General features: G+C 38.7%; 36 protein-coding genes and 1 pseudogene (1 of these 37 cut by a window edge). 23 read left to right on the forward strand and 14 right to left on the reverse strand.

Features of this window, described 5'->3' with window-relative positions; genetic code table 11:
• On the reverse strand, positions 1-377 hold the 5' end (the start) of the coding sequence (locus VB713_RS02690; RefSeq protein ID WP_323310043.1) for a class I SAM-dependent methyltransferase. Its footprint begins 952 nt before the window's first position; only the first 377 of its 1,329 coding nucleotides appear in the window; the start codon lies at positions 375-377; the stop codon falls past the left edge of the window.
• 448 nt (positions 378-825) lie between these two features.
• Between VB713_RS02690 and trxB the strand changes: the two genes are divergently transcribed.
• The 4 genes from trxB (at position 826) to VB713_RS02710 (ending at position 4,597) form a co-directional block, all read left to right on the forward strand.
• Positions 826-2,193 carry a thioredoxin-disulfide reductase gene (gene trxB, locus VB713_RS02695; protein WP_323310044.1) on the forward strand — a complete coding sequence of 456 codons (1,368 nt, stop codon included), beginning with the start codon at positions 826-828 and terminating at the stop codon, positions 2,191-2,193.
• A gap of 136 nt (positions 2,194-2,329) precedes the next feature.
• Positions 2,330-3,217, forward strand: a complete 888-nt coding sequence (locus VB713_RS02700) for an ABC transporter permease (protein WP_323310045.1) — start codon at positions 2,330-2,332, stop codon at positions 3,215-3,217.
• 318 nt (positions 3,218-3,535) lie between these two features.
• Positions 3,536-3,697: a hypothetical protein gene (locus VB713_RS02705; protein ID WP_323310046.1), complete on the forward strand. Its 162-nt coding sequence runs from the start codon at positions 3,536-3,538 to the stop codon at positions 3,695-3,697.
• Positions 3,698-3,712: 15 nt separating this feature from the next.
• Entirely contained in the window at positions 3,713-4,597 is an 885-nt protein-coding gene (locus VB713_RS02710; RefSeq protein ID WP_323310047.1) for an ROK family protein, read from the forward strand.
• 50 nt (positions 4,598-4,647) lie between these two features.
• On the opposite strand, the gene VB713_RS02715 is transcribed toward VB713_RS02710, so the two are convergent.
• Positions 4,648-5,076: a hypothetical protein gene (locus VB713_RS02715; protein ID WP_323310048.1), complete on the reverse strand. Its 429-nt coding sequence runs from the start codon at positions 5,074-5,076 to the stop codon at positions 4,648-4,650.
• Between the two features lie 147 nt (positions 5,077-5,223).
• A complete protein-coding gene (locus VB713_RS02720; protein WP_323310049.1) occupies positions 5,224-6,861 on the reverse strand; it encodes a CTP synthase in 1,638 nt (545 codons plus the stop codon).
• A 311-nt stretch (positions 6,862-7,172) separates the two neighbouring features.
• Here VB713_RS02720 and VB713_RS02725 point away from each other — a divergent pair.
• The 3 genes and pseudogenes from VB713_RS02725 to VB713_RS02735 all read left to right on the forward strand — a co-directional run.
• Positions 7,173-7,943: pseudogene (locus tag VB713_RS02725) on the forward strand (N-acetylmuramoyl-L-alanine amidase); the annotation flags it as partial.
• An 88-nt stretch (positions 7,944-8,031) separates the two neighbouring features.
• Positions 8,032-9,783, forward strand: a complete 1,752-nt coding sequence (locus tag VB713_RS02730) for an N-acetylmuramoyl-L-alanine amidase (RefSeq protein WP_323310050.1) — start codon at positions 8,032-8,034, stop codon at positions 9,781-9,783.
• Positions 9,784-9,879: 96 nt separating this feature from the next.
• The gene (locus tag VB713_RS02735; RefSeq protein ID WP_323310051.1) at positions 9,880-10,095 is read left to right on the forward strand and encodes a hypothetical protein; all 216 of its coding nucleotides are present in this window, start codon (positions 9,880-9,882) and stop codon (positions 10,093-10,095) included.
• A gap of 25 nt (positions 10,096-10,120) precedes the next feature.
• Here VB713_RS02735 and VB713_RS02740 read toward each other — a convergent pair whose 3' ends face one another.
• The 9 genes from VB713_RS02740 to VB713_RS02780 form a co-directional block, all read right to left on the reverse strand.
• A complete protein-coding gene (locus VB713_RS02740; protein ID WP_323310052.1) occupies positions 10,121-10,342 on the reverse strand; it encodes a type II toxin-antitoxin system VapC family toxin in 222 nt (73 codons plus the stop codon).
• 180 nt (positions 10,343-10,522) lie between these two features.
• Positions 10,523-10,756 carry a hypothetical protein gene (locus VB713_RS02745; protein WP_323310053.1) on the reverse strand — a complete coding sequence of 78 codons (234 nt, stop codon included), beginning with the start codon at positions 10,754-10,756 and terminating at the stop codon, positions 10,523-10,525.
• Positions 10,753-10,980 carry a hypothetical protein gene (locus VB713_RS02750; RefSeq protein WP_323310054.1) on the reverse strand — a complete coding sequence of 76 codons (228 nt, stop codon included), beginning with the start codon at positions 10,978-10,980 and terminating at the stop codon, positions 10,753-10,755. The genes VB713_RS02745 and VB713_RS02750 overlap by 4 nt, the downstream gene beginning before the upstream one ends.
• 104 nt (positions 10,981-11,084) lie before the next feature.
• Complete coding sequence (locus tag VB713_RS02755; RefSeq protein ID WP_323310077.1) at positions 11,085-11,708, reverse strand: hypothetical protein; 624 nt, start codon at positions 11,706-11,708, stop codon at positions 11,085-11,087.
• A gap of 24 nt (positions 11,709-11,732) precedes the next feature.
• Positions 11,733-12,242: a DUF2085 domain-containing protein gene (locus tag VB713_RS02760; protein ID WP_323310055.1), complete on the reverse strand. Its 510-nt coding sequence runs from the start codon at positions 12,240-12,242 to the stop codon at positions 11,733-11,735.
• 48 nt (positions 12,243-12,290) lie between these two features.
• Positions 12,291-13,088: a Uma2 family endonuclease gene (locus tag VB713_RS02765; RefSeq protein ID WP_323310056.1), complete on the reverse strand. Its 798-nt coding sequence runs from the start codon at positions 13,086-13,088 to the stop codon at positions 12,291-12,293.
• A gap of 79 nt (positions 13,089-13,167) precedes the next feature.
• A complete protein-coding gene (locus VB713_RS02770) occupies positions 13,168-13,662 on the reverse strand; it encodes an ASCH domain-containing protein (RefSeq protein WP_323310057.1) in 495 nt (164 codons plus the stop codon).
• A gap of 17 nt (positions 13,663-13,679) precedes the next feature.
• Positions 13,680-15,806 carry a GNAT family N-acetyltransferase gene (locus tag VB713_RS02775; protein ID WP_323310058.1) on the reverse strand — a complete coding sequence of 709 codons (2,127 nt, stop codon included), beginning with the start codon at positions 15,804-15,806 and terminating at the stop codon, positions 13,680-13,682.
• A gap of 175 nt (positions 15,807-15,981) precedes the next feature.
• Positions 15,982-18,093, reverse strand: coding sequence for a TIGR00300 family protein (locus tag VB713_RS02780; protein ID WP_323310059.1), 2,112 nt, complete (start codon positions 18,091-18,093; stop codon positions 15,982-15,984).
• A 241-nt stretch (positions 18,094-18,334) separates the two neighbouring features.
• Here VB713_RS02780 and VB713_RS02785 point away from each other — a divergent pair, with 241 nt between their 5' ends.
• The 4 genes from VB713_RS02785 (at position 18,335) to VB713_RS02800 (ending at position 21,711) form a co-directional block, all read left to right on the forward strand.
• The gene (locus VB713_RS02785; RefSeq protein ID WP_323310060.1) at positions 18,335-19,123 is read left to right on the forward strand and encodes an ATP-binding protein; all 789 of its coding nucleotides are present in this window, start codon (positions 18,335-18,337) and stop codon (positions 19,121-19,123) included.
• A gap of 90 nt (positions 19,124-19,213) precedes the next feature.
• Complete coding sequence (locus VB713_RS02790; RefSeq protein ID WP_323310061.1) at positions 19,214-20,665, forward strand: AAA family ATPase; 1,452 nt, start codon at positions 19,214-19,216, stop codon at positions 20,663-20,665.
• Positions 20,649-21,539, forward strand: a complete 891-nt coding sequence (locus VB713_RS02795) for a hypothetical protein (RefSeq protein ID WP_323310062.1) — start codon at positions 20,649-20,651, stop codon at positions 21,537-21,539. The genes VB713_RS02790 and VB713_RS02795 overlap by 17 nt, the downstream gene beginning before the upstream one ends.
• The gene (locus VB713_RS02800; RefSeq protein ID WP_323310063.1) at positions 21,529-21,711 is read left to right on the forward strand and encodes a hypothetical protein; all 183 of its coding nucleotides are present in this window, start codon (positions 21,529-21,531) and stop codon (positions 21,709-21,711) included. The genes VB713_RS02795 and VB713_RS02800 overlap by 11 nt, the downstream gene beginning before the upstream one ends.
• Positions 21,712-21,724: 13 nt before the next feature.
• On the opposite strand, the gene VB713_RS02805 is transcribed toward VB713_RS02800, so the two are convergent.
• Both VB713_RS02805 and VB713_RS02810 read right to left on the reverse strand, forming a co-directional pair.
• Positions 21,725-22,486: a hypothetical protein gene (locus tag VB713_RS02805; RefSeq protein WP_323310064.1), complete on the reverse strand. Its 762-nt coding sequence runs from the start codon at positions 22,484-22,486 to the stop codon at positions 21,725-21,727.
• Between the two features lie 349 nt (positions 22,487-22,835).
• Positions 22,836-23,969, reverse strand: a complete 1,134-nt coding sequence (locus VB713_RS02810; protein ID WP_323310065.1) for an AAA family ATPase — start codon at positions 23,967-23,969, stop codon at positions 22,836-22,838.
• 220 nt (positions 23,970-24,189) lie between these two features.
• On the opposite strand from VB713_RS02810, the gene VB713_RS02815 reads away from it, so the two are divergent.
• From VB713_RS02815 to VB713_RS02870, 12 genes are all read left to right on the forward strand, one after another.
• Positions 24,190-24,519 (forward strand): YlcI/YnfO family protein, encoded by a 330-nt coding sequence (locus VB713_RS02815; RefSeq protein ID WP_323310066.1) that lies wholly within the window; start codon positions 24,190-24,192, stop codon positions 24,517-24,519.
• A 1,190-nt stretch (positions 24,520-25,709) separates the two neighbouring features.
• On the forward strand, positions 25,710-27,386 hold the full coding sequence (locus VB713_RS02820; protein ID WP_323310078.1) for a ShlB/FhaC/HecB family hemolysin secretion/activation protein: 1,677 nt from the start codon (positions 25,710-25,712) through the stop codon (positions 27,384-27,386).
• Between the two features lie 349 nt (positions 27,387-27,735).
• Positions 27,736-30,252, forward strand: a complete 2,517-nt coding sequence (locus VB713_RS02825; protein ID WP_323310067.1) for an S-layer family protein — start codon at positions 27,736-27,738, stop codon at positions 30,250-30,252.
• 66 nt (positions 30,253-30,318) lie between these two features.
• Positions 30,319-33,066 (forward strand): S-layer family protein, encoded by a 2,748-nt coding sequence (locus tag VB713_RS02830; RefSeq protein WP_323310068.1) that lies wholly within the window; start codon positions 30,319-30,321, stop codon positions 33,064-33,066.
• A 65-nt stretch (positions 33,067-33,131) separates the two neighbouring features.
• Positions 33,132-35,606, forward strand: a complete 2,475-nt coding sequence (locus VB713_RS02835) for an S-layer family protein (protein ID WP_323310069.1) — start codon at positions 33,132-33,134, stop codon at positions 35,604-35,606.
• A gap of 469 nt (positions 35,607-36,075) precedes the next feature.
• Positions 36,076-36,879 carry a hypothetical protein gene (locus VB713_RS02840; protein WP_323310070.1) on the forward strand — a complete coding sequence of 268 codons (804 nt, stop codon included), beginning with the start codon at positions 36,076-36,078 and terminating at the stop codon, positions 36,877-36,879.
• 469 nt (positions 36,880-37,348) lie between these two features.
• Complete coding sequence (locus VB713_RS02845; protein ID WP_323310071.1) at positions 37,349-39,853, forward strand: S-layer family protein; 2,505 nt, start codon at positions 37,349-37,351, stop codon at positions 39,851-39,853.
• Between the two features lie 66 nt (positions 39,854-39,919).
• Complete coding sequence (locus VB713_RS02850) at positions 39,920-42,562, forward strand: S-layer family protein (RefSeq protein WP_323310072.1); 2,643 nt, start codon at positions 39,920-39,922, stop codon at positions 42,560-42,562.
• 67 nt (positions 42,563-42,629) lie between these two features.
• The gene (locus VB713_RS02855; protein WP_323310073.1) at positions 42,630-45,569 is read left to right on the forward strand and encodes an S-layer family protein; all 2,940 of its coding nucleotides are present in this window, start codon (positions 42,630-42,632) and stop codon (positions 45,567-45,569) included.
• A gap of 43 nt (positions 45,570-45,612) precedes the next feature.
• Positions 45,613-48,069 (forward strand): S-layer family protein, encoded by a 2,457-nt coding sequence (locus tag VB713_RS02860; RefSeq protein WP_323310074.1) that lies wholly within the window; start codon positions 45,613-45,615, stop codon positions 48,067-48,069.
• Between the two features lie 43 nt (positions 48,070-48,112).
• Complete coding sequence (locus VB713_RS02865) at positions 48,113-50,590, forward strand: S-layer family protein (protein ID WP_323310075.1); 2,478 nt, start codon at positions 48,113-48,115, stop codon at positions 50,588-50,590.
• 44 nt (positions 50,591-50,634) lie between these two features.
• A partial coding sequence (locus tag VB713_RS02870; protein WP_323310076.1) for a filamentous hemagglutinin N-terminal domain-containing protein occupies positions 50,635-51,462 on the forward strand: 828 nt, incomplete at its 3' end.

Consider the following 51,462-nt stretch of genomic DNA (forward strand, 5'->3'; position numbering starts at 1 on the left):
AATTTATAATCTAGCTTGGGTAAATCATATATTGACACAACATGAAATTCAGCATTATCAAAACCATGATATTCCAAACGCTGCCGTGCAAGTTTAACCGACTCTTCAGATATATCAACACCGACAATTTTGGCTCCAGGATTTGCTTCGGCTAGAACTAGAGATTTATAACCAGTGCCACATCCGGCATCTAAAATTACTTTGTCTTTAGTATCTATAACTTTTTGGTTTCTTAAATAGTAAGGTGTGACTAAGTTATGAATGTAGAGTAAATCAAGATCATTTTTAGGTGATTTATCTAAGGGAATTGTGGGATAGGGGGAGCTATCAAATTGTTGGCGGATTTTTGCCCATAAATCGGATGTTGAATTTGTCATGGTAATCGCTCTTAATGGTCTGTTGATGATGATACTTGCTGATATTTATTGGTTATATAGAGATATTTGAGGAAACGTCTCTATATTTCTAGTTGTCTTTTGGCAGATACTCCTTTCCCAGCGTAAAATTAGACATTAATTGATCGAAAAATCAGTCTATTCTGGGGTTAACTCTATGTCTATTCCTTGAGTGGGAAGGGAGTATACAGATCAATAACAGTATGCCCCAATAGTTAAAATTTATATCAACATGAGGAATTTCTCGTTTCCATACTTTGTATTGGGAACTAATTTTAGAATACTCTGCCTTTAGTGACAAGAGGCAGAGCCTCTGTGATGGCATTCCCAGCCGGAGACTGGGAACGAGATATCTTGTTGTTATTACCACTTCTCAATTTATGCTATATTAAATTAATTAAGCGTAGTCGTTATGAGTTTGGATAAATATATGACTAACCTCACAGTAGAAAATTTGGTAATTATCGGTTCTGGCCCTGCTGGATACACAGCGGCTATCTATGCGGGACGTGCTAATTTAAAACCTGTTGTCTTTGAAGGATTCCAAGCGGGGGGTTTACCGGGGGGACAACTGATGACAACGACAGAGGTTGAGAACTTTCCTGGGTTTCCCCAAGGGATAACAGGCCCGGAACTGATGGATAATATGAAGGCGCAGGCTGAACGCTGGGGGGCGGAGTTATATACTGAGGATGCGATCGCTGTTGATTTGAGTCAGCGTCCGTTTATTATTCGATCGCACGAAAGGGAAGTAAAGGCGCATAGTATAGTTATCGCTACTGGTGCGACAGCTAAACGTTTGGGTTTACCCAGTGAAAATGAATTTTGGAGTCGGGGAATTTCTGCTTGTGCGATTTGTGATGGTGCAAGTCCAATTTTTCGTGGTGCAGAGTTGGTGGTTATTGGTGCAGGTGACTCAGCCGCAGAGGAAGCAATTTATTTAACTAAATACGGTTCTCCGGTGCATTTATTGGTGCGTTCTGAGAAAATGCGAGCTTCTAAAGCTATGCAAGATCGGGTTTTGAGTAACCCGAAAATTCAGATACATTGGCATACAGAAGCGGTGGATGTAGTAGGTAAGGAACAGATGACTGGTGTGCAAGTTCGTAATAATCAAACTGGGGAAGAAACAACGATTCCAGCTAAAGGGTTATTTTATGCTGTTGGTCATACGCCCAATACAGAGTTATTTAAAGGACAATTAGACTTGGATGAGGTGGGATACATCATCACTAAACATGGTGGTGTGGAAACTAGTATAGATGGTGTATTTGCTGCCGGTGACGTGCAGGATCATGAGTTTCGGCAAGCTATTACAGCTGCGGGTACTGGTTGTATGGCGGCGATGTTAGCGGAAAGATGGTTATCATCAAAGGGTTTAATCCATGAGTTCCATCATTTACCTGAAACAGCGGTTAATGAATTAAAACCTCAGCCAGGAACACAGACAACGGAAACGGAAGCGGAGTTTAATTTGCAAGCTACACGCCATGAGGGTGGTTATGCTTTAAGAAAATTATTCCATGATAGCGATCGCTTGATCTTAGTAAAATATATCTCTCCCGGTTGCGGTCCCTGTCATACATTGAAACCCATATTAAATAAAGTAATTGATGAATTCGATGGTAAAATCCACTTTGTGGAAATCGACATTGATAAAGATAGAGATATTGCTGAGAATGCCGGAGTGACAGGAACTCCAACTGTGCAATTATTTAAAGATCAGGAATTGGTGAAGGAAGTTAAGGGTGTCAAACAGAAGAGTGAGTATCGACAGTTGATTGAAAGTAATTTGTAGGGTGATATTTCTCTCGTTTTCTCTTTCCCCGGCTCTGCCTGCATCACTCTAGATTATTTGAGGCAGAGCCTCAACATCTGCATTCCCAGTCTCAGACTGGGAACGAGTCTTAAGAAGCCCCAGTCAACAGTCTCCCATGACCATTACAAAACGCCAAATACCGAGTTTTCTTAATTTTGCCAAATCTAACCTATCCCAGCGATTTATGCTGATAGGGTTATGTATGACGCTATTTTTTATCTTTTTAGCCTTTTTTGCACCTGTATTACAGGGTTGGGGGTGGCTGCAAAATCCGAAAGAATTTCTCTCTAACCCTATTCATGAAGCACCTTCACTTAAACATTGGTTTGGTACAAGTCGTTTAGGTTATGATGTCTTTTCTCGGACTATATTTGGTGTGCAAGCGGCGCTGCAAGTAGTGATATTGGCTACTGCACTAAGTATGGTAATTGGTGTACCGCTAGGGATGGTAAGTGGCTATTTAGGCGGAAAATTAGATAAAATCTTGCTATTCCTCATGGATAGCATTTATACTTTGCCAGGATTATTACTTTCCGTAACATTGGCATTTGTGGTGGGGAGAGGAATATTGAATGCTGCGATCGCAATTAGTATCGCCTACATTCCCCAATATTATCGCGTAGTTCGCAACCACACCGTCAGCGTCAAAACCGAAGTTTACATCGAAGCCGCGCAAGCAATGGGCGCTTCTACCTGGGTTGTCCTGTCACGCTATTTATTTTTTAATGTCATTCAAAGCGTTCCCGTCCTCTTTACTCTCAACGCCGCAGATGCCATATTAGTTTTAGGCGGGTTAGGATTTTTAGGGTTAGGATTGCCTGAAGAAGTCCCCGAATGGGGATATGATTTAAAACAAGCTCTGGAAGCACTACCCACAGGCATCTGGTGGACGACACTTTTTCCTGGTTTAGCAATGACAATTATGGTTGTAGGGTTATCACTACTTGGTGAAGGGTTAAACGACTTTGTTAATCCTCGTCTAAGAAGAGAAAATAGGCAATAGTTATTGGTTATTAATCATCGAAACAGAACAAACAACTGACTTTAGGGGTTTAGCAGTGCTATACTCAAAATTGCTAAAACCTGGACTTTTTTATAATACAAAGAATAAGTTCAAAGCCTCTCCCCGTTGCGGTGAACCAGCGCAGTAGGCGGGTTTCCCACCGTAGGCGACTGGTAAACCCGAAGGGGGAGAGGTACTCTTCGAGAAGCCGCTTCGCGTCTATGGAGAGGGGTTCCATATTTGGTTAAACAATGAACCATTTGCAGTATAAACCCCTTCAACTAGCAAACGACAACTAAACAAATACAAGAGATTATTGTGAAAGATAATATTACTTTAATTGCTGCTGCAACCGGTGGGTTAATGCTTTCTGTAGCTTTATCTGGTATTTTAAAAGGCGCACCTGTAATAGATTGGCAACGGGTAAGTCATAATTCATACCCAGTTGCGAATGTGCGAATTATTAGTAAAAATCAATAGACTTGGTAATGGGTAATGGGTAATCAAGTAATTGGTATTGATTTAGGGGGAACTGCGATTAAACTGGGGCGATTTACAGAAAATGGTAATTGTTTACAATCATTAACTGTGGATACTCCCCAACCTGCAACACCAGCAGCCGTATTATCTGCAATAGTTGATGCCATATCTCAAATTGACCTAGATAATCAAACTATAGCTATAGGTGTGGGAACTCCTGGCCCTGCTGACGCAACTGGACGCATTGCCAAAGTTGCCATTAATTTGGCAGGATGGCATGATGTACCTTTAGCAGATTGGTTAGAAGCAAAAACTGATAAACCAACCATTTTAGCTAATGATGCTAACTGTGCCGGTTTAGGGGAAGCTTGGTTAGGTGCTGGCCGTCAGTTTCAAAATCTGATTTTACTAACTTTGGGGACTGGAGTTGGAGGGGCAATTATCCTTGATGGTAAATTATTTGTCGGACATCAAGGTGCAGCAGCAGAATTAGGTTTAATTACCTTAAATCCCGATGGGCCAATGTGTAGTAGTGGTAATCAAGGTTCTTTGGAACAGCATACTGCAATTTCTGCTATTCGTCGTCGCACTGGCAAAGAACCAGCAGAATTAGGCGCACTTGCCCAAGCAGGAGATCCTGAAGCATTGACTTTTTGGCAAGAATATGGTCAGGATTTAGGAATTGGTTTAACAAGTTTAATATATGTTCTCACACCCCAAGCAGTGATTATTGGTGGTGGTGTCAGTGCTAGTTTTGAATTTTTTCTACCATCAATGCAAACAGAAATTGAAAAGCGTGTTTTACCTACTTCGCGTCTAGGGTTGCAGATTTTACCCGCACAACTTGGTAACTCAGCAGGAATGGTAGGTGCTGCTAAATTAGCATTGACAAAGATTTAGGAGATTGGGGAGTTAATATGCCAGTTGCGTAAGTCCTAGATTTTTACGAATTACAAATTATCAAAATAAAATCCTGTGTATTTTTTTAGGTAGTAAATAACCTTTGCGTAAGATTCTGCATTATTTGTAGGGTTAATAATAATAGGAAAATTAATATCTGGTAGCCAAAAGGTTAACCTACCATTTTGTTCCTGACAGAAAGAACTAATGTAGTTAAGATTAATGACATATTCTTTTCTCTCATATGTTATTTTTACCCAAAAATCATTGTCTGATTCCAGTCCTTGGGCGTACTCTATATATTTGGAAATTTTCTGATAATCTTCCCAATTACTATGGGGGTTAATAACTATAGGTATGTAACTATTGGGTAACCAAAAGGTAATTCTACCGTTTTTTTCATAGCAAAAAGTATTTACACGGTCGAAATTAATTACATATTCTTTCCTTTGATCTTGTATTTTTACCCAGTAAGCCACAAAATTGCCTCAACACAGACTACATATTTGTTTGTATCTCCTAAAAGTAATTTTACCCAAATTCTGATTTTTGCTACATTTTGTATTTTCAGGTGAACTACCCACCACTGCAAGCGGTGCAGCGGGGGCTTCAAAATCGGTGAGGGTTTAAAAAACTTGGACTGGTTTTGGTGTGGTTGGGGTGGGATGAGTATGGGAAATGGTAGCTTGCATGAATCCTTTAAATAAAGGATGGGGACTACTGGGACGGGATTGAAATTCTGGATGAAATTGACAAGCGAGAAAGAATGGATGATTGGGTAATTCGACAATTTCGACTAAACGCCCGTCGGGAGAAGTTCCACTAATAACATAGCCCGAATCTAACAATGGACTGCGATAAACGTTGTTAAATTCATAGCGGTGACGATGACGTTCGTAAATTACTTCTTCTTGATATAAATCAAAGGCTAGTGTGCCGGGTATAACGCGACAAGGATAAAGACCTAAACGCATTGTTCCGCCTAAATCGACTACATCTTGTTGTTCAGGCAATAGGTTAATAACTGGATCGCTGGTGTAAGGATCAAATTCGGCACTATTAGCATCGACTAATCCTGCGACGTTTCTTGCCCATTCAATCACAGAGCATTGCATTCCTAAGCATAAACCTAAGAAGGGGATTTGGCGATCGCGTGCGTATTTAATTGCCGCAATCTTACCATCTATGCCTCGGCTACCAAAACCACCAGGAACAACGATACCATCAACACCTGCAAGATAGTTTTCTGCTGGTTCATTTTCCAAAGCTTCTGAGTTTACCCACCGCAAACGCAAATCGCCATGAGTAGCAATAGCCGCATGACGCAGGGATTCCACCACAGAAAGGTAAGCATCACTTAAACGCACATATTTACCAACAATGGCAATTTCGATGCTGTATTTAGGACTATACATCCGTTCTACCATCGTTTCCCATTGCGTCAAATTGGGCTGACGCTGTTCCATTTGCAGTAAATCTAGGGCTTGGTGTGCCAGTCCTTCCCGTTCCAACATCAGCGGTACTTCATAGATACTGCTGGCATCTTGGGCAGCGATGACGCATTCTACTGGGACATCGCAAAATTCCGATAGTTTTTGTTTTAAACCTACAGGGATAGTGCGATCGCTCCGACATACTAAAATATCTGGTTGAATGCCAATCGATCTCAGTTCTTTCACAGAATGTTGTGTTGGCTTGGTTTTCATCTCACCCGCTGAGGCTATCCAAGGCAACAGGGTGACGTGCATATATAATACATTCTGCCGTCCTACCTCTTTGCGTAACTGGCGAATTGCTTCTAAAAATGGCAGTGATTCAATATCACCCACAGTCCCACCAATTTCAGTAATCACTGCTGAAGGATTGGTTTCTTTAGCAACTCTCAGAATCCGATCTTTAATTTCATTAGTAATATGAGGAATTACCTGTACAGTGCCTCCATTATAGTCCCCACGGCGTTCTTTATTAATTACTGACTGATAAATCAAGCCAGTAGTAACGCTGTTTAATCGGGACATTGAAGTATCAGTAAAGCGTTCGTAATGTCCCAAGTCCAAATCTGTTTCTGCACCATCTTGGGTCACAAAAACTTCCCCATGTTGAAAGGGACTCATCGTACCTGGATCGACGTTAATATAGGGATCAAGTTTGAGAATAGATACCGAATAATCCCGCGATTTCAGCAATCGTCCCAAACTTGCTGCTACAATGCCTTTACCAATACTGGAAACAACGCCTCCAGTTACAAAGATAAACTTAGTCATAGTATTTTCAATTTCTAGTAACTTCTAAAAATACATCCCGTCTGTGGAAAGATAAAGCCTATACCTGAAGGCTAATGAAACATAGCACAAGTAACTAACTAACTAGTTAAAAAAGGTTTAAAAGCTGCTCAAACAAGCTTTCACCACTTTTGCGTTCTGTCTACTTGCATTAGTATGAAGGATGAATTGTAACCCAAGGATAAATCGACGTGTTTTGTTCCGATTTATGGGCTTTTTTTTCATGCTTCATTCTTTATCCTTTATTACTCATTGTCTCACAGTCACCATCGTAAAATCTTCTGTGTTTTGCCGTGAAAAAAGTCTTAGGATTAGTAGTATTTAACTTCCTCTTCACTTCTTCCGTGGCTTTAGCACAAAGTTCTCTTCTAGTAGTTTTTCCCCTTACAAACTACCAAACCAGTACAGAAAAAATCTTTTTTATCGGTACAGCACCAGCAAATAGACAAGTTCTCATCAATGGTAAGCCGATTAAACGCAGCAAGGCTGGTCATTTTTCGCCCAGTCTACCTTTGCAGTTAGGGGAGAATGTGTTTAAATTCCGTTACCCAAATCAGGAACGAGAGATTAAAATCACAAGGCTTTCTACTCAACCAGAATTCCCAGAGGGTTTAGGCTTTGCTAAAGATTATCTAACTCCTGCTGTCGATATTGCTAGATTACCGGGAGAACTGATCTGTTTTGGGGCTATTGCACCTCCTCAAGCTAGTGTCTCTGTTAAAGTGGCTAATCAAACAATTCCCCTGTCACTACAACCGTTACAGGCCTAATTACCTGCAAATTCCAGCGTATTGACGGGAAGAAATCAGCCAACTACTTCTAGTCCTAGCAAATATCAAGGCTGTACAACAGTGGCCAAAGTTGCCGATTTAGAACAACCTCTATTTAGTTTGACATTGAATGGTAATACTGCTACTCAACTTGGTTAGGGCAAAATTTCAATTTTGACACCTGCACAACTGCCAGTTACTGAGGTGACAGTAGTATCAGGTATGTCTCGTACTAGACTTGGTACTGATTATTTTCGACTGACACCATTATCAAAAGAAACAAGAGCTTCTATTGGTGTATTTTGGAATAATGTAGCAAAAATTTCTAAAAATAGATTTCGTCCCATCGAGTTAATATCATTAAATATTTTGTATTTTTGCCGTGAAAAAACTTTTAGGATTAGTATCATTTAGCTTTATTCTTACCTCCTCCCTGGCTTTGGCACAACCACAACCATCACTTTTAGTGGTTTATCCTCCAGCCAATCACCAAACCAGTACAGAAAAAATATTTTTTATCGGTACAGCACCAGCAGATGGACAAGTTCTAATTAATGGTAAACCTGTTAATCGTAGCAAGGCTGGTCATTTTTCCCCTAGTTTCCCGTTGCAGTTAGGAGAAAATATATTTAAAGTTCGCTACCAAAATCAGGAACGAGAGATTAAGGTAACAAGGCTTTCTACTCAACCAGAATTACCACAAGGTTTAGGTTTTGCGAAGGATTCACTGACTCCCGCTGTTGATATTGCTAGACTGCCAGGAGAACTGATTTGTTTTAGTGCTGTTGCACCCCCGCAAGCTAATATCTCAGTGAAGCTGGCTAATCAAACTATTCCCTTGTCACCACAATCACCACAAGCACAATTACCTGCTAATTCCAGCATTTTAACCGGGCGCAATCAGGCTACTATTTCTAATATTAGTAAATACCAAGGTTGTACAACAGTCGCAAATCCTGGAGATTTGGGACAACCCCTATTTAGATTGACATTGAAGGGTCAGACAATCACTCAACGGGGTTCGGGAAAAGTGCAGATTCTAGCCCCAGAACGGTTAGCAGTTGCTGAGGTAATAGCCGCATCAGGTGTAGCACGGACGGGGACAAGTACCGATTATTCTCGACTAACACCCCTACCTCAAGGAACAAGGGCAACGGTTACAGGTACAGAAGGTGATTGGTTACGGTTAGATTATGGGGCTTGGATTAATAGTAAAGAAACTAAAATTCTCCCCGGTGCAGTTCCCCCGCAATCAGTAATTCGCAGTGTGGGATATCGTCAACTAGCTGGAGTGACGGAGATACGTTTTCCTTTGCAAGTGCCTGTGCCTGTGAGTGTGGAACAGAGCGATCGCATTTTTGCCCTCACTCTCTACAATACCACTGCCCAAACAGATACAATTCGTCTGGATGATGACCCCCTAATTTCTCGCCTGGATTGGCAACAGGTGACTCCTAATCAGATTAAATATACTTTTAACCTCAAAAAGCTCCAACAGTGGGGATATAAGCTGAGATATGACAATACAACTCTGGTCTTGAGTCTGCGTCATGCACCGAATATTCAGAATAGAAAACCCTTATCTGGCATCAAAATCTTACTAGATCCGGGACACGGTGGTAAAGAATCTGGTGCAAGTGGTCCAACTGGGTATTTAGAGAAAGACGTGAATTTGGTGATTTCTAAGTTAATGCGGGATGAGTTGGTGCAGCGTGGTGCAAAGGTGGTGATGACAAGGGAGGATGATCGGGATGTGTCTTTAGTGGAACGTCAGGAGATAATTAGTAGAGAACAACCTGCGATCGCACTTTCCATCCATCATAACTCCTTACCTGATGATGGCGATGCGGAAAAAACCAAAGGCTTCGGTACTTTTTGGTATCATCCCCAAGCACACAGCCTAGCAGTATTTTTACATAATTACGTAGTGAACAAACTCCGCCAACCTTCCTATGGCGTATTTTGGAATAATTTAGCTTTAACTCGTCCCTCTACTGCACCTTCGGTATTATTAGAATTGGGTTTTATGAGTAACCCTTATGAGTTTGAACAGGTAACGAACCCAGAAGAACAGAAAAAAATGGCGAAGACCTTGGCTGATGGGGTGACTGAGTGGTTTAGGAGCGTTAGGTAGAAGGTTGATCAAATTTTAATATTTTGATTAGCACAGTTATATTGCAGTGCGTTAAGCTACAAGTGGAACAGTAACGTTAAAGAAAAAGAAAAAGAGATGAGTAAATACATGGATATACAAGAATTGAAAGAACTCTATTCAAAGGGAGAAAGAAACTTTCAAAAAGTTAATTTATCAATTCCTAATATTGATGAATTATTAGCCAAAATCAATGAACTAGAAATGCAGAAACAAGAAAGTTTTCCGCAAGAAGTCTTAGAGAATATGGTTTTTAAGCAAATAGTCATAGATAACGAATACGAAATTCGGTAGATGGAGGAATTCAAAATCTAAAAATTTACCAAATAACTGAATTGTAAAATCCCATGATTATTTTATCTGATGTAATTAAATCAGCCTGATATTTTTTAGCTAAAGCAACAATAACCCGATCTGCGGGGTCTTTATGACTCCATTCTAAAGCAACACTTTCTAACCATAAATTTTCATCAATGGGAATTATTTTAATCCTGACGGGGGGACAAAGTACCTTGAAACCAAGACTCTGTAAGCCTTTCAATCTTGTTAGACATAAAAAGATACAGATCAATTTCCACCCTTATTGATTCCATTGTCAATAATTTCGTTCGGAAAATCCTATTTTACGTTGGTATTAATCCTAAAATTGGTTTGATATTTTGAATGGACTTCTCTTTCAAATCCTTGCGGTATAAGCTTTTCAGCCATTATTGTCCCCCCGTCAGATTTTAATCACATCAGATTTTTGTAAAGTTTCCAGATAAGTTGTGACAGAAACTCCTAAATCTAATTTTTGATTTTTAATTTTAATGGCGATTTCCCAAAGTGAAATAGAAGCAACCAAACCACTTTTATCAACTTCCATTTCCTGACAAGCTGATTTCGCGGTAAGAGAAAGTTTATCTGGATCGAGACTCCACCAAATTAAGGCACAAGTATCTAAAATAACAGTCATATTTCTCCCCATTCTTCAGTTGTGGAAGTAGTCATATCTTCAAAATACTGGACTTTACCACGTAGGGAACTAAATAGTTCTGCTGTTGAACTTTGTACACCAATATTTTCTGGTGTTGTAGTTTCTATAAAAGTGATTAAAACTTGGCTTTCTAAGATATTTTTAGGAATTTCAGCTAACTCAATTTTTCCATTTTTGTAGATTCCTTTAACAGTTTGTAGCATAGTTAATTATTTCCTTAGCTGGTGATGCTTATAATTATAACTCTCTGCGACTCTGCGTGAAAAAAACTTCCAAACTAAAGACACAAAAACTCAACCTACTTTAATTAGAATTCCGAATTTTTCATTAAACCTACTAAAACTTTCATTAAAATTTCTAAATCAGTTGGTACACGATAAAGATTTAAATCTTGAATTATTTGTTTTGATTCACGATGTAAAATCACAAACTGCCAAATATTACCAATAGAAACTGCTCCATAAAGGATAGGATTATCAATAGGAGACCAATTATCAAAAGCGATTAACTCGACAGCTAATTGCACAACTCCTCGTTCTAAATCTGCATTTTTAGCTGCAATTACTAATAATTGATTTTCAGATTTGAGATAATAATCAACAACTTCTTTCAATTGGTTATTGATATTTAAAGCATACTCTACTCTCACCTTAGCATGAGTATAGTGAATTAGTTCCATAATGACAGGAGCAATCAAAAACTCCCTTCTGGCTGTTTCACTGGTTAAACTAATGTAAGGTAAACTTTCTTCAATTCTAGATTTCAAATCTGCTAATCTTTCTAGATTTTCTTGAGTTACTGGTAAAGTCACAGATTCGGATCGAAACTTGTAACCAAAATATTCTAGAATCTCTTCTGGTTCAGAATTTAATTTAAAGTAATCTGCAAATGTATAGGATTGATTCGGCTCAATTATTTGTAGTTTCCCCATCATCCCCACCTCAATAAAAAATTATCATATCTTACGAAAATGTAAAATTGGCATAGCAAATAAACCCCAAGCTAAACCAGTAATCAAACCAAAAGGCGTAACTATATAATTATTAAAATCCCACAATCCAAAAATCTGCGCTGCTAATTCCAACGGATAAGCCATCATCAACACACTAGCAAAAGCCGCACCATTCCAAGCATATTGACTTAACCAAAAAACACCTTTGCCATTAGTTAAACCATACAAAATTCGAGTAATTAATAAACCTGATACCGTCCCATAACAGCGCATACATACTGCCATAATAAATGGTGGTGATAACTCCAAACCCATAGTAGGCTGCGGACATACATGATTACCCATAAAGTAAATAATGTCTGCAATACCCGGAAGCAAAAACACGCCAGATGTGGCTAAAAAAGGAGCAATAAGGGGACCAACCACCATTCCAGCTAACAAGAAATCAGCAAAAAAACTCACCCAATTAATTTGTTTAAACTGTAAGTCCTTTGATAAAATTGCCCTTTGCATCTTTTCTCTGTGTCCTCTGTGTTTCGTTTTCTTTAATACCCAAATAGATTATAAATCATCATCTGGATCAATACCCATTTCTCGCATATGTGCTGCTAATTTTGCAGCTTTAAGTTCTGCTTGTTCAGCCCTTAATCTTTGTAATTGGGCTTCTTCTTTACCTACCAATAATAAATTGCCATCTAAATCCCACCAGCGCAGCCAAAGTTGTTCAGGATTATTTAAATAACTTCCTTGCCATAGTCCTAATTCTACACCTAAAGGGGGAATTGGGTAATGTCCACGTTCGTTAGGCTGCATTTTTTGGTAAGAGAAATCAACCAAATGATAAACTTCTAATTTATCATTATTCACTTCATAAATAGCATAATAAGGAATGCGGATAATGCGTTCATATACCCAGAATTTACCTGGTTTTTCACCTTCTTTTAAACCCGATAGAGGAGTTGTATCTCGTTCTTCGTCACCATTACCACTAGCTAATTCTATGGCAATTAATGGGGGTATATATTCCCGCCATAATACATAAGAACGGCGAATTTTACCTGATAATTGTGGTGCGATATCAGGGATATAAAACCAATCTGGTGCTACTGTGCCTTTTTCTGGTGGTTCTGTTTCTCGCCAATAAATACCACAATCTTGACCTATACAAAATAGTCCATCTGGATGTAACTTTTGTAAAGTTTGAATAATTGAATCTGTGATAATTATGCTTTGGGGATGTTCTTGAAAATTATTGCCTTCGGCACGCTCCGCGAACACGAATTCACCATCAGACTCTGGTAGTTGAGTATGATCAGGAAACTGCGGTGGTATAGCAATATCAGCCAGGGTTTCACTCATACTATTTAAGAAAATGTAGTTGTTAATTTAGTATAATAGATTTAAATTCAAATAATAAGTAATATATAAATATTGTTTTTTAAACTTGAAGTAATAGTTCAGTTTGATAAACTTTGAACTTATGAGATAACGCTAAAATATCGTATTTTGTAATAGATTTGATAAGATTTATTTCTCTATCTTTTAAATAGTGATAACACTGTGGCGGTCGAAAATCTTTCCACTCTTCTCTTAGTTTCTCAATTGTAATTGGTGAATCGAAACTGAACGGATTTTTAAAGAAAATAGCAAAAGCAATTTGTGAGTTTTTGTAGTATTTATGAAATGTTTCTTGATTAATGCCACCTTTGTCTTTAACAATATTCCAAAGCTTATTAGGAGGCATTTCAACAACTTTCTCTACTTCAAGAATTCCCAACAATGCTTTTTCAGGAGATGTTGCATAAACAAGAATTAGATCACCTTCACCTAGATGTCGAGGTCTAACACGCCTAAACTCAACTTGTTTATTACCATCAAATATCATATTGGCGTATTCATAGTGAATAGATATTAGAAGTACATTTGGAGACATCAGACTCATTTTTAACGTTATATAAAAATTGAAGTTCCTCTATTATATAACATTTTAAATTCTTCTGGGTAAATTTCTATAGAACTTTGAAGTTGAATAGATCGATTTAGCATTGTTTTTATTTCTGCAAATTTTATAGGATTTACAAATAATTCTGTGTCACTAAATTTAACAGCTTTGATTTCCTTATCTAAATCGTTCTTAGCCGTTTTTAAAACATCTTGAAAACTGTAAATTCCTAATCTTCTAAATTTTTTATATAAATCTTTAGGTTTACCAATTGTTACTTCATCTAGTCTAGAGCAAGCTCTAATAGCTCCTAGAATAGCAGAACTATTTTGATCATCAGGAGATGAAGTAACATACCATAAAATTCTTCCTGGATATTTCATTTTTCGCTTGGAAGAGTAGTAAACCACCTCACGTTTTAGGGCTAATTCTTCTTTAGCTCTCCATATTCCTTCTTCTGCTAATTCTTTATCAAATAATTCTTTAGCCCAGCGTGATTTAATAGGAATGATATAAGTAGGAATTTCAGCGTCAGTAATTTTGGCAGGATAAAGCATTCTCTCAATATCTGCCATAATTTCTGGTCTTTGAAGTAAATCTTGATTTAATAAAATATCTGCAAATGGAAGATATTTGTCATAATCTTGATGTGATGATGTACACAAATTAGTAATATGCGAAGAAATATCTACTGCATTTCCTGTAATAGCTAAGTTAGCTCTTAACCATCCAGATGCAGTCTTTAAAAAACCATCTTCAAAAAGTGCTGTAATGCTTGTATCATCCAAGTATGTTTCAGTAATTCTAGTGAATTGCCTGTTTTCATTAGCAGCCGTTGTAAAACATTGAAAAATACAACGCCGTAAAAGAGTAGGAGTAATTTTCGCATTCCTGAATCGAAAAATAGGAATCTTTAACTCGTCATTATCTGATCTATCATAGACTATTAAACCTATTAATTCTTCATTTTGACTAACTGTAAAACATTTGATTTGTTCAGTATTTGAAACTACATTGCGAATATTTTTTCTAAAATCTGGTTTTCTTTCACCTTGTGAATAAGCTAAAAATAGGTCAATTATTGAATCGATCTCTTTACTCTGAATGCGCTTTTCTTTAATATTAGTTCCACCTAATAGCTCTGGTTGATATTCATTTTCTCTGCGTAATTCATCTAATTTAAGAATCAGATCAATAGGATGAATAATGGTCAGATTGAATTCTTGATAAATCTCTTCTTCAATACTTAGTAAACGTTTATCTCTAGTGGTAAAGTAAGGGGTGTTAATTTGAGAGCTAATAACTCTAGCAATTTGCCGTAAATCTGATGCATCACTAGCAGTCATATTTTTAGGAAAAAATTTACGTATATTTTGACATACTTTATCAAATTCTTCTTGAGAAGAAGGAAGTAATGTAAAATGACTGGTTGCTGTACGTAATTTTCCTCTTTTTGTACTGTCTGGATTTCTGTTAATTTCATTTAGAATTTCATCAGTTAAGCATAATTTTATTTCTGAATCTAGCCAGTCAGAAATTAAAACCTTAGATTCTTTTCCTTCATCATCAAACTTTTCATCATCTACTAAATCAAAGAAAATATTAGCATCTATAGCAACACATAATCTAGATGCAGTTTGTTGATAGGCAAGATTAGTGAGTAAACTATGATGACCATAATCTAACCACCATTCATTTAGAATACTACCTTCTTTGCTTTTTCCAGGTCTTTCATGAGGAGTAACAAAGCCAAGTGCAGCCCACATTCCATCCAAGTTATAATCTCGACGGCATGATAAAAGAATTCCATATAAATGCTGGGTTTTATTTCTTAAATACTGGAGTAATCTTTTTGCTATTCCTCTTTTTTGCCAATTTTTATCTACACAAAGATGGGTAAGCTTTACTCTATAGTCACGATGACTAATACCGTAAAGCAGATATCCAACACAACCTACTTCTGGAATAATAAAACCAATAATACGACCTTCGTCTGCTAGTCTTTCAAAAGCTCCATAGGGTAAAAAACCAAGCGTTTCTGAATTAGTATTACCTAAGTTAATTACAGTTTTTAAATGCTGAGAAGTTGCACTAATTTCTTCAATACTAAACCTTAAGGAATCTTCTTGTACCATAATTTAGATTTACTCATTTCAGGAACTAAATCAGATAAGCTTATTGTGGTTTCGTCTGGTCATAAAACAGAGGGACGGTTTGGATCTAAAGTTAAAACTCATTATAGTTTGCGGACATACATAATTACCCATAAAGTAAATGATGTCCGCAATATTGATAAGGAAAATCTATTTCCTAACCTACATTAGCAACATAAGGACTTGTCAACTTATCCAACTGCTGCACCAGCAGACTGAGGAACAAACCGACATCTGTCACCACACCTACAGATTCTATTGAACCGCGATCGCTCAATTTAGTCACTACCGCTGGGTTAATGTCCACACAGACCATCTTCACACCCGCTGGAGTCATATTTCCCACCCCAATAGAATGAAGCATAGAAGATAGCATCAAAATCATATCTGCACCTTGGATGATTTGCGAATATTCCTGTTGTGCTAATATCAGGTTCATTTGGGTATCGGGTAAAGGTCCATCATCCCGAATCGAACCAGCTAGGGAGAAGGGAATGTTATTTTTCACACATTCATACATCACCCCACTTTTCACCACTCCCGCATCTACAGCTTTAGCGATGCTACCAAAACGGCGAATAATGTTAATTACCTTCAAGTGATGTCGATGTCCACCTCTGACAGCCACACCCCGCTTCATATCCACACCGAGAGATGTTCCCATCATATTTTGTTCCATGTCATGGACTGCGATCGCATTTCCGCCTAAAAGTCCTTGAACATATCCTTCCCGAACCAACCGACAGAGATGTTCACCACCACCAGTGTGAATCACCACTGGACCCGCTGTGACAACTACTTTACCACCGCTATCTTTAATTTTGCGTAATTCCCAAGCCACTTGTTCAACGACTATTTCCACCCGTCTTTCACTGGAAACACCGGAAGACATAAAGCTGAATTCTTGGGAGTTGCGTTGTTCGCGTGATTCGGCTTTGCGAACGGTGCGGATACCTAATACATCGACAACTACTTTGTCACCAATTTCTAAATCACGCAGCAGTTTACACTTAGCAACTATACCATTAGGAGTTTGAGAAATTGCGATCGCACCATCCATGCGTTGATTCTGCACTTTCAGCCATTCCCCATTTACCCGGATTTCAGTCGGATAAATCGTGCTGACATAGAAATCATCAGGAGCAACACCCGCTTGGATCACAGGTTCTAATTTAGCATCCCGTTCATCTTGGGGTAAATCAACCGCACCCAAATCAATCAACTGAGATATAATTTCTTCCATCACTTCGTGCGATGGTGCAGATACCCTCACCTCAGCCGCAGATGTACTTTGACGTTGTTCTCCCAAGTTGAATTTGAGAACTTGGAAACTTCCCCCCATTTCCACAATTAAATCTAAAGCGCGGTTAATTAAACCTGCATCTAGTAAGTGTCCTTCCATGCGGATAACACGACTTTCTACAGATGCGTTAGCGTGAATTTCCTCACCAATAGGTTCTGTCACCCGCAAAGTCAAGCATTTAGCCGCACCACCAGCTTTGAGAAATTCCGTTAAAGGGGTTTCAATAACTTGGAAACCAACTTCAGCCAAACGTGATTTTAAATTATCACTGGCTTTGTTCATAATCACGATGCTTTCCACATTCACCGCATTACAAGCGAAGTTGACAGCATCAGCTTCTTCAATAGCAATCCGCTTTTCCGGTGCAACGCGCATTTCAATGACGCGGTTAGAATAGGAATCAAAAGCACCGGGATAATACAGCAAATAACCATTTGCTAAGGGACAGAAGCAGGTATCAAGATGATAAAAACGCTCATCCATCAACCGCAGAGAAATCACCTCAATGTCCAGCCATTTCGCCAGGTAGGGGTGAGAATCTAATTCTGACCGAAAACCGTATCCAGCCCATAACCAACGCCCTTCCCGGTCTAATAATGCGTCACCAGCACCTTCAAAGGGCAGGTCTTTAGGAAGTGTGTAAACATTAAAACCATTGTTTTCAAACCACTGTTGAAAATACGGTTCTTCACCTTGACGTTCTTTATGTAAAAAGCGGCTGAGAACGACGTTTTCACCGAGGACTAAACCTGCATTGGCACTGAATACCATATCAGGCCAACCTTTTTCTGGGGCAACTAAATCAACAATGGCGTGATTTTTGATAACACTGTATAATTTATTCCATTGCTCCACCGCGCGATCGCGTGAGGACTTGTGAATATTCCCTTCCATCCAAGGATTAATCACATAATCCACATCATAATGGTCAGGAGCGCACATTAAAAACCGAATTTGGGAAACCATAAAAATTTTTACTTCGCTTTTCAGTAATCTCTTCTGGATACAGAGTTTTGGTGTTCTACTTCTGTCAAATCTGCTACTTAATTACTACCTTCTGTTTTTGGTAGGCTTTATAAGGATATCTTCATTATTCTATTACTGCTAGGGACAATGTGAGTGATAGGAGGGAAAAATGTGTTATGGGGGGTGTTATAGTGTGGCTAATAACCGTTTAGAGAAAAGCATAGATATTGAATAACTATTTATGAATACTGAAAATAGAAAAGGACTTAAAGAAGCTTTTGCAGTTTTTTTTGAAAATCCCAGTCGTGAATCATTACGTAAATTATTAATTGATCATACTGGCGAACATGATGATTTAGATTTTAAAAGTGCATTAATTACTCCGCCAATTTTAGCCAAGCATATTATCGCAATGGCAAATAAAGCTGGTGGTGTGATTGTATTTGGAGTTAAGGAAACAGAGAATGGGAAATTTGAGTCTGTAGGAATTGGATTAAATGATAAAACTCATTTTTTAAGAGATATTAATGCTTATGTACCTGATAAATTAAGTTATGAGGTAATTGATTTTAATTTTAATGAAATTGAGTATACAGAAATAAAAGGTAAATCATTTCGAGTAGTTATTATTGAATATTCACCAGAATATATTCCTTTTCTGTCTAAAAAAGATGGGGAAGGTATCAAGAAAAATTTGATCTATATTCGGAAAAATGCCAGTTCAGATATGGCTGAATATAATGATTTGCAAGATATTTTTAATCGTAGGTTAGAAACAAGTTTTTCATCTGCCAGAGAAATATCACTAACAGAGCATTTTAAAGAGCTAAAAGAGATTTATTCATTGATAAACAGAGGCTGGTGGTATGAGGATTTTAATTTTCCTGATCCTCCTCCACCAGATGATTTGGAATATGTAGCTAATCCTAAATATCCAAAAGAAGATTATGCTGATTTTGTAGTGAGAATGTTGAATTTGAAAAAATCAGTAATCGAATCAATAATAAAATCTGATAAATTTTTTAAATAACACGCATAGCACCTCATGTTATACGGGAGATACTGTATTAACAGACTTGATGCTAAAATAATATTTTCTATTGGAATATATAGGCGAAAAATGAAAATCAAATTCTCGAACTTAGGCAGTATTCAAGAAACAGAGTTAGATTTGCGTCCTCTGACAGTAATTATTGGACCTAATAACTCAGGTAAAACTTATATTGCTTATTCTATTTATGGTTTATGGCAGCGTTTTAGACAAATTTTAAACCACGGTAAATTAAAATTCAAACAGGACAATGAAGGTATTTGGTCACTACCAATAGATAATAACCTACTTGATTTTTTTATCCAAGATGCTGAAGAAATAGCAAAAAGGTTTCAAGGAAGTGATTTAGAAATATTTTTTCAGGATTCAAGTCATAAGCTTTTCTCTGAAACATCATTTTTAACGATAATTTCTCGCCAAGAAGTTGAGGATGCAATAAATAAATTAACTATAAAAAAACCTTTTGATATATTTTCTTTGATAGACAAAAATTACATACAAATAAAAGTTAGTCGTAAAAATAATACTTTATTTTTCAAATCTCAATATAAAAATGGGGGAAAAAATATAGCTTTAGCAGCGAAAACACTTTCAAAAGAATATTTTAGTAAATTTCATAAAACGGATACACCAGAAATATATTTTATTGAAGCTATAAAAAAGATACTTTTTTCTTCTGATACCATACCATTCCCGGCTGAACGAAATGCTTTTATAAATACCTATAAAATACTGGAGAATAAGCGATATCAAATCCTGAAAAAACAACAAAGAGAGTTAATTAGTAATACTAGCTTTGAGGAAGTTAACTTAAATAAAGCTCCAATTATCCGTTATCCGCAACCAGTAGAAGATTTTTTAGAGTTTTTATCTGACATAGAATTTACAAAAGAAATATCTTCAAATGAGAATAACGAATTTTATAAATTAGCAGATGATATTGAGAATCAACTACAAAACAAAAATCAAACATATTTTAAATCTACTCAACTTGGAGGAGAAGAAATTAAAGTTTTAGTCAAAAAAGGTTTAGAGATTGACCTATATAATGCTTCCTCTTCTATCAAGCAACTTGCGCCATTATTGTTATATTTAAGATTTCGCGCAAGTAAAGGTGATTTTCTGGTAATAGATGAACCAGAGATGAACTTACACCCAGAATCACAAGCAAAGCTATTGGAAGCATTATCTATTCTTGTTAATCTTGGTGTAAGAGTTTTACTCACAACCCATAGTCCATATATTATGGCACATCTGAATAATTTAGTTAATGGTAATCATGAAAATCCTGAAATATTAAAACGTCAATCTTCATCTTTATATCTTCAAGATGAAAGAGCATTTTTACATATTGATAAAGTTAGTGCTTATGAAATGAAAGATAATAAATTAGTTTCATTAAATGATCCAGATTATGGCATTAGATGGGATACTTTAAGTGATGTTTCTGTAGATATTCAACAAAAGTTTTTTCAAATTTATGAAGCAGGACAAGAAAAAGCAGATGAAACAGAAGAATAGTCCTGCTCAAATTCTCAAGGATAAAAAAGATAAACTTGACTGGCAAAATTTTAACTTTCTAGAAAATCTGCTAGTGTTCTGTTCAGTACCAGGAAGAAGTGTTCCTAAAGAAAGTGGAGTACATTTTCGGATAACGTTAGATTCTCAAAATCAAGCTATATGTATTTTATTTGAAATAGATAGAAGAAATGATCCTCTTATAAGAGATCAAAACTTAAAGCGTCCAGATTATATGTCTCTTTATATTGATTCTAATTCTTGCATTTGCACAATTATTGAAATGAAAGGTAAGAATCACAACTCTTTAGAAAATGGAATTGAACAAATTTTAAAATTGAAAGAAATTTTACAAACTGAGATATCTAATCATTTACCATCTAAACTAAAATTTCAATTTCAAGGAATTTTATTAACTCCATATAATTCACAAACTCCATTAAAAAAAATAGTAGCGGTAGCTTCAAAGGGTTTTATTATTCTACCAATTCAATATGATAATAAAGCAGAATTATTTCCTTATGTTTCAAAGAAAAATCAGATAACAGATAAATATAATCATCAAGAAATTACTGAATCAACAGCTTTATTTATTGAACAAATTTTAACAACAAGATCATTACCAAAACGTATACAGGATGACTATTATTCTAGCAATTTTCTAGTTGGAAATGATAGAGAAGGGATTTATATCAACTATTTATTGCCAAATGACACTGATTATATAACTTTGTTATCGAATACCAAATATACTGAAATTAATATAAAGGACAATGAAAATAAGGAGAAAATAAAAAATGAATTAGAGGTACTCAATTTAATAAATAGATTAGCAATCAAGTTTTCAAATAACCAAATCTCGAATTATGACAACTAACACAGCTAATAATCAAAGCTTTGAAACACTGTTGCAAGGTTTAGGAAAAGCTTCCGAAAGTCAAATTAAATCAGTTTTAGCTGAACGTGAAGTAGTACAACCAGAAGCAGAATTAACTCCTGAAATTATTACTTCTCTTCAACAAAAAATAGGTAATATCGTTTCTTTGTGAAACCGTGTATATCTTACTTAATATTTATTCTCTTTTTAACTAATTCACAAAGTTGTTGAAAATCATCAGGTTGTTCACTAAGAGGCTGTCTTAATAAATCCTTGACGACAGCATTTATTGCATCTTTACCAGTTATTCTATTCCCGCTTGTATTTTCTACCTTAAAACATTCATTAACAACGGTAGAAAATAGTTTTTTACCTCCCATTAAATCTATCCAATTACCATACCCAATTTCTAAATTTTCGCTACCTCCATAAAATTCAGCAAGAATTGTATTTAGTTTTTCCTCAATACTTTGTATATCAGTATATTGACATAAATCTTGTTTACGTTGCAAAAACTCTGGTATTTTTGTTGTTAATTTTGAAATTGCATCTTCTTTGGTTTTAAAATCACCAACTTTCTCAAAATTCTTAATCCACTTCTTTTTAAATTCTTCTCTACAGCCAATTATGACACTGTTAGCAGCTTCAAAAAAAACTCGTTCACGCGCAATACGTAAAATACACTGTTCTATTTTTTGACGATCACAATTAATATAAGAACTTTTAATTAAATAATCTATGGAAAGAAAATAATTTTCAATTTCTCGTTTTTTCCATATTAATAAATTATTCTTGGTTTCATCTGGAAAATTAGACCATGTACTTTCAACTTCTTCATTAGAACAATGGTCTCTGTCAATAATAAAATAGTATTCAGGGTGATGTGGATGCAAAGCTTCTGCTGCACTTCTGATATGAAAAGATGCACCAAGAGGTTTAACATCCACAAAAATATCATTATTAGTGAAAAGTGTATTTATGATAAAAGGATCTATTGAATTATCATCCTTACCTTCTACAAAAATAACGTGACTTGCGCCTTGTTTTACCTTTTCAGAAGGAATATTAGTCGTTACTTTAACAGGGGAAACGCATCTAAATTATCTTGACAAAATACAATTTTGATGTATCAACGAAGAAATCTTAATTTATCGTTTGATTGATTTTTTTGGAGTCATGGTGATTGATTAAAGTATTGTCAATAAGGAGGCATTAATGCGAATTTATAGGTCGTTATTGAGATTCAATTGTCCTTATTGATAAGATGCGTTTCCCCTGGTTACTTTAATCGTCATTTCATCCATCTCCACTAGACGATAATAGAATACGTCTATCAGATTCTACTGATGCAAAAATATCCTCAGAATGAGTTGCAACGATATACTGATTGTGCGGTGCAAGTTTATATAAATTATGAATAAATCGGCGATGCCATTCTGCATTAAGATGTAATTCTGGTTCATCAATCAGAACTATTCCTGGATAACGAGCAGTATATTTCCAAATCAAAAAAAGAGTTGATATTATTTCTTTTTGTCCAGAACTTAATCCGTCAAAAGTAAAAGATTCTCCACCATTTGTTGGCGTTACTCTAAACTCAATAGTATTATCAGGTGATGGACGCAATTTTTCAATAGTACCGGATGCGTATTTTCTCATTAGTCCATTTAATGTGTCCAAATCTTTTTCTGCTGCGGTATTATCTAAATTTTCAAACAGTCCACCTCTACTCATTAAGGAACGTAAAATTTCTAGTTTAAAGGTGCTAATGGTTAATTCTGGTCTAATTCTAAATCGGTTTCTTTTGTATGATTTATCTTCTTCAAGAATCATACCAAGTTCTGGGCTACCTTCTTGAATTTTTCTATAGCTATGAAAATAAATAAAATGGGGTAATATAGTTGGGTCTGTACTCAATCCTACTAAAGAATAGAAGAAATTCTCGATATTATCACGAGTAGAAAATGAATAAAAATTTTCCTGATTTATTAATTCCTGTAAAGCTTTTTTATTACTGTTACTGTGAAATTTAAATTTACCACTGCGAGTAATTTGCAGATTCACATCAAAACTATCATTACCAATATAAAAATCTCCACTAATGTTTGCTTCTTCTTTACCTGCTTGGATTAACAGGTCAGGAATATTAGTTAATATACTTGTAGAAAGAATTTTATGCAATGAAGAACTATCTTGAGATGCTGCTAAAAATAGCAATGCACAAGACTCTAATACTGATGTCTTACCTAGTCCATTACGACTACCCATAACGATGATATCTGGATCATCTTTTAGTTGTGGAACTGGAAAATTAAGTTCAATATCATCTAATCCCTTAAAATTTCTGATTTTTAAGTTTCTAATCTTAATAGATTTAGGTAGCTTATTAGATTGAGTGTGACCTTTATTAATTTCTACTTGATCAGTCATACATCAGTTCCTCTTTTCTTTCTATTCTTAGATTAACTAAGATATCCTTGATTATTCAACCTCATAATAGAAGATTACTCCAAAACAAAAATAAAAATCATTTGACAAACCACCCATTGTATCTTAGTCAGAATACTCACCTGTCGAAGAGTATGTTAACAACTTGTAACAAACCACCTATATTTAAAGTGATAAAATTCTTATCTGGAGAAATTTAGCTATGAGTAGATTAACACTGAGATTACCAGAAACACTACACCAACAATTAATCCAGTTAGCTGAAACTGAAGGTGTTTCTTTGAACCAATATATAGTTTATGCTTTAACTCGCCAAGCTGTATCCACAGAGTTTATTCAAGCAACACCAAAAAAAGAAATAATTGAGCAAGAACAGAGTTTTCAAACACTATTACAAGACTTAGGAAAAGCTTCCGAAAGTCAAATTAAATCAGTTTTAGCTGAACGTGAGGTAGTACAACCAGAAGCAGAACTAACTCCTGAAATTATTACTTCTCTTCAACAAAAAATAGGTAATTCTGTTTCTTTGTGAAACCGTGTATATCTTATTTAATATCTATTCTCTTTTTACAGCACTTTTCTTTTTAAATTAACACACCTATTAAAAAAAAAGACAAAAACAATATTTTATATTGCAAATGCCATTTTAACAATGCAAAAATTATTTTCAGAAAAAGAATCGAGTGAAATAGAAAAATTTGGGATTTATCATAGATTAAGACTAATATGTATATGTTTATATAGAAAAAATAAAGCTAGAAAGGTTTTGAGCTAATTACTTACGTGTGGAAGCTCGTTGTTCTGTGAAAATACTTACTATGCTTTCGACTTTTCCTTGATCAGATTTCCCCGTAGTAGAAAAAAATTATATTTTCATGAAACTACTAATTGACCACTTTGATATAAAGTCTGTTATCATTGTGGTCATGTTTTATAAGCTCTAAAATGCCTTCTATATATACAATCTCGCAGCTTTTGACTTTTTGTTTTTATCTCTTTATGAGAAATCACGGTTTGAACATAGTGGGAAAGAGCAGTATAGTAGAAAATTATTATTCTTTGATGTGCTAGTCAAAAAGGCTACTCTTTCATCCGAAAGTATCAGAGTATAACTTAGTAAGCGAATAATAGTTTTTTTTGATTACGTCAAAGCGTTAGGAGTATACTTTTGGATTAAAAAATTATGTGAAGTGTAGATGATGGACATCTATTAAAAATATGCTGAGTCAAGGTAAGCTTGGAGCAACCTAATCGTGATAATTGCTCAACCACAAAGAACTTACCTCAAGAACAAATCTCATACCTCTACTGCTAAAATTCTAGCCCAAAGAATACAGAAGATTAATGCACCTTGAAAGGGTTAGTTCTGGTGTTTACCACTACCGATTTACCAATATGTTTAGTATTTCCGGATATCAGATAACTAAAAAACTCTATAATGGTTCGAGAACACAGGTTGGTCGCAAGCATCGACAAACTGATCGAAACCCTGTAGTTAGCGAACCTTTTGTGTTAGAGGAGCGAGATATTAGACATCGCTTGACTATTCCCGAAAAATTATATGGTCGAGAAAAGGAAGTCAAAGAACGACTAGAAGCATTTGAGAGAGTATTCGTTTTTTTTACAAAAATATTTAATAATAATTTAAGTATTATTCCTGAAAGAAAACTTTTTGCTTGCAGCTTTGTTGTCGCAACTTTGCTATGTAACTATCAACAAGCAATGTCTAGGACGGGCTACGTCTACGCTCAAACTCCCAATCCTAGTTCACTACCATCAGATAGATTAGAAGATATTCCTGTCAATCCCTTACCGTCGGATGTGCTACCACAGCCGTCAATGCAAGAAGAACAACTACTTCCTCCCGTGGAACTACCGGATCAATCAATACCGGGGCAGGATGATGCTAATGCTAAATTTCAAGTCGATCGCATTGAAGTTGTTGGGAGTACAGTTTTCACACCAGAGGAGTTTGCCGCAATTACAAAGCCTTTTTTGGGCAAGGAATTAACATTTGTCGAGTTATTACAAATCAAAGATGTCATCACCAAGCTCTACACTGACAAAGGTTATGTCACCACAGGGGCTTTGATTACACCGCAGACACTAGAAGCTGGGACAGTCAAAATTCAGGTAATCGAAGGTAGTCTGCAAGAAATCAAAATCACTGGTAATCGGCGATTACAGAGTGGATACATCCGCGATCGCATTCAACTAGGCGCTAAAAAACCCCTGAATGTGCCGCGTTTAATAGAAAAATTACAACTACTCCGCCTCGATCCGCGCATTCAAAACCTCTCAGCAGAGTTACAAATGGGTGTAGTTCCAGGAACCAATATATTGCAAGTAGAGGTGCAAGAAGCCGACACATTCTCCCTCACCACAACCATAGATAATGGGCGATCGCCTAGTGTGGGCAGTTTTCGTCGCGGAGTAGATCTTCAAGAAGCCAATTTACTCGGTTTAGGTGATACCCTCAGCGTGGGATACGCCAATACCGATGGTAGTAATGCCATCAACGTGAATTACAAACTACCGATTAATGCCCACAATGGCACCATATCTTTAGGTTTTAATCAGGGTTGGAACCGCGTGATTGAAGAACCATTCACCGTCTTGGATATTCAATCAAATACCACATCTTACGAATTGAGTTATCGCCAACCACTGATACAAAAGCCCACTCAGGAATTAGCAATGGGGCTATCCTTCTCACGCCAAGAAAGCCAAACTGAATTAGGTCTGGATAATATTGGTGGATTTCCTTTATCACCCGGTGCAGATGCCGACGGCAAAACTAACATATCTGCCCTACGCTTCTTTCAGGATTATACCCAGCGCAGCACCAGCCAAGTCTTTGCCATGCGATCGCAATTTAGCTTTGGTGTAGATTGGTTCGGGGCTAACGTCAGTGACAATGCTCCAGATAGTCGCTTTTTCGCTTGGCGAGGACAGGCACAGTGGGTGCGAAAATTGGCATCTGACACCTTATTTTTAGTGAAAGGCGATTTGCAATTAGCCGCAGATTCCCTAGTACCATTAGAGCAATTTGGTCTTGGTGGACAGGTTAGTGTGCGGGGCTATCGCCAAGACACATTACTTACAGATAACGGGTTGTTGTTTTCAGCAGAATTGCGGTTGCCGATTGTGCGTGCCGCTAAAATTGATGGAGTACTGCAACTAACGCCTTTTATTGATGTGGGTCAAGGTTGGAATACCAAGGGCGATAATCCATCAACAAGTACATTAGTGGGTACCGGCTTAGGACTGCTGTGGAAACAGGGTAATAACTTCTCAGCCCGCCTAGATTGGGGTATTCCACTAGTTTCTGTAGAAGGTGACAAGAGCAGTCTCCAGGAAAATGGTTTGTACTTTTCAGTGAGCTATTCACCATTTTAAAAGAGGCGATCCTGTAGAGACATTGCATACAAAGTCTCTACATCCTTTTCACTCCTATGTCTATTAACCTTGCAGTTTCTCTTAATAATGGTAAGGATTCAGGATACAGAATATTTGATATAGCAGGGAACAGAAGAGAAAAATATTATTCCTTCTTCCTTCTTCCTTCTTCCTTATTCTTTCTTCTTCCTCCTGACTCCTGACTCCTAACTCCTTCTTCCTAACTCCTAACTCCTAACTCCTGACTCCTAACTCCTTCTTCCTGACTCCTGAATTCTTACTAATAATGTTATTTAAAATACTATTTAGGGAACAATAAACTTATATCAAGTTAAGGAAATTATTAGCCATGAGAGTTACACCCTTTCTATTTATGTTAACAACTGGGTTATTAACTCCAGGGCTAATGGCAGTGACACTCCCGTGGGGTAGCTGTGCATATGCTCAAGTCACATCTGATGGGACAACTAACACCATTGTGAACCCAAATGGCAATAATTTTACTATTCTTAATGGTATTGAAAAAGGTAATAATTTATTTCATAGTTTTAGTAATTTTTCTGTACCGACAGGTGGTTCAGCAACCTTTGATTTAATCAATACGCCTAACATTACAACTATATTTAATCGGGTAACAGGTAGAAATGTTTCCAATATTGATGGATTAATTCAAACTCTCAACAGCAATAATCCAGTTAGTTTGTTTTTAATGAATCCCAACGGAATTGTGTTTGGTCAAAATGCCTCCTTGAATATTGGCGGGTCATTTGTGGGGACAACAGCAAATAGTATTAAGTTTAGCGATGGTGTAGATTTTAGTGCAGAGAATGCTTCAGGTATCCCCTTACTGACTATGAGTATACCTGTAGGTTTGCAGATGGGAAGTAATCCCGGTGCAATTACCGTCCAGAACACCGGACATCTTTTGACATTCCTGATTCACCCTTTGGTATCTTCTCCAGATCGCAGCAACAATCCTCTAGGGTTAAGCGTTAACTCTGGCAATACCCTGGCATTAGTAGGAGGAGAAATCGCTTTAGATGGTGGCGTGTTAAACGCACCTTCTGGACATATTGAACTTGGTAGCGCCAGTAATGGCACAGTTAATCTCAACACCTCCGTTCCTATTTGGAGTTTTGATTATGGCAATCTCCAACAATTTGGTAATATTCAGCTTTCTCATCAATCCCTTACTGATGCCAGTGGTACTCCTGCGGGTTCTATTCACTTTCAAGGTCGAAATATTGGCTTAAATGATGCCTCTGCGGCCTTATTAGTTAATCAAGGCAGTGGCAATTCCGGCGATATCAGCATGAATGCGAGTGAGTCGTTAACACTGTGGGGATTTGGGACCAATGGATTTCCGCAAAGTCTGTTACGTGCTGATAACTTCGGCGATGGTGGAGGGGGTAATATCCTAGTTTCTGCCTCACAAGTATTCCTCAAAGATGGAGGCGCACTTCATGGAATCAATTTTGGTCAAGGTGCAGGAAGTAATATCTCTGTCGAAACTGGGGATTTGCTTCAGATTACAGGACTATCACCGATTAGCGGATTTGCCAGTTCACTGAACACAATTACCAGAGGTTCTGGGAAAAGTGGTGATATTCGAGTAGTTACCAACAAATTACAGGTTTTAGATGGTGCTGTAATTGGCAATTCTCCTTGGGGAAATGGAGCAGGAGGCAATACCACTATTAATGCTTCTGACTTCATCGAAGTAATCGGAGAAAACCCACAAAACCTGGCCGCAAGCGTAATAGTAGCAGGCACCTTTAGCCAAGCAAATGCGGGTCAATTAACTATTAACACCCCTAAACTAAGGTTGCGAGATGGAGGAGGTATAGTTGCCTCTACCGTAAATAGTGGCAATGGTGGAGATTTGTTCATCAATGTTTCCGACAGTGTTGAAGTCAGTGGAGTCGGGAGTTTTTCTGGTCTTCCTAGTCGAATTGGTGCTAGAGGAGAATTGCTTGCACCACCCATTCGACAACTATTTGGATTACCAGATGTGATCACAGGTAATACTGGCAAACTCATCCTCAATACCTCGCACTTGCAGATTACAGATGGGGCGATTGTCGGGGTTGATCATCAAAGTGTTGGCGATGCCGGAAAACTTGAAATTAATGCGGGTTCAATCCGACTCGACAATGGTGGTAGTCTTACCGCCGCTACTGCTGAGGGTGAAGGCGGTAACATTTTTGTAACCGCAAACGACTTGATCATGCGTCGTGGTAGTTCACTGATTACTAATGCAGGTGGTATTGGTAATGGAGGCAACATCACCATCAATTCCCCCATCATTCTGGGATTAGAAAATAGTGATATTGTCGCTAATGCAGTCCAAGGTAATGGCGGTAATATTCAAATCATGACCCAAGGCATATTCGGGTTAAAATACCGCAACGAACTTACTTCGGAAAACGATATTACAGCGAGTTCTCAATTTGGTGTTAATGGCACAGTCCAAATTAATAATTTTGGAGTTGATCCCAGTTCTGGTTTAGTGGAATTGCCAGAGAATGTCACCGACCAATCGCAACAAATAGCTACAGGTTGTTCTGATGATACTAGTAGTAGTTTTGTGGCAACGGGACGGGGTGGTATACCGCAAAATCCCAATCAACAAGTGAGCAGCGATGTCTACAACTGGCTACGCCAAGGCACTTGGACTGATATCCGCAATATCTCTGCATATCGTGGAAATAACGTAACTACGGCAAAAATACCCCAATCTCAACAAAAACTTGTCCCAGCTACATCTTGGCATCGTAATGCTGAAGGCAAAATTGAGTTAATTGCAGATAAATCTCCTGCTCAAGTGCAGCAATCATTAACCTGTGCTGCCGTTCCTCAAAGTTAATGATGTTAATAAAAATACTTTTTAGGGAACAATAAGTTGAAATCAAATCAAGGAAATTATTTAGTCATGAGAGTTGTACCCTTTTTATTAATCTTCACAACTGGGTTATTAACTCCAGGGATGATACGAACAGCGATACTCCCTTGGAGTAGCTGCGCTTACGCACAAGTCACATCTGATGGGACAACTAACACCATTGTCAACCCAAATGGCAATAATTTTAATATCCTTAATGGTATTGAAAAAGGTAATAATTTATTTCACAGTTTTAGTAACTTTTCTGTGCCTACAGGTGGTTCAGCAACCTTTGATTTAACCAATACGCCCAATATTAAAACTATATTTAGTCGGGTTACAGGTGGAAATATTTCCAATATTGATGGCTTGATTCAGACTCTTAACGGTAATCATCCTGCCAGTTTATTTTTGATGAATCCCAACGGGATTATATTTGGACAAAATGCCAGCTTAAATATTGGTGGGTCGTTTGTGGGAACAACTGCCGATAGCATCAAATTTGCCGATGGGACGGAATTTAGTGCAAATTATACGACAACACCTGCCTTATTGACCATGAGCGTACCTGTTGGTTTGCAGATGGGAAGCAATGCTGGAGCGATCGCAGTCGAAGGTACACCTGCCAACAATTTCTTCTTTCGGATGCCAACATTATCAACAGCACCAAATCAAACCCTGGCATTAATTGGGGGACAAGTGGATATCAATAGTGCCAACATTTCTGCGCCGGATAGCCGTGTGGAACTGTGGGCAATACAAAATGGTACTGTGGATATACTCACCTCTGGCAACTGGCAACTGGCGAGTTTATCTTCATCGCCAACATGGGGAAATATTACCCTGCAACAATCTTCCTATATCAACACCAGTGGGGCGATTGGGGGTGCGATCAACATCCGGGGGCGGGGGTTAACCCTTCAAGATGGCTCAAATATAGAATCCTCTACTGGTGCGAATGGTCAAGGACAGGGTATCAATGTCCAAACTACAGAATTTGTAGATTTATTAGGTATCTCTCATCCAGATAATTATATCCCTCCTGGGTTGTCCACTAGTGTGACTGGCAGTGGCGCAACTGCTGGGAATATCACGGTTGAGACTCCACGATTGCGCTTTGCTAATAGCGCATGGATCAACTCCCTTAACTTTGGTGTTAACTTTTTTACCTTTGCACCGATCAATAATGCCAGAACAGGCGATATTAAGGTTCGGGCTACAGATATAGAAATCAATGGTTTCACACCGTTTCCGAATCCGCTTACAGGGGTTTATGTCTCAGGGTTAATTACAACGTTAGTTGCGGGAGGGCAACAGAATGATAGTGGTGCAATTACGGTGGAGGCTGAACGGATACGATTACTGGATGGGGGACGCATTAGCACTGATTTATTTGGTGCTTTCTCGCCTGTGACTGGGAAAGCTGGAGATATTTCTGTGAAGGCAACTCAAAGCCTGGAGATTCGTGGGACAACAAGCAACAATTTTAACAGCGGGATCGTTAGTTCAATTCTCAACTCGGCTGATGGTCAAGGGGGCAATATTACAATTCAGGCAGGGCAACTTCACCTTACTGGGGGTGGAACCATATCCAGTCAGATCGCAGGTAGTCTGAATGCGGCGATCGCAGGTAGAGGTACAGCTGGGAATATCACGATTCAAGCTACTAATGTGCAGGTTAGCGATCCCGTGGTTGATGTTTACAGCCAAGCTCCCAGTGGTATCACTGTAGCGATAGGGCAGAATTCTACAGGCAAGGGAGGTAATATTAGCTTGACAGCCGATAACTTGCGCGTTTTCAATGGTGGACAAATTACCTCATCCACGGATGGCAATGGTGCGGCAGGTAATATCAACTTGCAAGTCAACAATATAACTGTAGAAGGTAATTCCCAACTCTTAACTAATGGTCGCATTCTCCCCAGCATCATTACAGCAGCTTCTACTACCACCTCTGATGCTGGTTCAGTTAATTTAGTGGCTAATCAACTCAATGTTCTTGATAATGGGCAAATTTCTGTTAGTAATACAGGTGGCGGTGACTCAGGGAACTTGCTGATTAATGCCAACCGAATCAAGCTCGAACAAGGTGGTAGTCTCGTTTCGGAAGTCTCCGCAGGCGATCGCGGTAATATTAGTCTCAACACTGATCTTCTGCTAATGCGTTATGGCAGTAAAATTAGTACCAATGCCACAGGTACAGCGACGGGCGGCAATATCAGCATTAATGCACCCATTATTGCAGGTTTTGAAAATAGCGATATTACCGCTAATGCCATTACAGGGACTGGTGGGAATATCCAAATTACAACACAAGGCATCTTTGGTTTAGAGTTTCGTGATCAACTCACAGACGAAAATGACATAACTGCCAGTTCTCAATTTGGAGTTAGCGGTACTGTAGACATTAATAATATTGGCATTGACCCCAATTCTGGCTTAATTGAATTACCTGCAAACTTAGTAGATTCATCTCAACAAGTTGCCGCAGGTTGTGCAGATACAAGTGGTAGTAGTTTTATCGCTACGGGAAGAGGTGGAATACCCCAAAATCCCAATCAACAAGTAGGCAGTGATGTTTACGACGGGCTACGCCAAGGCACTTGGTCGGATATTCGTGATATCTCTGCATATCGTGGTAATAGCGCAGTCAAGGCACAAATTCCTAAATCGACCCCATCTTTAATCTCAGCTACATCTTGGTATCGTAATGCTGAAGGCAAAATTGAGTTAATTGCAGATAAATCTCCTGCTCAAGTGCAACAAGCATTAACCTGTGCTGCCGTTCCTAAAAGTTAATGATGTGATTAAAAATACTTTTTAGGGAACAATAAGTTGACATCAAATTAAGGAAAACTTTAGTCATGAGAGCTGTACCCTTTTTATTAATCTTAACAACTGGGTTATTAACTCCAGGGATGATGCGAACAGCAATTGCTCAAGTGACATCTGATGGTACAACTAACACCATCGTCAACCCAAGTGGTAATAATTTTAATATCCTTAATGGCATTGAAAAAGGTAATAACTTATTTCACAGTTTCAGTAATTTCTCTGTACCCACTAGTGGTTCAGCGACTTTTGATTTAACCAATACGCCCAATATTACAACTATATTTAGTCGGGTTACAGGTGGAAATGTTTCTAATATTGATGGCTTGATTCAGACTCTTAATGGTAATCATCCTGCCAGTTTATTTTTGATGAATCCCAACGGCATTATATTTAGGCAAAATGCCAGCTTAAATATTGGCGGTTCTTTTATAGGGACGACAGCAAACAGTATCAAGTTTGCCGATGGATCAGAATTTAGTGCCATCAATCCGACTGCATTGACGTTGTTGACTATGAGTGTACCAATTGGACTTCAGTTGGGTCAAAATCCAGCCGACATTCAAGTCAATCAAAATGGACATACCCTGTCTCAACCTCTTCCCAGAATTTTCCCTTTTCCCACCACCCGCGATCGCAATAATCTTGGGTTAGCCGTCAATCCAGGCTATACATTGGGTCTAATAGGTGGGAATATTCTCCTGAATGGTGGCATTTTAACCGCAGAATCGGGACGGATTGAATTAGGTAGTGTAAACCAGGGAAGTATTGGCATCAATCCTGATAGCCAAGGATTTGCCTTCGACTATAGCCAGATCAATCATTTTGGCAATATCCAATTATCACAACGCGCCCTATTAGATGTGAGTGGTGCGCCTAGTGGTTCTATCCAACTCCAAGGTGACAATATTTATCTCCGGGATGGTTCTAAAATCTTGGCTCAAAATCAGGGAGTCACAGCAGGGGGAATTCTTCAAGTCAGCGCCCAAGACTTGATCGAAATTTCGGGATTTTCAACCACTATTCCCAGCACCTCCTCAATCCAAAGTGAGACGGTTGGACTCGGTAAAGGCAATGATGTGATTGTTTCAGCCAAACATCTATCAATGCAAACAGGCGGGCAAATTCTTAATTTCAGCTATAGTAGTGCGCCCACTGGCAAAACCACCATTAATACTTCTGAATCCTTTGCATTATCAGGCTTTGCTGCTCCTTTTCCCACCCAAGCTAGTGCCATTGTTTCCCAAAATTTTAGTAGTGGATTTATAAATCCCATCAGCATATTTACCGGACAGCTAGAGATTTTAGAGGGTGGAACTTTGAGTTCTGTGGTTTTGGGTTCTGGTAGAGGTGGGGATATAAATGTAACTGCCAAGTCTATTGACATAACAGGTATTAATCCCTTAGCACAATTACCTAGTACACTTGCAACCACAACTTTTACATCCGGGAATGCGGGAAATCTGCGAATTGAGGCGGGAACAATTCTTGTCCGTGATGCCGGACAACTGACTGGCAGCACATTAGCAGCAGGTAACGCTGGTAATCTGATACTCAATGCCTCTGAGTCTATCACCATCACAGGTGAAGACAGTCGTATTGGTTCTAGTGCGGTGAGGTTGTCACCATTGTTCCAAGCCCTGTTTGGATTGCCAGAACTGCCTACGGGTAATTCAGGAAGTGCAGAAATTACAACGCCTCAGCTACGCATTAGTGACCAAGGAGTTATTGGTGTCAGAAACGAAGGACCAGGAGATGCTGGTAACTTACTGCTGCGAGCCAATAGGATTAATTTAGAAACAGGTGGTACGATATCTGCCGCCACCAATTCTGGAGAGGGAGGGAATATTGCGATCGCATCCGATAGAATCTTAATGCGCTCTGGCAGCAGTATTACAGCAACCGCAGGTGGTACTGGCAATGGAGGTAACTTATCCATTGATTCTCCCATTATTATCGGATTAGAAAACAGCGATATTATCGCCAATGCAGTAATTGGAAGTGGTGGAAATATTGATATCACCACGCAAGGTATATTTGGCTTAGAGTTTCGCAACCAACTTACCCCAGAAAGTGATATTACAGCCAGTTCTCAATTTGGGGTCAGCGGTACGGTAGACATTAACAATTTTGGAGTTGACCCCAATTCTGGCTTAGTCGAACTACCTTTAAACTTAGTAGATTCATCTCAAAAAGTTGCCGCAGGTTGTGCCGATAGTAGTGGTAGTAGTTTTATTGCTACGGGAAGAGGGGGAATACCCCAAAATCCCACACAGGATGTGAGGAGCGATGTCTACGGGCTACGCCAAGGCACTTGGTCGGATATCCGCGATATCTCTGCATATCGTGGTAGTAGCGCAGTCAAGGCACAAATTCCTAAATCGACCCCATCTCTGATTCCAGCTACATCCTGGCATCGTAATGCCCAAGGCAAAATTGAGTTAATTGCAGATTCTCCTGCTCAGGTGCAGCAATCATTAACCTGTGCTGCTGTTCCTAAGCCCTAAGTAGTCAGACAGAGCGATCGCAATAACTGTAAATATTCTATCCCATCATTTAATTTTATTGCTATCAACAGAGTCCGTTCATGTCCAAGTTGTCTAGTCAGTAAGTCCTATAGAGAAGAGACTTCCAACCAAAAAAATATCCCGTCGTTGTGACGGCAGAAGAAAGAAAAGTCGCTTTGATTTGGTGAACTTGGATAGCGTATCCTACGGGAAGCAAGCTACGCGGAGCGTCCCGGAGGGAACTAGCGCTGCTGCAAGCAGTACATCTTTTTTATGGAGTTCTCATCAATATGCATCTTTGGACAACCCTTATTTCGTCTCTACAATCTTTGTCGGAGATGTTTTTTGTAAAACAGTAAAAATACTGATGAAAAATAATAAGTGATTAACAAAGTCAAGTATTTCTACACTAGAAAGGCATTAATAAAAGCCATAGTATAAATGACAAAATATCTAAGTACAGATTCAGATGTCAAATCAAACTTTAAAGGCTGCTAGTAGCAAATTAGTCAGTCAAGTTCAAATAGCTGCATTTATTACTTTAGCAACTCTTTTCTCATCGCCAGTTCATGCGATTACCCTAGTCCAAGATCGGAACGCTTTACAAAGTAATGACCAAATCGAATGGTCAAGTTTAGGAAAAGTATTAAACCCTTTTGCTCCCAGTCCTAGTGACTTTCTTCCATATTCATTTTCAGGTCAATCTTCTCATGGTTTAGGGATAAGCGTAAATATTCTGCCAGCAGGAGGAGATATTACTCCACCATTTATTTTTCAAAATAACCCACCAGTTCAAACTAACTTTGCTCCTGGGGATTTTCTTTTATTTACAGGTTTTAGCCCTACTGTTATTCCCACTGGAAATCCTAACCCTCTAACGATTATTTTTGATAAAAATGTTAAAGCTGCTGGAACTCAAATTGCTGCAAGTGGTAGCGAAAATATAGATTATGAAGTTTTTATATCAGCATTTGATGATGCCAATAACTTACTTGGAACATTTTCTATTCCAGGAATTTCTTCCGGCGCACGTGATAATTCAGCCGTCTTTTTAGGTGTAACCAGCGATACAGCCAACATCAAAAGCTTAGTTTTTAATACTTCCTCACCACAACGTGGTTTTGGAATTAATAAAGTCAGTATTACGACAGTTAACGAACCATATACTGGTGTTAGCTTATTAATTTTTGGTGCTTTAGGCTTATGCTTGAAAGGCTATAAATTTGATCAGCGCAAACTAAAATTAGGACTTACACAAATTGAAAAACCTTAGAGAGTGTTTGAAAAGTCTTGGGTGATGATTTTAGACACTTGCAGATCCCCCCTAACCCTCCTTAACAAAAGGGAAACTAGAGTCAAATTCCTTCTTTTTAAGGAGAGTCACTGCCTTGAGCAGGTTCCCCAACTTGTAGCAAGTAGCGTGGATTTAGGAGGATCTAAAGTTTTTAATACATTAGCAACTACTTTTCAAACATCCTCTCAGGCTAAAAACGGAAATAGTGCATAGTCTTAACCAAAAAGTATTCAGCTTGATTCTATACTAGATATCGGATTACTAATAACTCAATTACCACAAGAAATATTCATACATCTCTCTACAATATTTTCTACTAAAATTCGGGAAAACAACTATCTTTTATATCTACTGTAAAAACCTATTAAAGAGAATTTAAAACTCAATAGAAATATTATTATTTCGCAAACTCCAACTTTGAAAATCTAGCTAAGGGGATTTTTTGGCAATGAAAAAATTACATGGATATTCCATCTGGAATTTGAAGAAAATACTGTCTACACTCACAACTGGATTATTTTTTTCGAGCATGGTTTCACCCGTAATAGCTCAGGTGATATCTGATGGCACAACCAACACCATAGTCAACCTAAATGGTAATAATTTCAATATTCTTAATGGCATTGAAAAAGGAAATAATTTATTTCATAGCTTCACTAAATTTTCAGTACCAACCGGTGGTTCTGCTAGTTTTGATTTAGTTAATACGCCTGATATTAGAACTATATTTAGTCGAGTAACTGGTGGAAATATTTCCAATATTGATGGCTTGATTCAGACTCTTAACGGTAATTATCCTGCCAGTTTGTTTTTGATGAATCCGAATGGGATTATTTTTGGTAAAAATGCTCGTTTGGATATTGGTGGGTCATTTGTGGGAACGACAGCGAATAGTATTAAGTTTAGCGATGGGGTAGAATTTAGTGCTGATAATGCTTTCATAATGCCATTGTTAACTATGAGTGTACCTGTGGGTTTACAGATGGGCAGTAATCCTGGTGCAATTACAATATCAGGAACAGGACATAAATTCATCTCTTTCGGTGCAGCAATTAACGGCACTGCTAGTACAGAGAAATTAAGCGTAGAACAGGGAAAAACATTAGCATTAGTTGGTGGAGATATTATTCTAGATGGGGCAGTTTTAACTGCTAAACAAGGAAGAATTGAATTAGGAAGCTTGAATGGAAGGGAATTTGTAAATCTTAAGCTACTAGAACAAGGTTTGACATTGGACTATGCTCAAGTGTCAAATTTAGGAAATATTCACCTCTCACAAAAGTCATTGCTGGATACTAGTGGTAGTCCATCTGGTGATATTCAGTTACAAGCAAAAAATATAAGTATTGCAGAAGGTTCATTAGTTTTAACCCAAAACCAGGGCAGCCAAGGAGGGGGAATGCTTAATGTCAATGCAACCGAATTGTTAGAAATTTCTGGCTACCTTCCCACAGTGGGAATTCGTACCAGTCTACTGAGTGAAGCATTAGGAACCGGAACTAGCGGAGATATTAGGGTTTCTACTAAACGCTTAGTTATTAAAGATGGTGCTGGAATTGATAACAACACTTATGGTCAAGGTAATAGTGGCAGCATTAATATTAATGTCTCTGAGTCAATAATAGTTAAAGACTATGACCCAGCTAATGCTTTCTCGACGATCTCATCAACAACATCGTCTACAGGAGTAGGTGGAAATGTGACTGTTTCTACCCCAGATTTATTAGTAGTTAATGGTGCTGTTGTTGGTAGCATTACCACAGGTAATGGTGCTGGTGGTAACTTAGTAATTAATGCTGATCATATTCAAGTAAGCGGAAATAATACTCCTGGTACTACGGCTTTGTCTACAGCTAGTTTAGTTGCGGGGAATGCGGGTGATTTGACTATCAATACAAACAAATTAATAGTTGATAATAGCGGAGCGGTGACTAGTTCTAGTGTGGGCAAGGGTAATGCTGGTAACATCAAGATTAATGCTTTGGAATCGATTGAGATAACTGGAAATTTGCCAAAAGCAGAGAATTCCAGTCAAATTAGGTCTATAGTTAAAATTCCTAGCGCGTTTGCACAAAGTTATTATAATATTTCTGCAATTCCTCAAGGTAACAGTGGAAATATATATATTAATACTCCATCTCTCAAGATTAATAATCAAGCATCAGTGACAGTGACAAATCACGGGATTGGAGATTCTGGGACAATAAATATTAATGTGGGATCTTTATTACTAGATCGCAATGCTGGTATTACTGCCAGTACAAATTCTGGTGAAGGAGGCAATATTTCTCTAAAGTTAGAAAATCTCCTATTAATGCGTAATAACAGTTTAATTGACACAGAAGCTAAAGGCTTAGGCAATGGGGGTAATATTACTATTAATTCTCCTATCATTGTCGGTTTAGAAAACAGTGATATCGTTGCCAATGCAGTCCAAGGTCATGGTGGTAACATCAACATCACTACCCAAGGTATCTTCGGGCTAACATACCGTGACCAACTCACCACAGACAATGACATTACAGCCAGTTCTAAATTTGGTGTGAGCGGTACGGTTAATATTAATAATATTGGCATTGACCCCAATTCTGGTTTGGTTGAATTACCAGAAAATGTCACCGACTCCTCCCAACAAATAGCCAGTGGTTGCTCTGCAAATCAAGGTAGTAGTTTTGTGGCAACAGGAAGAGGAGGAATACCGCAAAATCCCAATCAACAAATGAGCAGCGATATCTACAACGCTCAACGCCAAGGCACTTGGACTGATATTCGTGATATCTCTGCATATCGTGGTGATAGTGTAGTCAAGGCACAAATTCCTAAATCGACCCCATCTTTGATCCCAGCTACATCCTGGCATCGTAATACTGAAGGCGAAATTGAGTTAATTGCAGATAAATCTCTTGTCTTGGTACAAAAATCATTAACCTGTGCTGCTGTTCCTAAAAGTTAATCATGTGATAAAAATGCTTATTGAGGGAACAATAAGTTTAAATCAAGTCAAGGAAATTATTTAGCCATGAAAGTTGTACCATGTCTATTGAGCTTAACAACTGGGTTATTAACTTCAGGGATAATGGGATCAGCGATACTCCTTGGGAGTAGTTGCGCGATCGCTCAAGTGACATCTGATGGGACTACTAACACCATCGTCAACCCAAGTGGTAATAATTTTAATATCCTTAATGGCATTGAAAAAGGTAATAATTTATTTCACAGTTTCAGTAACTTTTCTGTGCCTACAGGTGGTTCAGCGACATTTGATCTAACTAATACGCCAAATATTACAACCATATTTAGTCGAGTAACTAGTGGAAATGTTTCTAATATTGATGGTTTGATTCAGACTCTTAATGGTAATAATCCTGCCAGTTTATTTTTGATGAATCCGGCAGGAATTGTATTTGGGCAAAATGCCAGCTTAAATATTGGTGGTTCGTTTGTGGGAACTACTGCTAATAGTATTAAATTTGCCGATGGCACAGAATTTAGTGCCACGAATACCAGTACGGCACCTTTGTTAACCATGAGTGTACCTGTAGGGTTACAAATTGGGGCCAATGCTGCATCCATTGAAGTGCAAAGCAAACTACAAATTCCGACTAACCAAACTTTGGCATTAGTCGGTAGTCAAATTGATATCACAGGAGCAAGCTTAACTGCTCCTGATGGGTCTGTAGAGTTAGGGGCGGTGCAAAATGCCCAAATCAAGATGGACAATCAAACTGGATGGCAATTGACAAGTTCTGCGGCTACTGCTAACTGGGGTACGATTACTTTACAACAAGATTCATTAGTCGATACAAGTGGAATTAATGGTGGGGCAATCTACGTAACAGGAAGGGGATTGACCTTACAGGATGGGTCAAGCATTAGGTCTGATACTTCGGTGGGTCAGGGTAGGGGAATTATTGTCAATACCACAGAATTTGTTGACCTATTGGGAGCTTCTAGCCCAGGACAAATCAATCGTGGTTTAGGAACATTTATAAATAGTGGAGCAACAGGCCGAGCTGGAGATATCAAGATTGAAACTAGGCACTTACGGATTACTAATGGAGCTAGGCTTCAATCTACAACCTCTGGCAACAACTCTAGATCGGGAGATATAAAAATCCAAGCTACAGATATAGAAATTTTTGGCACTAACCCATTTCCTGCTTTTGGCACTACTTACCTACCTACTGATATTACTACATTAATTTCCGGTGGAAACAACAATGAGGGTGGCAATATTACCATTGAAACTGCTCGACTGCGTACTGTGAATGGTGGTTTAATTAGTTCCGATATTTTTAGAGGTACATTAGGCAAGGCTGGTAATATTTCTATCCAAGCTACCGAGAGTTTTGAAATTGCAGGTGGAACAGGAAGGTTAAGCTCTGGGGTTACAACTTCAATACAGCCATCGAGTGCAGGTCAAGGAGGAAATATCTCTATTGAGACGGGAATATTAAAGGTGAGTAATGGCGGTTCGATTCGCAGTACCCTAGCAGGAAATGGTACTGCCGGAAATATCACTATCCGAGCCACAGATGTGACCGTCAGCGACCCAGTTATCGAGCCTTTTAGTCAGTTAGTGACTGGCATTAATACCTCCGTGGGTAAAAATGTAGTTGGTTCGGGTGGTACTATTAACTTAACAGCAGAAAAATTGCGCGTCTTCAATGGTGGACAAATCACTTCATCCACAGATGGCAACGGTGCGGCGGGTAATGTTAATCTGCAAGTCAATAATATAACCATAGAGGCTAATTCCCAACCCTTAACTGATGGTCGCATTCTCCCCAGCACCATTACAGCAGCTTCTAATACCACCTCTGATGCTGGTTCAGTTAATCTAGTGGCTAATCAACTCAATGTTCTTGATAATGGACAAATTTCCGTCAGTAATATCGGTGGCGGTAATTCCGGAAACTTGCTCGTTAATGCCAACCGAATCAAGCTCGAACAAGGTGGTAGTCTGCTTTCGGAAGTCTCCGCAGGCGATCGCGGTAATATTAGTCTCAATACTGATCTTCTGCTAATGCGTTATGGCAGTAAAATTAATGCCAATGCCACAGGTACAGCGACGGGCGGCAATATCAGCATTAATGCACCCATTATTGCAGGTTTTGAAAATAGCGATATTACCGCTAATGCCATTACAGGGACTGGTGGGAATATCCAAATTACAACACAAGGCATCTTTGGTTTAGAGTTTCGTGATCAACTCACAGACGAAAATGACATAACTGCCAGTTCTCAATTTGGAGTTAGCGGTACTGTAGACATTAATAATATTGGCATTGACCCCAATTCTGGCTTAATTGAATTACCTGCAAACTTAGTAGATTCATCTCAACAAGTTGCCGCAGGTTGTGCAGATACAAGTGGTAGTAGTTTTGTGGCAACCGGTAGGGGGGGAATACCCCGAAATCCTACTCAGGATGTGAGGAATGATGCTTATGGGTTAAGCCTACGTACTTGGTCGGATATCCGTGATATTTCAGCATATAGTGGTAATAGCGCAGTCAAGGTACAAATTCCTAAATCGACCGCAGCTCTGATCCCAGCTACATCTTGGCATCGTAATGCTGAAGGCAAAATTGAGTTAGTTGCAGATAAATCTCCTGTTTTGGTGCAACAAGCATTAACCTGTGCTGCCGTTCCTACAAGTTAATCATGTTATAAAAAATGCCTATTTAGGGAACAATAAGTTTAAATCAAGTCAAGGAAATTATTTAGCCATGAGAGTTAGACCCTTTCTATTGAGCTTAACAACTGGGTTATTAACTCCAGGGATAATGGGATCAGCGATACTCCTTTGGAGTAGTTACGCGTATGCTCAAGTTATATCTGATGGTACTACTAACACCACTGTTAACTCAATTAGTAATGATTTTAATATCCTTAATGGCATTGAAAAAGGTAATAATTTATTTCACAGTTTCAGTAACTTTTCTGTGCCTACAGGTGGTTCAGCGACATTCAATTTAACTAATACACCAAATATTACAACTATATTTAGTCGGGTGACAGGTGGAAATATTTCCAATATTGATGGCTTGATTCAAACTCTCAACAGTAATAATCCAGTCAGTTTGTTTTTGATGAATCCTAAGGGCATCGTGTTTGGTGAAAATGCCAGTTTGAATATTGGGGGGTCGTTTGTGGGGACGACAGCCAATAGTATTAAATTTGCCGATGGCACAGAATTTAGTGCAGTGAATGGGAATAATTCACCATTGTTAACAATGAGCATACCTATTGGGTTGCAATTGGGTAATTCTACAAGTCAGATTCAGATACAAGGTCAGGGTAATGATAGCATTGTGCCTACAAATAACTTGGGAATAGTAGGCTCTCTGGGAAAAACCATCGCCTTAGTTGGAGGAGATGTCACGTTTACGGGCGGTGTAATTACTGCCCTTGCGGGGCGAATTGAAGTAGGTGCAGTGGGTAGTGGGACTGTAGATTTGACCCCTACTCCCGCAGGATGGCAATTAGGTTATTCACAAGTTGAAAATTTTCGAGATATAAAATTTACGGAGCGTTCTTCTCTGTGGAATCCTGATTTTTTAGGCAATCCTTTTGGGGGTATTCAGGTTGTAGGGCGAGATATAACCTTGGATCAATCCCAAATTGCTGCCGCCACAGTCGGAAGTGGGCAGGGTGGTAATATTACAGTGAGTGCAGAGCGATCGCTCTTGTTGGCTGGTGTAAATCCTTCTGCTCAAGCTCCCGGTTCCTGGATTGTCAATCAGGTGACTCCAGGGGCGACTGGAAACGGGGGAGAAATAAAAATTAAAGCTGGTAACTTGACTTTACAAGATGGTGCAGGCATTGAAACCCTTAGCTTAGGTACAGGAGCCGCAGGTAAAGTGGAAGTCGTAGCAGATACCATTACAGCTAGTGGTGTCATCGCTCTGCAATCTCCCTTCTTTGGATCTACCGTTCTTAATAGCCGAATTGGCAGTCAAGTCTATGGAGCCGGAAATGGGGGAGATGTTTCCTTGGTGGCTCGACAACTCATAATTGAAGAGGGTGCTTCAGTCGCAACATACGTCTTCCCAGGAGCAACTGGACGGGGTGGAAATATTTCGATTGATGTCGCAGATGATATTTCTGCCTTGCGAGCGAATGCCATTGGGTTTCAGACCAGTGGTATTATTGCTGCCACATTTGGAATTGGTGATAGCGGTAATATCAAGGTTTCTTCAGGTAAATTAAATCTTGTTGATGGAGGAACAATTAGCACCATTACTTCTCGCTTGCCAGGAATACCTGGTACGGGAATTGGTAACGCTGGAGATATTACCTTAGTTGTACGTGAAGCGAGCAATGTAATTGGAGTATCACCCATTTCTACCTCCCAAAACAGCTTTATTGGCAGTCTCAGCACTGGCTCTGGCAATACTGGCAATTTGTTAATAACGACACCATTACTATCTATACAAGATGGTGCCACCTTGGGAGTGATTACTGTACCAGTGATTGGTGGACTTGGAGACCCCAACCAAGTAACTAATCTGGGGAGTAATGGTTCTGTGACTCTAAATGTAGGCGATCGCTTAACTGTTAGCGGTCTCAGTCCTATAACTGGCGGCAGTAGTAGTTTAAATAGCGCCAACTATAGCAGTTCCAAACCTGGAGATGTCACAATCACAACCAATCAATTGCTCGTTCTCAATGGTGGGATCATTAGCAATACGACTGTGGGAAGCGGTGATGCTGGGACTTTGACAATCCAAGCCAATGACATTCTGATAGATGGTGAAAATAATTTTGCAGTGATCGCTGCAAGCGCCCCCCTTGTAGATGCCATTACTCGGAACTTGTTTAAGCTGCCAGACTCTCCCACAGGTAACACAGGTGTTATCAATATTAATACTCAACAATTAACCCTCCGCAATCAAGGTTTTATCAGCGTTACTCATCAAGGTGTTGGCAATGCAGGAGAGTTAAACATTCAAGCTGACGGATTATTTTTAGACACTGGGGCAATTACTGCAACTACGGCATCTGGAAAAGGCGGTAACATCAATATAGCATTAGCAAATATACTTTTGAGTCGTCGTGGTAGTCAAATAAATGTCGAAGCAGGAGGTAATGGTAATGGTGGCAATATCAACATCAATGCTCCGGTGATTGTTGGCTTAGAAAACAGCGATATCATTGCCAATGCTGTCAATGGTAATGGTGGCAATATCAACATTACTACTCAAGGCATCTTTGGTTTAGAGTTTCGCAACCAACTTACTTCAGAAAGTGATATTACCGCCAGTTCTCAATTTGGAGTCAGCGGTATGGTAAATATTAATAATATTGGCATTGACCCCAATTCTGGCTTAATTGAACTACCTACAAACTTAATAGATTCATCCCAAAAAGTTGCCGCAGGTTGTGCAGATACAAGTGGTAGTAGTTTTGTCGCTACGGGAAGGGGTGGCATACCCCAAAATCCCATTCAGGATGTGAGGAGCGATCTCACTTGGTCTGATATCCGCAATTTGAATGCATATCGTCAAAATAGCCCAGTCACAGCCAAAATATCAGAAATTCCAGCATCTTTAGTCCAAGCAACTTCCTGGAGACGTAATGCGAGCGGGAAAATTGAATTAGTTGCAGATAAATCTATTGCGTCAACACCACAATTATTGACTTGTGCTGCGGTTACTAAAAACTAATTTTTGGGAATAATAATTACAAGTCTAAATGGAGATGGTGTAAATGAAGTTAACTGCTGTGTATTTGGGTTTGATCAGTGGAATCTTGGCAGGTGGGATGATTTTCCCTGCAAATGCACAGGTAACATCAGATGGCACAACTAACACCATCGTCAACCCAAGTGGTAATAATTTTAATATTCTCAATGGTATTGAAAAAGGTAATAATTTATTTCATAGTTTTAGTAATTTTTCTGTGCCTACAGGCGGTTCAGCGACATTCGATTTAATTAATACACCAAATATTACAACTATATTTAGTAGGGTTACAGGTGGAAATATTTCTAATATTGATGGCTTGATTCGGACTCTTAACGGTAATCATCCTGCCAGTTTATTTTTGATGAATCCCAACGGGATTATGTTTGGAGAAAATGCCAAATTGGATATTGGTGGTTCGTTTGTGGGGACAACTGCTAATAGTATCAAGTTTGCTGATGGTGCAGAATTTAGTGCGGTAAATCCAACTGAACCACCTTTATTAACGATGAGCGCACCTGTGGGATTGCAAATGGGCAATAATTCTGCTGCCATCAAAGCTGAAGGGAGAGGATATAAAGGATATACAAGTAGAGTTTTTTTTATAACTGGAGATCCAGACTCTACAGAACTACGGGTCAAACCAGGGAAAACTTTAGCATTAGTAGGTGGTAATTTACAAATAGATGGATTTGTATTGAGCGCCCCACAAGGGCAGGTAGAACTGGGTAGTACAAAGGGAACTGGACAAGTTAATTTAGTTTCCAATGCACAAGGTTATACTTTGGGCTATGAGAATGGGCAAATTTTTGATGATATTCAATTAGTAGAAAGGTCACTTATAGATGTAAGTGGTGTAAATTCAGGCTCTATTCGTTTGCAAGGAAGAAATATCCTTGTAAGTGACGGTTCATTGTTGTACTCAGAGAATTATGGCGATCTTCCTGGTGGAGAACTGAGTCTTCAAGCATCGGCAGGAATTGATATAATTGGTAGAAGCGACAATGGAGTTGTGCCGAGCGGACTGCGTAGTGAAACCTATGGAATTGGAGTAGGTGGAAATATTAGTGTTTCTGCTCAAAAGCTTACTGTCCAAGAAGGCGCTGCTTTAAATACTATAGTCGCTAGAACTGCTGACAGTGGTAATATCGAAATCAATGCAAAAACAATTGAAGTATCTGGTTTTTCGCTAATAAACCCAGATAATGTTACTGGCATTGGCACTCTGAGCTTTGCTTCGGGTAATGCTGGTGATGTCTTCGTCAATGGTGATAATTTACTAATATCAGATGGAGCTTCAATATCTTCACTGACTTTTAGCACTGGAAATAGTGGTAAGGTTTCAATTCGCAATCAAAATACCAGGGTCATAGGCAACAGCCCTTCAGGATTTGATAGTGCGATTACCTTAGCGACATTCGCATTCGGAAATAACCAAGATTTGACACTGGATACCGCCAAATTAGAAATTTTAGATGGGGGAAGAATAGGTTCATCTACACTCTTTGCTGGTAATGGGGGAAATGTAAATATCAATGCAAGTGAAGAAATCTTAATTAGTGGTCGTAATAGTAATAACAATAGTGCCATCAATTCCTCTGCTTCGCGTTTGAATGCACAGCTAAATCCAATATTTGGCTTATCGGATCTGACAGCAAATTCAGGTAGTCTTAGCATTACAACACCAAATCTGATCCTGGCGGATAGTGGTACTGTGACTGTAACGAGTGAAGGTACTGGTGATGCGGGCAATCTCAACATCACCGCAGATAACATCCAATTAAAAAATCAAAGCTTAATTCAGGCACAGACAGAATCTGGAAATGGTGGTGACATTAATTTGCAAGTAGGAAATTTGTTATTAATACGCGATCGCAGTAACATTACTGCAACAGCCAGTGGTTCGGGAGATGGGGGTAATATCAACATCAATGCACCAGTTATTGTCGGATTAGAAAACAGCGACATCATCGCCAATGCTGTAGAAGGAAATGGCGGTAATATCCAAATCACCACGCAAGGTATTTTTGGCTTAGAATTCCGCGACCAACTCACAGACGAAAATGACATAACTGCCAGTTCTCAATTTGGAGTTAGCGGTACTGTACAAATTAACAATTTTGGCATTGACCCCAATTCTGGCTTAATAGAACTACCTACAAACTTAGTAGATTCATCCCAAAAAGTTGCCGCAGGTTGTGCAGATACAAGTGGTAGTAGTTTTGTCGCTACGGGAAGGGGTGGCATACCCCAAAATCCCATTCAGGATGTGAGGAGCGATCTCACTTGGTCTGATATCCGCAATTTGAATGCATATCGTCAAAATAGCCCAGTCACAGCCAAAATATCAGAAATTCCAGCATCTTTAATGCAAGCAACTTCCTGGAGACGTAATGCGAGCGGGAAAATTGAATTAGTTGCAGATCAATCTATTGCGCCAACGCCACAATTATTGTCTTGCGCTGCGGTTACTAAAAACTAATTTTTGGGAATCATAAGTACAAGTCTAAATGGAGATGGTGTAAATGAAGTTAAATTCCTTGTGCTTGGGATTGATGAGTGGAATTTTGATAGGTGGGATGATTTTCCCTGCAAATGCTCAGGTGACATCAGATGGAACAACTCACACCATTGTCAATCAAAGTGCTAATAATTTTAATATTCTCAATGGTACAGAAAAAGGTAATAATTTATTTCACAGTTTTAGTAATTTTTCTGTACCTACTGGCGGTTCAGCAACCTTTGATTTAATTAATACACCAAATATTACAACTATATTTAGTCGGGTTACGGGTGGAAATGTTTCTAATATTGATGGCTTGATTCAGACCCTTAATGGCAATAATCCTGCTAGTTTATTTTTGATGAATCCTAATGGGATTATATTTGGACAAAATGCCAAATTGGATATTGGCGGTTCGTTTGTAGGGACAACTGCTAATAGTATCAAGTTTGCTGATGGGACGGAGTTTAGTGCCACGAATACCAGTACGGCACCATTGTTGACAATGAGTGTCCCCATAGGTTTGCAAATGGGTAATAATCCAACCCCTATTACGGTTCAAGGTACAGGTCATGCCCTAACAGCTGTTAGTAGCCTTGCCCCCATCACTAACAATCCCAGTGCCTCAGAACTGAGGGTAAAGCCAGGAAAAACCCTGGCATTGGTAGGAGGCAACTTAAATCTCACCGGAGCAACCTTGAATGCACCCCAAGGGCGGGTGGAATTGGGAAGTTTAAGCGGAGTCGGAATTGTCAGTTTGAACCCCATCTCCGAAGGTTATCAGTTAGGTTACGAAGGTGGACAAAGTTTTGCAGATATTAACCTCACCCAACAATCCTTGCTGACTGTAGGAGCATTGGCAAGTTTAGGGGCGTTGAATGCCGGTTCAGTACAGTTGCAGGGAAGGCGCATTCAACTCAGCGATGGTTCAATTATATTTTCCGAAAATTTGGGAAATGTCGCTGGAGGTGAAATTTTTTTACAGGCTTCGGAAGGGATTGATATTGTTGGGACAACAGCCAATGCCAAAATTCGTAGTGGTATTCGCTCAGAAGGGTTGAATACTGGCACGGGTTCACCTATCCATATCATTACTCCTCACTTAACACTTTCACAAGGTGCAGGAGTCAATAACAATGCCTTTGGATTGGCTGCCAGTGGCGACATTCAGATTGATGCTGGGACAGTGGAGTTATCTGGTTCCTCTCTCATCAATCCCACAGGAGTAACTTCCCTAAGCACGAGTTCCCGAACTACTCAGTCAGCAGGCAATCTCTCCATTAACAGTAATAATCTTCTGGTTTCTGGGGGAGCAGCCATCTCTTCACTAACATTGGCCAGTGGTTCCACAGGGCAAGTAACTATTCGCAGTCAAAATACTACTATTACGGGAGACAACCCAGCAGGACTCTATAGCAATATTAGTGCCATCACCTTTGGTACAGGCAATGCCCAAACTTTGACTTTGGATACGAACCGATTACAATTGCTCAATGGAGGAGTTGTCGCAACTACATCTTTCTTGATTGGTGAAGCTGGAAATTTAAATATTAATGCGACGGAATCAATTCTGATTGACGGCAAAAGCCAAACTAACAATAGCAGTATTAACTCAGCCGTCCTTTCCCCTGGAGCAGTATTGCAACAGCTATTCAATTTGCCAGATATTCTCTCAGCAAATGCCGGAACCGTGAATGTAACCACCCCGACTCTAACATTGAGTAATGGCGGCGCAGTCAGTGTGACTAACCAAGGTACAGGTGATGGAGGCAATATCAATATCACTACAGATAATATTCAATTAAAAAATCAAGGCTTAATTCAAGCACAGACAGAATCTGGAAATGGTGGTGACATTAATTTGCAAGTAGGGAATTTGTTATTAATGCGCGATCGCAGTAACATTACTGCAACAGCCAATGGTTCGGGAGATGGGGGTAATATCAACATCAATGCACCCGTTATTACCGGATTGGAAAACAGCGACATTATCGCCAATGCAGTGCAAGGGCGTGGCGGTAATATTAAGATTGCCACGCAAGGCATTTTTGGCTTAGAGTTTCGCAACCAACTCACCCCAGAAAACGACATTACAGCAAGTTCTCAATTTGGAGTTAGCGGTACTGTACAAATTAACAATTTTGGCATTGACCCCAATTCTGGCTTAGTGGAACTACCTGCAAACTTAGTAGATTCATCACAAAAAATTGCCGCAGGTTGTGCAGATACAAGTAGTAGTTTTGTCGCTACAGGAAGAGGCGGCATACCTCAAAATCCCACTCAGGAAGTGAGGAGCGATCTGACTTGGTCTGATGTTCGCGATATCTCTGCATATCAAAAAAATAGCCCAATCACAGCCAAAATATCAGAAATTCCAGCATCTTTAGCACAAGCGACTTCCTGGAGACGTAATGCGATCGGGAAAATCGAATTAGTTGCAGATCAATCTATTGCGCCAACGCCACAATTATTGACTTGTGCTGCGGTTACTAAAAACTAATTTTTGGGAATTATTAAGTCCAATTATAAATGGAGATGGTGTAAATGAAGTTAACTTCCTTGTGCTTGGGTTTAATGAGTGGAATTTTGACAGGTGGGATGATTTTCCCTGCAAATGCTCAGGTAACATCGGATGGTACTACAAATACCCTGGTCAATCAAAGCGGGAATAATTTTAATATTCTCAATGGTATAGAAAAAGGTAATAATTTATTTCATAGCTTTAGTAATTTCTCTGTGCCTACAGGTGCTTGGGCGACATTCGATTTAATTAATACACCAAATATTACAACTATATTTAGTAGGGTTACAGGTGGAAATATTTCTAATATTGATGGCTTGATTCGGACTCTTAACGGTAATCATCCTGCCAGTTTATTTTTGATGAATCCCAACGGGATTATGTTTGGAGAAAATGCCAAATTGGATATTGGTGGTTCGTTTGTGGGGACAACTGCTAATAGTATCAAGTTTGCTGATGGTGCAGAATTTAGTGCCACGAATACTAATGCAACACCGTTATTGACGATGAGCGTACCTGTGGGATTGCAAATGGGAAGCAATGCTGGAGCGATCGCAGTACAAAATAGTGGACATCGCATCACCAGTAGATTTTTTGCTCCTGCTGATCGCAGCCAAAATCCCATCGGATTACAAGTTGGCGCAGGCAATACCTTAGCATTGATTGGCTCAGGTGTGAACTTCTTTGGTGGTGTTGCAAGCACGGATGGAGGAGGACATCTGGAAGTGGGGAGTGTTAGTGATGGGTTAGTTAAACTTAACTCCACAACAGCAGGGTTGGTTGGTGATTATTCAACAGACATCTCCGAAAACTGTCAAACTCCTACTATGAATACTTTTTGGAAAGCGATT

The sequence above is a fragment of the Anabaena cylindrica UHCC 0172 genome, assembly GCF_034931625.1.
GTDB lineage: Bacteria > Cyanobacteriota > Cyanobacteriia > Cyanobacteriales > Nostocaceae > Anabaena > Anabaena cylindrica_A.

Coding starts and splice junctions, on each gene's coding strand:
- trxB (WP_323310044.1), top strand. CDS start 826: ATGACTAACCTCACAGTAGAAAATTTGGTAATTATCGGTTCTGGCCCT.
- VB713_RS02700 (WP_323310045.1), top strand. CDS start 2,330: ATGACCATTACAAAACGCCAAATACCGAGTTTTCTTAATTTTGCCAAA.
- VB713_RS02710 (WP_323310047.1), top strand. CDS start 3,713: ATGGGTAATCAAGTAATTGGTATTGATTTAGGGGGAACTGCGATTAAA.
- VB713_RS02720 (WP_323310049.1), bottom strand. CDS start 6,861: ATGACTAAGTTTATCTTTGTAACTGGAGGCGTTGTTTCCAGTATTGGT.
- VB713_RS02735 (WP_323310051.1), top strand. CDS start 9,880: ATGAGTAAATACATGGATATACAAGAATTGAAAGAACTCTATTCAAAG.
- VB713_RS02745 (WP_323310053.1), bottom strand. CDS start 10,756: ATGACTGTTATTTTAGATACTTGTGCCTTAATTTGGTGGAGTCTCGAT.
- VB713_RS02750 (WP_323310054.1), bottom strand. CDS start 10,980: ATGCTACAAACTGTTAAAGGAATCTACAAAAATGGAAAAATTGAGTTA.
- VB713_RS02755 (WP_323310077.1), bottom strand. CDS start 11,708: ATGGGGAAACTACAAATAATTGAGCCGAATCAATCCTATACATTTGCA.
- VB713_RS02760 (WP_323310055.1), bottom strand. CDS start 12,242: ATGCAAAGGGCAATTTTATCAAAGGACTTACAGTTTAAACAAATTAAT.
- VB713_RS02765 (WP_323310056.1), bottom strand. CDS start 13,088: ATGAGTGAAACCCTGGCTGATATTGCTATACCACCGCAGTTTCCTGAT.
- VB713_RS02770 (WP_323310057.1), bottom strand. CDS start 13,662: ATGTCTCCAAATGTACTTCTAATATCTATTCACTATGAATACGCCAAT.
- VB713_RS02775 (WP_323310058.1), bottom strand. CDS start 15,806: ATGGTACAAGAAGATTCCTTAAGGTTTAGTATTGAAGAAATTAGTGCA.
- VB713_RS02780 (WP_323310059.1), bottom strand. CDS start 18,093: ATGGTTTCCCAAATTCGGTTTTTAATGTGCGCTCCTGACCATTATGAT.
- VB713_RS02785 (WP_323310060.1), top strand. CDS start 18,335: ATGAATACTGAAAATAGAAAAGGACTTAAAGAAGCTTTTGCAGTTTTT.
- VB713_RS02790 (WP_323310061.1), top strand. CDS start 19,214: ATGAAAATCAAATTCTCGAACTTAGGCAGTATTCAAGAAACAGAGTTA.
- VB713_RS02795 (WP_323310062.1), top strand. CDS start 20,649: ATGAAACAGAAGAATAGTCCTGCTCAAATTCTCAAGGATAAAAAAGAT.
- VB713_RS02800 (WP_323310063.1), top strand. CDS start 21,529: ATGACAACTAACACAGCTAATAATCAAAGCTTTGAAACACTGTTGCAA.
- VB713_RS02810 (WP_323310065.1), bottom strand. CDS start 23,969: ATGACTGATCAAGTAGAAATTAATAAAGGTCACACTCAATCTAATAAG.
- VB713_RS02815 (WP_323310066.1), top strand. CDS start 24,190: ATGAGTAGATTAACACTGAGATTACCAGAAACACTACACCAACAATTA.
- VB713_RS02820 (WP_323310078.1), top strand. CDS start 25,710: ATGTCTAGGACGGGCTACGTCTACGCTCAAACTCCCAATCCTAGTTCA.
- VB713_RS02825 (WP_323310067.1), top strand. CDS start 27,736: ATGAGAGTTACACCCTTTCTATTTATGTTAACAACTGGGTTATTAACT.
- VB713_RS02830 (WP_323310068.1), top strand. CDS start 30,319: ATGAGAGTTGTACCCTTTTTATTAATCTTCACAACTGGGTTATTAACT.
- VB713_RS02835 (WP_323310069.1), top strand. CDS start 33,132: ATGAGAGCTGTACCCTTTTTATTAATCTTAACAACTGGGTTATTAACT.
- VB713_RS02840 (WP_323310070.1), top strand. CDS start 36,076: ATGTCAAATCAAACTTTAAAGGCTGCTAGTAGCAAATTAGTCAGTCAA.
- VB713_RS02845 (WP_323310071.1), top strand. CDS start 37,349: ATGAAAAAATTACATGGATATTCCATCTGGAATTTGAAGAAAATACTG.
- VB713_RS02850 (WP_323310072.1), top strand. CDS start 39,920: ATGAAAGTTGTACCATGTCTATTGAGCTTAACAACTGGGTTATTAACT.
- VB713_RS02855 (WP_323310073.1), top strand. CDS start 42,630: ATGAGAGTTAGACCCTTTCTATTGAGCTTAACAACTGGGTTATTAACT.
- VB713_RS02860 (WP_323310074.1), top strand. CDS start 45,613: ATGAAGTTAACTGCTGTGTATTTGGGTTTGATCAGTGGAATCTTGGCA.
- VB713_RS02865 (WP_323310075.1), top strand. CDS start 48,113: ATGAAGTTAAATTCCTTGTGCTTGGGATTGATGAGTGGAATTTTGATA.